At 70.1% G+C, this 57,671-nt stretch carries 49 protein-coding genes (1 of these 49 running past the window's edge); 28 read left to right on the forward strand and 21 right to left on the reverse strand.

The window, feature by feature from the left end; all coding sequences use genetic code 11:
* Nucleotides 1-27 precede the first annotated feature (27 nt).
* Genes ACFYO8_RS00005 through ACFYO8_RS00035 form a run of 7 tightly spaced genes read right to left on the reverse strand, consistent with a single transcriptional unit; the run spans nucleotide 28 to nucleotide 8,400 of the window.
* Nucleotides 28-1,146, reverse strand: coding sequence for a toprim domain-containing protein (locus ACFYO8_RS00005; RefSeq protein WP_387256529.1), 1,119 nt, complete (start codon nucleotides 1,144-1,146; stop codon nucleotides 28-30).
* Between the two features lie 27 nt (nucleotides 1,147-1,173).
* Nucleotides 1,174-3,009, reverse strand: coding sequence for a type IV secretory system conjugative DNA transfer family protein (locus ACFYO8_RS00010; RefSeq protein WP_387256530.1), 1,836 nt, complete (start codon nucleotides 3,007-3,009; stop codon nucleotides 1,174-1,176).
* Nucleotides 3,006-4,433: a hypothetical protein gene (locus ACFYO8_RS00015; protein ID WP_387256531.1), complete on the reverse strand. Its 1,428-nt coding sequence runs from the start codon at nucleotides 4,431-4,433 to the stop codon at nucleotides 3,006-3,008. Before ACFYO8_RS00015 ends, ACFYO8_RS00010 begins: the two co-directional genes overlap by 4 nt.
* Before the next feature lie 19 nt (nucleotides 4,434-4,452).
* Entirely contained in the window at nucleotides 4,453-5,943 is a 1,491-nt protein-coding gene (locus ACFYO8_RS00020; RefSeq protein ID WP_387256532.1) for an SCO6880 family protein, read from the reverse strand.
* Complete coding sequence (locus ACFYO8_RS00025) at nucleotides 5,940-7,349, reverse strand: hypothetical protein (RefSeq protein WP_387256533.1); 1,410 nt, start codon at nucleotides 7,347-7,349, stop codon at nucleotides 5,940-5,942. Before ACFYO8_RS00025 ends, ACFYO8_RS00020 begins: the two co-directional genes overlap by 4 nt.
* Before the next feature lie 4 nt (nucleotides 7,350-7,353).
* Nucleotides 7,354-8,100 (reverse strand): hypothetical protein, encoded by a 747-nt coding sequence (locus tag ACFYO8_RS00030; protein WP_387256534.1) that lies wholly within the window; start codon nucleotides 8,098-8,100, stop codon nucleotides 7,354-7,356.
* A gap of 3 nt (nucleotides 8,101-8,103) precedes the next feature.
* Nucleotides 8,104-8,400, reverse strand: a complete 297-nt coding sequence (locus tag ACFYO8_RS00035; protein ID WP_387256535.1) for a hypothetical protein — start codon at nucleotides 8,398-8,400, stop codon at nucleotides 8,104-8,106.
* Between the two features lie 163 nt (nucleotides 8,401-8,563).
* Here ACFYO8_RS00035 and ACFYO8_RS00040 point away from each other — a divergent pair, with 163 nt between their 5' ends.
* The gene (locus ACFYO8_RS00040; protein ID WP_387256536.1) at nucleotides 8,564-9,145 is read left to right on the forward strand and encodes a hypothetical protein; all 582 of its coding nucleotides are present in this window, start codon (nucleotides 8,564-8,566) and stop codon (nucleotides 9,143-9,145) included.
* Nucleotides 9,142-10,200 (forward strand): C40 family peptidase, encoded by a 1,059-nt coding sequence (locus ACFYO8_RS00045; RefSeq protein ID WP_387256537.1) that lies wholly within the window; start codon nucleotides 9,142-9,144, stop codon nucleotides 10,198-10,200. The genes ACFYO8_RS00040 and ACFYO8_RS00045 overlap by 4 nt, the downstream gene beginning before the upstream one ends.
* A gap of 44 nt (nucleotides 10,201-10,244) precedes the next feature.
* On the opposite strand, the gene ACFYO8_RS00050 is transcribed toward ACFYO8_RS00045, so the two are convergent.
* Nucleotides 10,245-11,285 carry a hypothetical protein gene (locus tag ACFYO8_RS00050; protein ID WP_387256538.1) on the reverse strand — a complete coding sequence of 347 codons (1,041 nt, stop codon included), beginning with the start codon at nucleotides 11,283-11,285 and terminating at the stop codon, nucleotides 10,245-10,247.
* 137 nt (nucleotides 11,286-11,422) lie between these two features.
* On the reverse strand, nucleotides 11,423-12,481 hold the full coding sequence (locus tag ACFYO8_RS00055; protein WP_387256539.1) for an IS481 family transposase: 1,059 nt from the start codon (nucleotides 12,479-12,481) through the stop codon (nucleotides 11,423-11,425).
* 295 nt (nucleotides 12,482-12,776) lie between these two features.
* On the opposite strand from ACFYO8_RS00055, the gene ACFYO8_RS00060 reads away from it, so the two are divergent.
* Together ACFYO8_RS00060 and ACFYO8_RS00065 are read left to right on the forward strand one after the other, a co-directional pair.
* Nucleotides 12,777-15,194, forward strand: coding sequence for a tetratricopeptide repeat protein (locus ACFYO8_RS00060; RefSeq protein WP_387256540.1), 2,418 nt, complete (start codon nucleotides 12,777-12,779; stop codon nucleotides 15,192-15,194).
* Nucleotides 15,187-15,720 (forward strand): hypothetical protein, encoded by a 534-nt coding sequence (locus ACFYO8_RS00065; RefSeq protein WP_387256541.1) that lies wholly within the window; start codon nucleotides 15,187-15,189, stop codon nucleotides 15,718-15,720. The genes ACFYO8_RS00060 and ACFYO8_RS00065 overlap by 8 nt, the downstream gene beginning before the upstream one ends.
* Before the next feature lie 441 nt (nucleotides 15,721-16,161).
* Here the strand turns inward: ACFYO8_RS00065 and ACFYO8_RS00070 are convergent, their stop codons facing one another.
* The 4 genes from ACFYO8_RS00070 to ACFYO8_RS00085 are packed head-to-tail and all read right to left on the reverse strand — an operon-like array spanning nucleotide 16,162 to nucleotide 19,371.
* A complete protein-coding gene (locus tag ACFYO8_RS00070) occupies nucleotides 16,162-17,034 on the reverse strand; it encodes an oxygenase MpaB family protein (RefSeq protein ID WP_387256542.1) in 873 nt (290 codons plus the stop codon).
* A complete protein-coding gene (locus tag ACFYO8_RS00075) occupies nucleotides 17,031-18,269 on the reverse strand; it encodes an MAB_1171c family putative transporter (protein WP_387256543.1) in 1,239 nt (412 codons plus the stop codon). Before ACFYO8_RS00075 ends, ACFYO8_RS00070 begins: the two co-directional genes overlap by 4 nt.
* A gap of 5 nt (nucleotides 18,270-18,274) precedes the next feature.
* Nucleotides 18,275-18,799 (reverse strand): hypothetical protein, encoded by a 525-nt coding sequence (locus ACFYO8_RS00080; protein WP_387256544.1) that lies wholly within the window; start codon nucleotides 18,797-18,799, stop codon nucleotides 18,275-18,277.
* A 50-nt stretch (nucleotides 18,800-18,849) separates the two neighbouring features.
* Nucleotides 18,850-19,371: a hypothetical protein gene (locus ACFYO8_RS00085; RefSeq protein ID WP_387256545.1), complete on the reverse strand. Its 522-nt coding sequence runs from the start codon at nucleotides 19,369-19,371 to the stop codon at nucleotides 18,850-18,852.
* Nucleotides 19,372-19,757: 386 nt separating this feature from the next.
* Between ACFYO8_RS00085 and ACFYO8_RS00090 the strand changes: the two genes are divergently transcribed.
* From ACFYO8_RS00090 to ACFYO8_RS00205, 24 genes are all read left to right on the forward strand, one after another.
* A complete protein-coding gene (locus ACFYO8_RS00090) occupies nucleotides 19,758-20,348 on the forward strand; it encodes a hypothetical protein (RefSeq protein WP_387256546.1) in 591 nt (196 codons plus the stop codon).
* Entirely contained in the window at nucleotides 20,342-21,217 is an 876-nt protein-coding gene (locus tag ACFYO8_RS00095) for a hypothetical protein (protein WP_387256547.1), read from the forward strand. The genes ACFYO8_RS00090 and ACFYO8_RS00095 overlap by 7 nt, the downstream gene beginning before the upstream one ends.
* Nucleotides 21,214-21,894 carry an SAF domain-containing protein gene (locus ACFYO8_RS00100; protein ID WP_387256548.1) on the forward strand — a complete coding sequence of 227 codons (681 nt, stop codon included), beginning with the start codon at nucleotides 21,214-21,216 and terminating at the stop codon, nucleotides 21,892-21,894. Before ACFYO8_RS00095 ends, ACFYO8_RS00100 begins: the two co-directional genes overlap by 4 nt.
* Before the next feature lies 1 nt (nucleotide 21,895).
* Nucleotides 21,896-22,702, forward strand: coding sequence for a ParA family protein (locus ACFYO8_RS00105; protein WP_387256549.1), 807 nt, complete (start codon nucleotides 21,896-21,898; stop codon nucleotides 22,700-22,702).
* Nucleotides 22,695-24,206, forward strand: coding sequence for a CpaF family protein (locus ACFYO8_RS00110; protein ID WP_387256550.1), 1,512 nt, complete (start codon nucleotides 22,695-22,697; stop codon nucleotides 24,204-24,206). The genes ACFYO8_RS00105 and ACFYO8_RS00110 overlap by 8 nt, the downstream gene beginning before the upstream one ends.
* The gene (locus ACFYO8_RS00115) at nucleotides 24,203-25,108 is read left to right on the forward strand and encodes a type II secretion system F family protein (protein ID WP_387256551.1); all 906 of its coding nucleotides are present in this window, start codon (nucleotides 24,203-24,205) and stop codon (nucleotides 25,106-25,108) included. Before ACFYO8_RS00110 ends, ACFYO8_RS00115 begins: the two co-directional genes overlap by 4 nt.
* Nucleotides 25,105-25,962, forward strand: a complete 858-nt coding sequence (locus ACFYO8_RS00120) for a type II secretion system F family protein (protein ID WP_387256552.1) — start codon at nucleotides 25,105-25,107, stop codon at nucleotides 25,960-25,962. The genes ACFYO8_RS00115 and ACFYO8_RS00120 overlap by 4 nt, the downstream gene beginning before the upstream one ends.
* Nucleotides 25,963-25,993: 31 nt before the next feature.
* On the forward strand, nucleotides 25,994-26,194 hold the full coding sequence (locus ACFYO8_RS00125; RefSeq protein WP_327652027.1) for a hypothetical protein: 201 nt from the start codon (nucleotides 25,994-25,996) through the stop codon (nucleotides 26,192-26,194).
* Nucleotides 26,191-26,619 carry a TadE/TadG family type IV pilus assembly protein gene (locus ACFYO8_RS00130; RefSeq protein ID WP_387256553.1) on the forward strand — a complete coding sequence of 143 codons (429 nt, stop codon included), beginning with the start codon at nucleotides 26,191-26,193 and terminating at the stop codon, nucleotides 26,617-26,619. The genes ACFYO8_RS00125 and ACFYO8_RS00130 overlap by 4 nt, the downstream gene beginning before the upstream one ends.
* Nucleotides 26,620-26,651: 32 nt before the next feature.
* Nucleotides 26,652-27,050, forward strand: coding sequence for a TadE/TadG family type IV pilus assembly protein (locus ACFYO8_RS00135; protein WP_387256554.1), 399 nt, complete (start codon nucleotides 26,652-26,654; stop codon nucleotides 27,048-27,050).
* On the forward strand, nucleotides 27,047-27,469 hold the full coding sequence (locus ACFYO8_RS00140) for a TadE/TadG family type IV pilus assembly protein (RefSeq protein ID WP_387256555.1): 423 nt from the start codon (nucleotides 27,047-27,049) through the stop codon (nucleotides 27,467-27,469). The genes ACFYO8_RS00135 and ACFYO8_RS00140 overlap by 4 nt, the downstream gene beginning before the upstream one ends.
* A 20-nt stretch (nucleotides 27,470-27,489) precedes the next feature.
* Nucleotides 27,490-30,894 carry a LysM peptidoglycan-binding domain-containing protein gene (locus ACFYO8_RS00145; protein ID WP_387256556.1) on the forward strand — a complete coding sequence of 1,135 codons (3,405 nt, stop codon included), beginning with the start codon at nucleotides 27,490-27,492 and terminating at the stop codon, nucleotides 30,892-30,894.
* Between the two features lie 76 nt (nucleotides 30,895-30,970).
* Nucleotides 30,971-31,351: a hypothetical protein gene (locus tag ACFYO8_RS00150; protein ID WP_387256557.1), complete on the forward strand. Its 381-nt coding sequence runs from the start codon at nucleotides 30,971-30,973 to the stop codon at nucleotides 31,349-31,351.
* Nucleotides 31,348-32,709, forward strand: a complete 1,362-nt coding sequence (locus ACFYO8_RS00155) for a hypothetical protein (protein ID WP_387256558.1) — start codon at nucleotides 31,348-31,350, stop codon at nucleotides 32,707-32,709. The genes ACFYO8_RS00150 and ACFYO8_RS00155 overlap by 4 nt, the downstream gene beginning before the upstream one ends.
* A gap of 201 nt (nucleotides 32,710-32,910) precedes the next feature.
* Nucleotides 32,911-34,410 carry a hypothetical protein gene (locus ACFYO8_RS00160; protein WP_387256559.1) on the forward strand — a complete coding sequence of 500 codons (1,500 nt, stop codon included), beginning with the start codon at nucleotides 32,911-32,913 and terminating at the stop codon, nucleotides 34,408-34,410.
* 10 nt (nucleotides 34,411-34,420) lie between these two features.
* Nucleotides 34,421-35,662, forward strand: a complete 1,242-nt coding sequence (gene mycP, locus ACFYO8_RS00165) for a type VII secretion-associated serine protease mycosin (protein ID WP_387256560.1) — start codon at nucleotides 34,421-34,423, stop codon at nucleotides 35,660-35,662.
* 164 nt (nucleotides 35,663-35,826) lie between these two features.
* On the forward strand, nucleotides 35,827-37,383 hold the full coding sequence (locus ACFYO8_RS00170) for a DUF2397 domain-containing protein (RefSeq protein WP_387256561.1): 1,557 nt from the start codon (nucleotides 35,827-35,829) through the stop codon (nucleotides 37,381-37,383).
* Complete coding sequence (locus ACFYO8_RS00175) at nucleotides 37,380-38,570, forward strand: TIGR02678 family protein (RefSeq protein WP_387256562.1); 1,191 nt, start codon at nucleotides 37,380-37,382, stop codon at nucleotides 38,568-38,570. Before ACFYO8_RS00170 ends, ACFYO8_RS00175 begins: the two co-directional genes overlap by 4 nt.
* On the forward strand, nucleotides 38,570-42,889 hold the full coding sequence (locus tag ACFYO8_RS00180) for an SbcC/MukB-like Walker B domain-containing protein (protein ID WP_387256563.1): 4,320 nt from the start codon (nucleotides 38,570-38,572) through the stop codon (nucleotides 42,887-42,889). The genes ACFYO8_RS00175 and ACFYO8_RS00180 overlap by 1 nt, the downstream gene beginning before the upstream one ends.
* Complete coding sequence (locus ACFYO8_RS00185) at nucleotides 42,886-44,034, forward strand: TIGR02679 domain-containing protein (protein WP_387256564.1); 1,149 nt, start codon at nucleotides 42,886-42,888, stop codon at nucleotides 44,032-44,034. The genes ACFYO8_RS00180 and ACFYO8_RS00185 overlap by 4 nt, the downstream gene beginning before the upstream one ends.
* Before the next feature lie 361 nt (nucleotides 44,035-44,395).
* Nucleotides 44,396-44,539, forward strand: a complete 144-nt coding sequence (locus tag ACFYO8_RS00190; RefSeq protein ID WP_387256565.1) for a hypothetical protein — start codon at nucleotides 44,396-44,398, stop codon at nucleotides 44,537-44,539.
* Nucleotides 44,536-45,105, forward strand: coding sequence for a hypothetical protein (locus ACFYO8_RS00195; RefSeq protein WP_387256566.1), 570 nt, complete (start codon nucleotides 44,536-44,538; stop codon nucleotides 45,103-45,105). The genes ACFYO8_RS00190 and ACFYO8_RS00195 overlap by 4 nt, the downstream gene beginning before the upstream one ends.
* A gap of 9 nt (nucleotides 45,106-45,114) precedes the next feature.
* Entirely contained in the window at nucleotides 45,115-45,420 is a 306-nt protein-coding gene (locus ACFYO8_RS00200; protein ID WP_387256567.1) for a hypothetical protein, read from the forward strand.
* Nucleotides 45,417-46,733, forward strand: coding sequence for a hypothetical protein (locus tag ACFYO8_RS00205; protein ID WP_387256568.1), 1,317 nt, complete (start codon nucleotides 45,417-45,419; stop codon nucleotides 46,731-46,733). Before ACFYO8_RS00200 ends, ACFYO8_RS00205 begins: the two co-directional genes overlap by 4 nt.
* Before the next feature lie 1,153 nt (nucleotides 46,734-47,886).
* On the opposite strand, the gene ACFYO8_RS00210 is transcribed toward ACFYO8_RS00205, so the two are convergent.
* The 8 genes from ACFYO8_RS00210 to ACFYO8_RS00245 all read right to left on the reverse strand — a co-directional run.
* Complete coding sequence (locus tag ACFYO8_RS00210; RefSeq protein ID WP_387256569.1) at nucleotides 47,887-48,975, reverse strand: hypothetical protein; 1,089 nt, start codon at nucleotides 48,973-48,975, stop codon at nucleotides 47,887-47,889.
* Nucleotides 48,972-51,038 (reverse strand): methyltransferase, FxLD system, encoded by a 2,067-nt coding sequence (gene fxlM, locus ACFYO8_RS00215; protein WP_387256570.1) that lies wholly within the window; start codon nucleotides 51,036-51,038, stop codon nucleotides 48,972-48,974. The genes ACFYO8_RS00210 and fxlM overlap by 4 nt, the downstream gene beginning before the upstream one ends.
* 9 nt (nucleotides 51,039-51,047) lie before the next feature.
* Entirely contained in the window at nucleotides 51,048-52,334 is a 1,287-nt protein-coding gene (locus ACFYO8_RS00220) for a lanthionine synthetase C family protein (RefSeq protein ID WP_387256571.1), read from the reverse strand.
* A complete protein-coding gene (locus ACFYO8_RS00225) occupies nucleotides 52,331-55,438 on the reverse strand; it encodes a lantibiotic dehydratase (protein ID WP_387256572.1) in 3,108 nt (1,035 codons plus the stop codon). The genes ACFYO8_RS00220 and ACFYO8_RS00225 overlap by 4 nt, the downstream gene beginning before the upstream one ends.
* 98 nt (nucleotides 55,439-55,536) lie before the next feature.
* The gene (gene fxlA, locus ACFYO8_RS00230; RefSeq protein WP_210942429.1) at nucleotides 55,537-55,695 is read right to left on the reverse strand and encodes an FxLD family lanthipeptide; all 159 of its coding nucleotides are present in this window, start codon (nucleotides 55,693-55,695) and stop codon (nucleotides 55,537-55,539) included.
* A 124-nt stretch (nucleotides 55,696-55,819) separates the two neighbouring features.
* Nucleotides 55,820-56,656, reverse strand: a complete 837-nt coding sequence (locus tag ACFYO8_RS00235; protein ID WP_387256573.1) for a hypothetical protein — start codon at nucleotides 56,654-56,656, stop codon at nucleotides 55,820-55,822.
* Nucleotides 56,657-56,759: 103 nt separating this feature from the next.
* A complete protein-coding gene (locus ACFYO8_RS00240) occupies nucleotides 56,760-57,359 on the reverse strand; it encodes a GNAT family N-acetyltransferase (RefSeq protein WP_387256574.1) in 600 nt (199 codons plus the stop codon).
* Nucleotides 57,360-57,379: 20 nt separating this feature from the next.
* Nucleotides 57,380-57,671, reverse strand: the 3' portion of a protein-coding gene (locus tag ACFYO8_RS00245) for a GNAT family N-acetyltransferase (protein WP_387256575.1). The gene runs 371 nt beyond the window's last position; the window shows 292 of its 663 coding nt (coding positions 372-663); its start codon lies off the right edge, out of view; it ends in the stop codon at nucleotides 57,380-57,382.

The raw sequence follows: 57,671 nt of genomic DNA on the forward strand, positions 1-57,671 counted from the left end.
CACCAACATCGCCGCCGGCACCCGCCATCACGCCCGCGACAGCACCCGCCCACTGGCACTCCTCGGCGTCACCTGACGACTTTGCCGGGGCCCTGTGTCGGCCCCGACCCCGGTGAGGGTGGCGATGCGTCGCCCGACGCGGACTGCCTGGTCCGGGCTCGCCGCGTCAAAAAGCAGCGGCACGAGAGCATGCACTGCGGCGCACCTGCCGTCGATGTCCTCCAGCAGACGTGGATGCCGTTTGACGAGCCGTGCGAGCCGGTGATCAATTACTGCATCGAGCATCGGCCGTGCTCGCCCTTGCAACGCAACCCGCAACTGGGCCCTCCCGTTCGGCCGTCGCAGTAGGTCCGCCGGGTCAACACCTGCGGCGAACCCAGCCACCAGTAACGGCTCAGGCACCCGAGGCTGCCGGAGCACTTGCCAGGCCCGATCCACTGCGTCACGACCGGCCGGGTCCGCGTCGAACGCCGCCACAATGCCGGCTGCTGCACCGGGCAACTCCCGCAGAATCGTGGCCTGGTAACCGGTCAGCATGGTGCCGCAAGGCGCGAGGGCCACCGCACCCTGCCTGTGCGATCGTGAGTAGGACAGCCAGACCGCGAGGACATCCGCCGGCCCTTCAACCAGCACCGGCATCCACCGTGCATCGAGGCGATCCTGCTGCTCCGCCATCCCGAACAGCAGCCGCCCCTTGTCGTAGATCGCACTCTCGGGGCTGTTGATGTACTTCGGCACCCCGTCACCGGCGCCAGGTCCGGCGCGCCCCAGAAACGCCACTGCATGCCCGAAAGGATCTCGTACCGGAAACACGATCCGGTCCCGGAACATATCGATGAGCCGCCCTGCTCGGTCGCGCCTCGAGAGCCCCGCACCGACCAGTTCATCGTCACTGAAGCCAACCGCACGCAGGTGACGCGTCAGCGAGGTCCGGCCAGCTGGGGCGTACCCGATCCGCCACGGCCACTCCCGCTCAGCGATTACACCGAGGCCACGATCGGCGAGGTACGCGCGGGGGCCGTCGGCGTGGGCGAGTTGGTCGCGGTAGTACGTGACTGCGGCTTCGACGGCCGCGATCAGCCGTCCGACGTCGAGCCCGAGGCCCTCGGTCGAGGAGGACGGGGGAGTGAGTCGAGGTGCGCCCATGGACTACCTCCGAAATCCAAGCTAGCTTCAGCGGTCCCAACCCCGCCAGGAGCGTTGCGCCATCCGAACCCGCCGCGCGGCACGGGAGTGCTCCGCATGCCGGGTCATCTCTGCTATGGAGGCGGCGACGGCGCTGGTCAGCCGCTCGGCGCTCGGCTCGTCGTACCAGGGCAGCAATTCGAGCATGGCCACCTTGACGCCGGTGGCGAACAGCAGCGCCGTGCCCTTCGGTAACGCCCGGATCTGCGCGGCGTCGAGGATCCGCTGCCGACGCACGGACGTCTGGTACGACGTGCGGCCTTGCCCGTCGCGGCTGCGGGAGGCGATGGTGACGTCGTGTTCGCCGATGAGCCGGGACAGGTCTTCGGCGAAGCGTGCGTCGTCGATGCCGGCGCCGACCAGCTTGACCGTGGCTGCGGACCAGAGGGCGTCCATGCCGTGATCGCCCCAGACGCGGGTGCCTTGGCGGTAGGACTGCAGGATGGTCAGCGGGATGATGCCGCGGCTGCCGAAGTGGCTGTACAGCTCCGGCAGGTCCCTGATTTTGCAGATGTTCGCGGCTTCGTCGAGGCAGGCGATCAGTGGCGGGTCGAGCCGGCCTCCGTGGGCTTCGGCGACGGTGACCGCGGCGCGCAGCGCCTGGTCGGTGAGGCCGGCGACGAGCGGCGCCGCGGCACCCGCGCCATCCTTGGACAGCAGGTAGAGCGTGTCGGTGCTCTCGACGAGCGCTTCGACGTCCAGCGCGGGTAGTGGCCGGTCCGGTGGAGTGACCCAGGCCATGATGGTGGGGTTGGCGAGGCAGGCTGCGGCGGTGCGGGCGGTCTCGTAGAGCCCTTCGCGCGTCTCGGGGGCACCGGCCTGGCGGCCGGACATCGCTCGGGCGGAGGCGCCGAAGCCGTGGCTCTTGAGGATGGTGGCCGGCTCGCGGGAGGTGGAGTCCGACAGCCACGCCTGCACCGAGGTCAGGGTGCGGCCCTCGATCGCGGCGGCGAGGATCAGCGACGTGAGCAGGTCCAGCGCTCCCTGGATCCAGAAGTCGTCGCTGCCCTGGGTGCTGCGGACCTGTTGGACGAAATGGTTGGCTAGCCGGTGGGCGTCCTCGACGTCCTCCACCGCGGCGAGGGGGTTCCACCACCAGTCCTGCGGTACATGGGCGATGGACTGCGGGTCGAACACCCACACGGTGCCGCGCTCGGCCCGGGCGGTGGCCGTGGTGGCCCAGAGGTCGGGTTTGTTGCTGGTGGCGAGCGCGGCCCCTGGGGCGTTGAGGATCGACTGCACGGCCAGGGCGGTGGTCTTTCCGGCGCGGGGTGCCATCACCGCGAGGATGACGTCTTCCCAGGAGGAGTAGAGCCGAGGACCCGAGCCACGCCGCCGCCGGTGCGCACCGAGCACGACCCCGGCCGCTTCGGCCGAGAGTGCCTTCACCGGCACGTCGGCCAGACCGGGTCGCAGGCGGCGGGCCTTGGCGGCGACCGCCGACAGCGTCATCGCCCGTACCTCGGGCGGGCCGGCCAGCGACGGCAGCGGGTCCCCCGCGTCGGGTCTGTGCCCCTGCCACCACACCGCCGCGACGCTGACCACGCCGACCAGCATCAGCAGCAGCACCGCGTAAACGACACCGACCGCGGTGGGCGAGACCCCGGGCCAGAGTGCGGCCCAGTCGGCGCGCAGTAGGTGCTCCAGGTACGCGGACCCGAAGCCCATGCCGGTGCCGGGCCGCCCGGTCACGGCGGCGGCGGTTCGCCCTGCCAGCCAGGACAGCCACATCAGCGCGATCCCCGCCCACACGAGGCCGAGCATCAGGAACGGGGTGAGTGGTCCGCCGGCGTTGCCGCGCGGTTCGACCGGCCGGGTGCTCATGGCTGCACCTGCCGGATCGCCGCGTCGGTGTCGTAGAGCTCCCATTCCTCACCGACGAGGGTCAGCGACACCGGCAGTCCGTTGCGCTCACCGGTCTTGATCAGGTACTTGCCCCGGCCGGGGTGTACGGAGCCGGCGAACCAGGCCTCCGGTGCGGCCCAGGACGCCACCAGCTCGCGCTCCGGGCCGGACAGTTTGATGACGTCGTTGACGCGGTTCAGCTCGCGTGGCGGCAGGCCGGCGAGGATTTTGATGGCGGAGCGTTCGATGAAGCCCTGCGCCTTGGCGCGGTCCTCGGGTGTGGGGAGGGCGTCGAGGTCGGCGAGGGAGTGGGTGACCATCACGCTGGCCATGCCGCGCTGCCGGTTGAGCCGGGTGAGCGCGTCGGCGTGCTCGACCAGTCCGGATGCGCCGCGCAGTGCCCGCCATAGCTCGTCCATGACGCCGAGGTACTGCCGGCGCGGCGCCAGGCCTTGGTCGGCCAGCACGGACGCGGCGTCGACCATGCCGAAGCCGTACGCCCAGGTGCACAGCATCGCCGCGGCGACGAGCTGGTCGCCGGCGGCGGCGACCTGGGAGATGTCGACGCTGACGGCTGGTGCGTCCAGGTCCAGCGGTCTGGTGGTGGGGCCGTCGAAGACTCCGCGCAGGCTGCCTTCGCACAGCAGCGCCAGCGTGGGTACCAGCTGGTCGACGCGGCGGCGGTACTCGCCGTCGGTGCGTGCCCGGGCCGCGGCCTGCAGCTCGTCGGCGCCGGCTTCGACCAGGCTCAGCACGTCCGGCACCGTCGGGTCGCGGTCGAGACGTTCAGCGAGTACGTCGACCGCACGGCCGAGGATGATCTCCTCGGTGTTGTTCAGCGCCTGCCCGCGGACGAGGGCGCACAGCGCCAGCAGCAGGGACATGCGCCGGCCGCGGATCTCCAGCCGCAGCTGTCGGGCGTCGGCTGTGCCCATGCGGGCGAGCGCGCTGCCCAACGGGCCGGAGTCCAGCGGGTTGAGCCGGTCCAGGCCGCGTCCGATCCGGATGACCTGGCCGCCGAGGTGCTCGACGAGCCGGGTGTAGTCGGGTTTGGTGTCCCCGAGGATCAGCGCGCTGGTGCCGAAGCCGGTCATGCCGGTGATGAGCCTTTTGACCACGGTGGACTTGCCGACGCCGGGCTGGCCGAGGACGAACACGCCGGGGTTGGTGATGAGGCCTTCGCGGAGCCATTCGAGGGGGTCGAGGCAGACGACCTCGCCCCACAGCATGTGCCGCCCGATCGGCACCCCGATGGTGGGCGCCCCGGAGCCGGCGACGAAGGGGAACAAGCCGCACAGCTGGACGGTGGTGCCCTGGTACTCCATGCCGGGGGCGATGTGGCTCGCCCGGCCGGCGCCGGGCGCCCGCATGCCCCAGGCAGGGGCGGTAACAGTACTCTGCATCGGGTGTCTCCTGGTGAGGTCAGTGGGGCCAGTGACGGGCCAGCTGCGGTGGGCACACGCCGCACGGCAGGGTGGTGGCGAAGCCGACGGCCTGGCTGGCGCGCAGCCGCCGTAGCCGGATCTTGGTTACGTCGGCGCGGGACTCGACGTCGGCGACAGCCCGCCCCAGGTCCTCGGCACCGACCACGGTGGTGGTGACGAACAGCGACATCAGCCCCACCCCGGAGCCGGTCGCTTCCTCGCGGGCGGTCTGCAGGGCCCGTTCCCGGTCGGCGTGGTCGCGGGCGGACTCGTCGCGCTTCTGCGCCCGGTGGTACGCCGCACGGAACGCCGCGGCGTTGACCTCGCTCTCGACGATCCGCGCGGCCTCCCCGGCGGGGAAGGGCCGGTAGAGCAGGGACACCCGCTTCGGGTACGGGCCGGGGGCGAGTAGCCGGGCGAGGACGTCGGCGTGCACGTGCTGACGTGGTGCCTCGTGCCACGCCCACGACACGGACGTGCCGGAGTCGTGGACGTACCGGTCGAGGTGTTCCTCGGCCATCACCGGTCCGGCGGTGTCCCAGTCCACCCACCGGCCCAGGTCGAGCCCGGGCGTCGCGGCGAGTCGGGCGACGTCGCCGCGGGCGGCCGGGTCGAACGCCGTCCGCACGACGCCCGAGATGATGTCGGCGCTGGCCCGGTCGAGCACGGTCAGGCCGCAGCTGCCCAGGGAGTCCTGCAGACCTGGCAGGGTTCGGCTGATCTCGTCCAGGGCCTCGTCGAGGTTCTTGGGCTTGCTGGGGGAGGAGCCGGGCTTGAACGTCACCGATACCCGGGTCTCCACGTCGGCGGCGGCCGCCGGCGACACCTCCACCAGCCGTTGCAGCACTCGCCGGGCCGACGCCGGCCCGTGCGGCACGATCCGCCGGCTGACGTGATCCGCCAGCCGGGAACCGGGATCCGGCGCGGTGTCCACGGTGACCGCGACGTGGTCGACGATCGGCAGGTAGCCCAGGTTCGCCAGCCAGCCGCCCCAGTTGGCCACCCACGTCGCGCTGGCGTCCGGATCGGCCAGCCAGGTCGAGGTCGCCGCGCAGCGCAGCGTCACCGTCATAGTGCCCAGCCGCCGGTTGTAGACCACCGCGTACCCGCCGCCGCTCTCGTCGGCGACGGTCAGCAGGGTGGTGGGCGCGAGCACGCCCGGCAGCTGCCAGGCGTGCTCGCCGGCCACCATGACCCCGGAGCGGTACGAGGTGTAGCCGCGGCTCGTGCCGACCAGCCATCGCACCCGCTGGGCGATCCCAGCCGACAGCGGCACCCCGTCCCACCGCAGCACCAACAGCGCTACCAGCAGCGCACACGGCCCGGCGGTAACGGCTAACGCCCGTAACCCGAGCGAGCCGGAGACAATCAGCGCGGTGATCGCCGCGAGCACCGTGAACGTCTGCATCGGCCCGAGACCGAACAGGCCCATGCCGCGAGCGCGTCGCCAACCGCCGTACGTGCGTACCTGTGCCTGATCGCTGCTCACGACAGTGAGCTCCCGTCCCGCATCGCCGAACCGGCGGTGTTCGCGCCGGCCTTCGCGGCTGCGGCACCGGCCTGAGCGGCCAGCACGGTGCCGATGACTACCGGTGCCGCCGGCCCGGTCGCCGCTCCCGCCGCACCGGCCCCGGCAGCGGCGCTACCACCGGCGGTAGCGGTAGTGCTGGCAGCGGTCGGCCCGGTCGCTGCGGGTGTTGCCGGCCCGGGTGGACCGCCGACGAGGGTGCCGTTCACCACCTTCGGTGCGCTGCCGCTCGTACCGCCGGGTCCGCTCGTGGGCGCGGGCGCCGACGGGACCGTTGCCGCCCCGCTCGGACCGCCGCCCCCGCCGCTACCAGGCCCCCGCGAGTCGAGGTAGCGGGCGTGATCGCCGGCGCTATGGCCACCGACCGCCCCGCGCACCGACGACGCAGCATGCAGACCGGCCGCCGCGCCGGCGCCGGCCATGCCGAGTCCTCCGCCTGCGGAGGCGACGCCGCCGGTGAAGGTGGTGAAGAACTTCATCAGCGCTGGCAGGGCGATCACCGACAGGGCGAGCATGCCGAGGCCCATCAGCCAGTCCCGTCCGTTGCCGCGCATCATCACGAACGAGGTGGCGTACACCGACACCGCCGCCGGCTTGTACAGCGCGAGCGCCAGCGACCAGCCGAGGGTCTTGTGCAGCCACTGGCTCGTGCCCCGGGTGACGGATCCGGCCGCGGCCAGCTGCAGCAGCCCGGCCAAGATGACCACCGAGCCTTCCCGGAAGACCATCAGGATGGTCTGCACGACGGCGGCGAGGATGACCACGATGCCGACGAGGATCATCACGAACGGCGCCACCGTCGCGCCGGGGAGCAACACTCCGCCGAGCGCCGTGGTCATCGCCTCGTTGGGTGGCTTGCTGGACTCCTTGAATATCGCCTCGTTGAGCAGCCACATCGAGTAGCTGTCCCCGGCCTTGAGGACCAGGTGGGTTCCGGCGACGCCGATGCTGCCCCACAGCGCGGTGTTCCAGACGCCGCGCACGGCCTGAAGAAGCGGCTCGCCCCGGCGGCTGACGACGATGGTGATGCCTTGCCAGACCAGGCCGGCGACCAGGACCAGGATCGTCATCGGCAGCATGAAGCCGCGTAGCTGCTGCGCCGGGCCTCCGGCGGAGTTGCACTGGGTCATCCAGTCGGAGGCCCACTGCCCTGGGTCCGAGCCGCTGGTCGGGCACAGGTTGTTCGAGGGGATCAGCGTCCAGCTGGTCAGCAGACCGGCGACCCACTCGATGCCTTCACGGACGGCGTTGGCCAGCCCATCGAGGATCGCGCTGACCATCGAGTCGCGGACCGCGGCGCCCGGGTTGACGCCACCGCCAATGACGCCGGAGCAGGTCATAGGTAGGAACGGATTGCAGAGCGGCATCAGGTCACCCACCTACGCCGAAGGGAAGAAACGTCGCGGTATCGGCGTCCGACGCGGCCAGCACGGTTTGGTCGAACGTCCCGCCCGCGGGCGCCAGCAGCGCCCAGTCGGAACCGGTCCAGCGCGCGCGCACCTCGGCGATCACCGACAGCGGTACGCCGTTTACGCCTGGCGCCTCGGTCAGCAGCCGCACGGCCGCCTCGTCGTCGCGGTAGCTGACGATGCGGTAGCCCCGCAGGATGGCGTTCAAGCGTCCGAGAGGCTGCCCGTCCGGTTGTGCGCGGAGCTCGTCGTACGCCTGCGCTACTTGGACCCGCATCGCGGCTGCATCGGGCCCGACCACCTGGTCGCGCAGCGTCGGTTCGAAGACCGCCGGGCCGACCTGCGGGTTGATGCGTACGACGATGTGCACGGCGGCGAGCAGCGCACCGACCTGGTCATGCGCGAACCCGCGCGCCTGCCCTCCGCTGGTGATGCGCGGACCGGAGTGGCTCGACACGGGCACCGAGACACCGGCGACGTCGACCCACTCGAGATCGGTGATCCTCTGCGTCTCGCTACCGGGGATCACGCCAGTGACGGCGAAGGTCGACATCGCGCCACCCGAGGGTGAGTCGGCAGGCCGATCCGGGGCGGTAGTGGCCATCATGGCTGCGGCCACGACGGCGGTCAGTGCCACCGCGGTCAGACAAATGGTGGTGAGCCGGCGGCGCGTGGCGCGGCGGGCGTGATCGATGACGTCGTAGGTCATGACTCAGCCCGGGATAACCGTGCCGACCACGACGGCCGCAACCGCCCCGCACGTCAGGCCCGCCAACACCCACGGGATGCCGGCGGCGCCGTCGGCAGCGAACGCCGACCGGTTGCGTCGACCGACGGCCATCATGATCCCGCAGATGAGCAGACCACCGACGCCCGCAACGATGAGGATCCACTTCATCCAGCCGATGAACATGTTGCCCGCGCTCTCCAAGCCCGGCGGAGGGGAAGGAGCCGGAGTCGGAGCGGCCAACAGCTCGGCCGCGGCGCTGGCGAGGTAGTGAGCAAGCACAGCAATCTCCTGACGGTCAGGACACCCAGGCGGGCATCTGCCACGGACCCTGGCCAGGAGCTGCTGACGGCAGAGTTGATGCCGGAGTGGTCGCCTCCGCTACCGGTTCCGGCGGCGGCGGACGGCAGCGGTAACGGCCCCGGCGGCTCGACACGGTCGTGCCATGAATGCGCCACAACGAGTCGCGGTGGCTAGGGTCGTAGCGCTGGCCGTTACCGGCGGCGCTAAGACCGAGCCGACACCGACCGAACCAAGCGCCGGCGGAGGCTCGGCCGTTCCCGGGCCGACCATCGTGGCGGTCTCGGTGCCGCCACCTATGCAGCACGGCTTCTCGTATGCGGAGCCGGGCCGGGTGTCTCAACGGTTCGCGACGTCCCTCTACAGCGCCGACACACGCCGCGACGCGCGGCCGGATGACGTCTACCGGAGGGCCATGCGCTTCGCCAGCGGCACCCTGGCCAGCCAGAGCGCCGCCGCGGACCACGACGGCCGCTGGACGACCTGGACCGCTCACCGCGCCTACGTTCAGGCCGTCGTGACGCCCTTCGTCGACACGCCAACGGCGGCGGACGACGGGATCAACGCCGGGCGGGCCTACCGAGTGAAATCGACCCCAGTGGGCGAAGATGGCTGGCGCGACCGGACCGAGTACAGCACCGTCGACTGCCGCTCGCGCTCCGGCAGCCCGGGCGGTCCCGGCTGGCGAGTCGCCAGCTACGAGATCCGCCTGGTCAGTCTGCGATGACCCGCCGCTGGCTGATCGTGGCGGGCGGACTCGTCGTCGTTGTTCTGACGTCGCTGGCGCTCGTTGTAATAGTCCCGGTCTCGGTCCTGAGCGCAGACCCCGCGATGGCCTGCACCATCAGCTCGCCCAGTGCCTCGCCCGGCGCGACGACTGGGCCCGCGGTCTGGCCCAGTCGGGGCACGTGGAGCTCCGAGCAGGTCGGCAATGCCGCCACCATTGTGTCCGTCGGCGCTGAGATGCAGGTGCCGCGCTACGGCTGGGAGATCGCCGTTGCCACCGCGATGCAGGAATCCACCTTGCGCAACCTCGGCCACCTCGGCGCGGACAACGACCACGACTCACTCGGCCTGTTCCAGCAGCGTCCGAGCCAGGGCTGGGGGACGCCGGAGCAGATCCTGAATCCCCGATACGCCAGCCGGAAGTTCTACGAGCGCCTGCTCGACGTCGACGGCTGGCAGACCATGCCACTTACCGAGGTGGCGCAAGCGGTGCAGCATTCGGCGTTCCCTGACGCGTACGCGAGGTGGCAGTCCGAGGCCGAGCAGTTGGTCACCGTCATCAGCGACGGGCTGGGCGTCGTCTGTATCAGTGACGGCGGCGACGGGATGCCGCCGGTGGACGACGAGGGGCTTCCCGAGGGCTTCCTGCTGCCGGCGGACCCGCAGCTCCGGAGCGTCGTCGCGTTCGCGCTTGCTCAGCGAGGCAAGCCGTACGTCTGGGGCGCCGAAGGACCCGATAGCTACGACTGCTCGGGCCTGATGATGGCCGCCTGGGCCAAGGGCGGGGTCCGGCTTCCCCGCGTGACCGCCGACCAGGTACACACAGGCATTGCTGTCCTGTCGCTGGCGGCGATGCAGCCCGGTGATCTGATCTTCATTCCGGGCTCCGACGGCTCGATGTCCCGGCCCGGTCACGTCGGCATGTATATCGGAACCAGTCAGCGGGGAATGCAATACCTCGTTCAGGCTCCAAAGACCGGCGACGTCGTAAAGATCGTCGCGGTCAGGAGCTGGAGTCGATCGGTGGCTGCAATTCGTAGGCCATTGGTGAAGTGAGAGCCCTGTATTTGGGCGGAGGATGGTGGGGTTAATTGAAGCAATTATATTGCTTGCGAATAGACGGATTCCGGATTGGTTCCGAACTCCGCCTCCGCTAGCTCGATGGATTCAAGAGTAGGCTCTTGGCCATCGAATAGGGCGATCTCGCCTTGAATCCACGCCCCGTAGTAAAAGTTGCGATACTCGGGGGAATCACCCCAGCGGTCTTGTCGAGCATACTGCTCTTCCACTTCAACTTCGATGCGAACTTGCCCGGCAGTGGATTCCGACCATGCGTCATACTGAATTGGGCCGACAAACTCTACTCTCTCGACCTGGAGCGATGAATCCTGGAACTCCCAGTTATCATCTGAGCTCATCCCCAAATCAATCGACCACCAATTGTGAGGGCGGCTCAGGTCCGCGATGCTTGTCAGGTCCGACGCCGATAATCCCTGTTGTGAGAACAGGTGAGTGATTGAGGAAACAAAGCTTGTGCGCTGCTGTTCAGTCGCTTCTACGGTCTCATCGAGCAGGTGGCGGATCTCGCCAAGGCTCGAGGCAATTTCAGGCACTTGAACGTCTAGTGACTGACATGTCGCAATAATGGCTCGGGTGTCACCCGAAACCAAGATTAGCCCGTCAGATTCTCCGTTGTTATGTTCGATGACGGAACGAATCCAAGCGCTGTCTGCTGCGCCTGTTTTGACATCTTTCTTGCGAGACCCTGCACCCCGAAGCAGGACTTGGTCGCGGATGGCGGCGACTGCTGCTTCGCCTTCCAGGGGCACTATAATTGCCCCGGCTCTTCCAATCCTTCTGATTACTTGAAGCTCATTGATGAGCGGAGGCTCGGCGGCCTGCGGGAAGCCCCATTTCCGGCGCTTTCCGTTGTGTGTCTGGATCTGGCGAGCGAGTTGCTCACACTCGTGCACTACGCGCTGAGCCAGTTCCCACGCGACCACCTCTGGGATCCATAGTTCGGCGTCATGCCGCTCGCAGGCTTCAGCCCAGTTCTCAATCGTTGTCATGTTTGGCTCGACGTTCCCGCCAAAGACGTTTGCGTCGAAGACAATAGCCTGAATCTGACTGCTTCCCTCCACGCAAGGGACTCTACCAAGTGGGGCAAGGCAAGCCTTTTTGGTATCTATGAGCGTTTTGTCAACAAGGCGAGATTGGCGATGAGTGGCGGCGCAAGATGTCCAATCGCGGGCGTTGGTAACAGGCGGTCTTTCGCCTGTTAGAGGACGATCGGTTGTACGAAGACCTCCTGAAGCACCGGACCCGGCCGCTGGCGGTCCGGCTCGTGCGCGTTGTACTGCCCAGGGACGTTGGTCAACCTTGTGATGGGCGGTTTGCCGCCGGTAGCGGTGTGGGGCCGGTGGTGATGCAGCCAGGCGGGTAGGGCTTTCCGTCGGGCTGCTTCGGAGGTGTAGAACCGGCCGAAGGCCCAGCCGTCGGTGAGGGTTCGGTGGAAGCGTTCGACCTTGCCGTTGGTCTGGGGTCGGTAGGGGCGGGTCTTCTTCGGGGTGACGCCGAGTTCGGTGCAGGCGTCGCGCCAGGCGTAGGACTTGTAGGCGGAGCCGTTGTCGGTCAGCACCCGCTCAACGGTGACGCCTCTGGCGGCGAACCAGGCGAGCGCGTGGTGGAGCACGTCGATGGCGGTGGCGGCTTTCTCGTCGTCGCGGATCTCGGCGTAGGCGACCCGTGAGTGGTCATCGACGACGGTGTGCACGAACGCGGTCCCGACCCGTGGTTCCCAGTGGTGGTTACGGGTGCCGGTGCGCCGTGCGGTGGCTTCTCGGTTGCGCTGGCCCTGGACCCGACCGACGTAACGCCATCCGCCGCCGTCGGGGATCTGGCCGAGCTTCTTGACGTCGATGTGCAGCATCGCGCCCGGGTGGTCGTGTTCGTAGCGGCGCACCGGTTCGCCGGTGCGCCGATCGATGTGCGACAACCGGTTCACCCGGCAACGGGTCAGCACCGCGTGCACGGTCGAGGCGGGCATGCCGAGGCGGCCGGCGATCTGCACCGGCCCCAGACGGTGCTTCCATCGCAGGTGCACGACCTTGCGGACAACCGGTTGCGGCGTGCGAGTCGGGCTGTGGTGCGGCCGTGACGACCGGTCGGCCATCGCGTCGGCGCCGAGCTCGGCATAGCGCACGGCCCACCGTTTCGCGGTCGGCCAGGACACGTCATAGCGTTCTGCGGCCCGGGCGACCGGCCACCCCTCATCCACGATCAGACGCGCCAGGCGAAGACGTGCACGAGGAGTCAGAGCGGCGTTAGCGTGGGACACGAAGGCCTCCTGTTGCCGGAGCGGTTCCTAGACAGCTCCACTCCACAACCGGAGGCCTTCGTCATCACGTCTATCTACGCCGTGTCGTCACACGACCTCAACCAACCTGCCTGGGCAGTACACCAGGCTGATTCCGATGACGATGGTCATGCTTGGAGAAGCCGCATTGCTCTGATCATCAGCGCCGACGGGGTCACCCCGATCCGCCCATCCTGATGACGGTCCGGGTGACAAGCCCGCCGCCTAACTGGACACTGAACTCATGACATCCGGGCCCCCCGGCCGGGCATATGACGTGTCGGTCAGCGGCAGCGTCGGCGTCCAGGTCGGTTCCAACAACTCGCAGGTCAACCTCAGCTTGGTGCATCCGCGGGCCACCGGCCTGGTGCGGACCCTGCACAACCTTCCGCCAGCCGCAGCCGTCTTTGAGGGTCGTGACATCGGCGCCCTCGATGATCTATTCGGCGAGACCGGCGCGGCTCAGGTCGTGGTCCACGGGCTCGGCGGAGTGGGCAAGAGCGAACTCGCCAACCAATATGCGCGCACCAGCTTTAACCGGTACTCGCTGCTGTGGTGGGTGACCGCGGACAGCCCGCAGTCGATCGCTCTGGGTCTCGCGGCACTGACCAGGCGACTGCATCCAGTAGCGACGTTGGCCGACGCAACGGAATGGGCGCTTGGCTGGTTGCAGATGAACAGCGGATGGTTGTTGATCCTGGATGACGTGGAGGAGGCTGCCGACATCGCGGAGCTCCTCGGCCTTCTCGCCGGCTGCGGCGACGTGCTAGTGACGACACGCCGGGATCTGGGAGCGCGGTGGCGCAAGCTGGGACTCAAGACCCTGCATCTCGACGTTCTGGATCCCCTGGCCGCAGCGCACCTAATGGACGAGTTGGCTGGGCTCGACGATCCACAGGGTGCGGACCGGCTGGCACGCGCGTTGGGCGGTCTACCGCTCGCGCTGGAGTTGGCTGCGGCCTATGTCGCCGAGCGTGGCCTTACTTACGGTGACTATGAGAGTGCGCTGGCCAACCGGTTCGATCGGGTCGCCGGGGAGGGCTTCGACCGTCAGGAGGCCCTCGCCACAGTGTGGTCGGTGACCCTCGCCGCCGTCACGCATAGATCACCGCTGGCCATCCGGGTACTGGAGACGATGTCCTGGCTAAGCTCCGACCCGCTCCCCGAAAGTGTGCTCGAGTCGCTCGTGGAGGATCCGGCCGAGGTGTACGAGGCCGTGACGGTGCTGGCGTCGTACTCGATGGTGACACGCACGTCGGATGCGGTGGCGGTGCACCCGCTCGTGCAGTCGGTCGTCCGCAACTCACTAACCGCCGAGGGACGAGCGGACGAGGTGAGGGAGACGGCAGCCCGGGTCCTGCTGGACGCAGCACCCGCCGATCCGGTGAACGATGTCGCGGGATGGCCGAAGTGGGCCGCTCTGTTGCCGCACATTCTGGCACTGACCGAGCACATGCCGGACGACCACTTGTCGGAAGCCGTGCTGGGCCTCCGGCGAGGTGCCGGGATCTACGTGCAGTATCAGGGCAACGTCAGTGCCGCAATCGCCGTGTTCGAGCGAGTGGTGGCGGACAGTGGGCGCATTCTGGGGCCCAATCACTTGAGGACCCTGACCGCACGCGCCGATCTGGCCACCGCCTACCAGCAGACTGGACGCACGCGGGAGGCCACCGCCGCCTGGCAGCAGCTCCACGCCGACTGCGAACGCGTTCTCGGCACCGACCACCCGCAGACGCTGACCGCGCTGGCGGGCCTGGCCAGCGCGTACCAACAGGCCGGTAGCACCCGCGACGCGGTCATCCTGTTCGAGAGACTCCTGGTCCACGGCGAACGCGTCCTGGGCACCGACCACCCGCAGACGCTCACCGTCAGGGCCAACCTCGCCGTCTCTTACCAGCAGGAGGGTAACGCCGAGAAGGCAATGGAGATGGAGGTCGGAGTGCTCGCCGACCGGGAACGCCTCCTCGGGCCCGACCACCCGGACACGCTCACGGCCCGCGCCAACCTCGCCGTCTCCTTCTGGCAGGCTGGCCGCACCGGCGAGGCCATCGCACTCTTCGAGCAAGTCCTCGCCGATCGCGAACGCGTCCTCGGCTCCGACCACCCGGACACGCTCACCACACGGGCGAATCTCGCCACCAGCTACCAACAGGACGGCCGCTACAGCGAGGCTATCGCCCTCCTCGAGAATGCCCTGGCCGGGCGTCAGCGCATCCTCGGCGTCGACCATCCGGACACGCTTACCACACGGGCTAACCTCGCCGCCTCCTATCAGCGGATCGGTCGTTCCGCGGAGGCCATTGCCCAGCTGGAGCATGTTCTCTTCGACAGCGAGCGGACGCTCGGCCATGGCCACCCGAGAACGATGACCGTCCGGGCAAACCTCGCCGTGGCCTACCAGCAGGTCGGCCGTGTCGAGGAGGCAATCACTGCACTCGAAGGCGTAATCGCGGACAGCCAGAGAGTTCTAGGTCCCGAGAACCCGCAAACGCTGACCGCACTGGCCAACCTTGCCGCCTCCTACCAGCAGATAGGCCGGGAGGCCGAAGCCTCTGCTCTGTTCGGGCAGGTGCTCGCCTTGCGGGAGCGGATTCTCGGTCCTGACCACCCACAAACGTTGGCGACACGCAATAACCTCGCCATGCTCCGCCGGCCGCCGGCTGTTAGTGAGGACCCGGAGCCCGGCCATGGCTGACTCGGAGAACGAGCGCGCGATGATGTTTACCCTACTGGCGAAGTCGCTGGACATTCTGGGCGAACTCGTCTCGACGACCGGCGATCCAGCCCTCGCCGCCATGGAACCCCACGTCGACGGTCTGCGGCAGACGATCGGGAGTGCAACGTACGTCATCAAGGACAGCGAAGTGACCATCTCATCCCACAGTCGACACGAAGGACTAGAAATGACCGGCGACATCTTCAACAACATCGGGCAGGGTGCCACGATCATCAACCGGAGCTTCCTGTCGAACTCCATGAACAAATTGCAGGACGGCGGTCAGGCCGATATCGCGGACGCGCTCAAGCGCGTCGCCGAGGTCATCGAGCAATCCGGGAACAGCGAGGCCGCCGAAAATTTTGATGCGATGACGCAGGAGCTCGCTCAACCCGTGCCGCGAAAGGCTATCCTCAAGACACTCTGGGCGGGCACTGTCGCAGCCCTGCCGGTGATCGCCGACATGACGGATGTCGTCGAGAAGGTCGCCGGGTTGTTCAGCTGACCGGATCAGGCGACGAAGTCGAAACTCATCCAATAGAAGCGGTCGGTGGTCGTCGGGACGTCGGCTCGGCAATGGTGTCACGTGCCTTCCTCCGCACGCCCAGTGTGCTGCTCACCGGTCGCCACAAGGTTGCGGTGGCCAGCGATCATCATCGACGCCCAGTCCTGTCACCGTAACAACTGCTGCATCCTGTCCGGCGATACGTCCCCGGCCTGCTCCGCCAGGGTCCAGCCGTTCTTGCGATCCACACCCGAGACCAGCCCGCATAGGCACTGCCGTAACCACTGCGGCCGCTCCGACCGGCGAAATCGAGGTCCGATCCGCGCGTGCAACCCGGCCTAGCTAGCTCCGCATGCCACCGGTCAACATAAACCACAGTAAGACCAATTAACCTCAGCCGAACGCGATTCGCTTACTGGCGTAGCAGTATTAGTGGACTGCTCAAGCGTCACGGCCGCTGCCCGGCCGGCTCTGCTCGGGCCCGAGCATGCTGATCTCGTACTCGTTAGGGTAGGTCTTGGTCCTGATGCCGTCGGCGAACAGCGGCATCTTCGACGGAGTACCGAAACTCCGTTGTAACCGAGCACGCAGCTTCAGGACTAGGTGTAGTCCAGCCCGAATCGACCAGGCGGGCGCATCGACCTGTGTCGCGCGCCGCAGGCGATCGTCGTACATGGCGCTGACCAGCCCGTCACCTAGCGGCGCGAGTGGCCGGGGGATCCGGCCGAGCAGCAGCGATCGGGTTGCGCGCTCGATCGCCGCAGCATCCTCGTTCGGTGTCAGGTGCGCGGCGTCGTACCCATCGAACCAGACCTCGAACTCCTCATAGGAGCCAGGGAAGTCGGTGATCCCCATCCGTCGGCCCAGCTCCCGGTAGAACAGGAAGGTCGCTCGCCGCTCGTGGCAGCACGGCTGACGCCAGCCGTACCGCTGAAGCCACCGCGTTGGGATGACCACCAGGCAGCCCAGCACGTAGAGGTAGTCCTCGTTGGGGATGTCGTACGGGCGGTGGATCTGGTTGACCCGACGCAGCGCCTCCCGACCACGCGGCTGCTCGAAGCCGTTCAGCACCATCTCGTACATCAGTAGGCCGGTGTCGTCGATGCGCTTCTGGGTGCGCTCGGTCAACTCACCGGTGCCGACGTGGACCGCCGCGATGGCAGGGATGGAGAAGGACCGGTTGAACGCCAGGTTCAGCCCCAGCTTCATGTCCCAGGGGAACTCCAACCGCAGCATGGTCTGGTAGATCTCCAGCCAGTCGCGCTCGGGGTCGAGCGTGCGGATCCGGGCCAGGTTGGCGTAGCGCTTTCTCATCGTAGGGCATCTCCAACCCGGGAGTTCGAGGCATCCTGAGCGGCAGCGAGTCGGGCCGCGACGAGCGTCCGGGCTACCACGGGTGATCGGATGTAGGCGGCGGTGACCTGGGCCAGCCATCCGATCTCGCCGGCGTAGCCGCCTTCTGGGCGGTGCAGCTCGTCCGCCGGCTGCGGGACCGCGGCCATGAGCCCAACCCGGTGACGACGCAGGGCGCAGGCAAGGTGCGCCGCCTCGACGTTGGCTCGCTGCTCGTCAGCACTCAGGCCGGCCTGCTCGGCGAACTGCCCGGCCAGCTCCGTCACCTTGACGTCTATGTACGGGCGCAGCGCCAGGCGGCCGTCGCGGATCTCGGCCACTCGGCGGGTCAGGGCGTAGTCGATGTCGCGGGCGGCGCCGAGCGGCCGGCGCAGGCTGGGGTCGAGTTCGAGCTCCGGCAGTGCGGCGACGAGGTCACGCCAGAGCGGTTCGAGCTGCCGGTACGACCGATAGTCGTCCCAGCGTCGGGTGATGGTGAAGATCGGCCCCCACGCCGGCATGGTGAGACCGATCATCATGAGCAGCGCGCCGATGGTGACCAGGACGGCGGCGATCTCCCGTTCACCGGCCGGCTGGTAGCCGGACCAGTAGGCGATGAGGTAGACGATCTTGTTAGTGCTGTAGAGCAGCGCGAAGGCGGCGCCGACGGCGGTGAGGCGGAGACCTCGGCGCAGCCACGGGCGCCCGCAGATGCGCGCGAATCGCCAGCACAGCCGGGTGATGTCGGTGCAGTAGGCGAAGAAGCCGACCAGCATGAAGATCAGCAGGTACGCGGTGACTGCGGGATCGCGCGCGTACTCGACCGTCAGGAGCACCGGTTCGTCGTAGGTGAGCGTGTAGGCGAACAGGGCGGCCATGGTGAGGAAGGCGCCGCCGGTGACCCACACCCAGATCCGGCTGCGGGCTGTCGCCTTTGCCGGCGGCAGGGAGAGGTGGAGCAGCATGTTCTCGGCGCTCGCGGCGATCGTCATGGCGCAGCCGTGGGACAGCACCTTGGCCAGGTTCGGCAATCCGGACGCCGAGTCGATGCCCGCTGCGATGGGTGGGATGGCGAGGGTGATCCCGGCGGCGAAGGCACCGAGCGCCACGCAGATGGCGCCTCGGACCTGGCTCGGCTGCCGTCGCTGGAGGCGGAGCATGTAGCCGAAGGCGAGCCAGCCGGCGACCGCACACACGCTGTACAGGATGGTGTCCATCTCGTCTACCAGTCGGGGTGTTCCAGCGAGTGCCGCAACCGGCCGTACAGCTCGGTGTGCCGGCTGTCCAGCGGCGATTCCTGCTCGACGACGCGGCCGGCGCGTGCCCGTCGCAGCAGCAGCGAGCCGATCATCTCGGCCTCGCGTTCCTCGGCGGCGGCGTAGTTGCTCCGGCCGAGGCTGCGCTGGACCAGCTGCGGGTCCAGGTCGGGCAGGAGCAGTCGGGAGGCTTCCGGGTCCAGGACCTCGGTCGTCTGGTGGCCTGCGAGCAGATGCCCCAGTTCGTGACCGATGATCAGCAGCTGATGCAGGGGAGAGGTGTCCTGCTCGAAGAAGATGGCGTCGAACTCCCCGGTCGGTACGCACATGCCGCAGACCGTGAGCGCGGGGAGCCGGATCGGCACCAGGTGGATGGGCCGGCCACGCCGTTCGCCGAGCAGGTCGCAGAGGCGCTGGATGTCGAACGGCTTCGGTATCTCCACCTCCGCGGCTATCTGCTCGCAGCGCTTGCGTAGTCGGTGCAACTTCACGTCTGGGTTCCCCCGCTCATCGGCGTACTGCCACCGAAGGATGAACACGGCTATCTGCGATCGCCTGGCGCGGTGCTCGTTTCGCCTGGGTTACCGGCTTCGGCGACGGCTCGCAGTCGGGCGACCATCTGCTCGATGAGCTGCGTGTCCCGCGCGGACAACCCGTTGTCGGCAAGCACCTGGCGCAGCGCCACCTGCTTGACGTCCATCCGCCGCAGCTCGCTCAGCAGCGTGATCTGTTCCTGTATCCGTCGCGCAGCCGCGTCATCGACGAAGTAGCCGGAGCTCACCCCGAAGGCGGCGGCCAGGGCGCGTACGTGGGAGGTGCGAGGATCGCTGGCCACGCCGCGCCGCAACTCTCCGATGTAGGCCGCGCTGATCGAGACGCCGGTCTCGGCAACACTCGCGTTGATCTTGTCCGCGATCTCCTTGTTGGTGTACCTGCGACCGGGCTCGTCGGACTCACTGAGCTCTTCGGGCGACGGTCGGATCTGGTCGAACAGGTACTCGAGCCGGGCGGCCAGTGTGTCGAGGGATGGCAGCTCCTGCCCCACGTGCCGATCGTCGACCATGACTCATCACCCTCCAGCGACTAAACGACAGTGTCGCAGATGGAAGCGTCTACAAAACAGATGTTGACACATGCACGGAACGTGAGCGTATGCTCGCTCCTGTTTGGAGCAACAGGCGTTAAGTGGCAAGTGAATCTGCTCAACGCCTGTTGTGTTGGCTGGTCAAAGCCGTGAGAGGCCAGCCTGTCGGGGGGAGCGGTGCCATTCCCGGCACCGAGGTTCGGAGGGGGACGCTGGGCTGCTCGGGTCGGTAGAACGCCGCCAGCCCGAGCATCCCAGAGTCAGTCGCCGCGCTGACGACGAGAAGCCGCTCCTCCGCGCACTGCCGGCAGCGTTGCCAGGGCAGGAGGCGCAAGCCGCGTCCGTCACCACGGGGAGGCATCACGTTGACCGCAACGGTAAGCAGAAGCCTGCGGGCTGACGTCCGCGTTACCACCTGGCTCACCGTCATCGTCGTCGTCTCCGGGTTGGCCGGTTGCGGCAACGGCAAGCCGGACGGGACGCCGAGCCCCACGGCAACCGCCTCGTCTGCGGCGCCCTCTGCGACGGCCGACGCGGAGAACGCCGCGGCCAGTACGGCAGCACTGACGGCCTACCGGAACTACGTGCACGCCTACGTCACCGCCTCGAACAAGGGCGACTACAACGCCAAGCTCGACAGGTTCGTGGCCGACCCGGCGTTGCCGACCGTGCGCCAGGACCTGCTGATCAAGTTCCAGCAGGGGCTGATCACGAAAGGCGAACCGTCCTCGACGCCCGCGGTACGCAGTGTCGACACGAGCCGCCGCCCCTTCACCGCCGAGATCGAGGACTGCTTCGACACCGGCACGTGGGACGTGGTCTCCAAGAAGACCGGCAAATCGGTACGCACCGAGGGCCAGGTCACGAGGTACGTGGTGACCGCCAAGGCGGAGCTGTTCGACGACGGCCAGTGGCGCATCCGTGAGGTCAACGCCCAACGGGAACGGCCATGTTGATCCGAAGGGCCGTGGCCCTGCTCTTGGCGGTCGGCGCCGGCGCGCTGCTGGCGCCCGACGTCGCACACGCCGACTACGAGCACTGCGACGCGCTGGGCAACTGCTACTGGGTGGTGGAGAAGCCGGGCACCGGAGGCGACGGCAACGACGGCGGTGGTGAGAGCGGCGGCGGCGCCGGGCAGGGCTGCCGCTACGAGGGACGGACCGTGCCGTGCGTAGTCGACAGCTTCGGGGTGTGGGACGGGTCCTGCTACGTCAGGCGGGTGCCGCCGCCACCCGGCGGTCGGACCGATGGCTACTGGAGCATCCGCACCTGTGGCGTCTACGGTGGCATCGCCTCGCAGACGATGGCCTGGTCGCCGGAGCCACCGGCCGGGATCCTGCCGAGCTACCAGGAGCTTGCGCAGCGAGCCATCGCCCAGATGAACCTCGACGGTCCCGACATCGGGATCGCCCCGCGCACCGACGGCGCCGGCCTCGTGGGCCTGCCGATCTGGCTCTGGAACCGGGTCAGCCCGAGCACGTGGGGACCCGTCACCAGGACGGCGGCGGTGCCGGGACGGTCGGTCGCCGCCACCGCCCGCGCGCAGAAGGTCGTGTGGGACATGGGCGACGGACAGTCCGTCACCTGCACGAAGCCCGGCACGCCATTCCAGCCTGCCTTCGGCAACAAGCGGTCGCCGGACTGCGGATACGACGGCTACCGCCAGCCCAGCAGCACCCGGGCCGACGGCCGCTACACCGTCACGGCCACCACGACATGGCTCGTCACCTGGAGCAGCGGTGGCGGCAACACCGGCTCCCAGTCCATCGACCTGTCCTCCACCACCACGATCGACATCGACGAACTGCAGGTGATCACGTCATGACCAGTGCGCCGCCCAAGGCCGGACGCACCGCCTCGCCGGTCGCTGCCCCGTACGCCGTTCCCCGAGTCGCGCCACAGCGTCGCTGGCGGCCGGCGTTGGTCTGGCTGGCGGTGGCGCTGGTCGCCGCCGGCGGGCTGATCGCGGTCGCGGTGCTGCGCAAGGTCGGCACCACGGCCGAGTACCTGGCGGTGGGCGCCACGGTGGAGGTCGGCTCGATCATCGAGCGGTCGGATCTGAGGACGGTGCGGATCACCGTCGACCCGGCCCTCAAGCCGGTCGAAGCCAGCGCCGCCGACCAGGTCGTCGGCAAGTTCGCGGCGGTCGCGCTGGTACCCGGCACGTTGCTGACGCGGGCCCAGCTCACCGACCGAGCGGTCCCGGGCGAGGGCCAGCAACTGGTGGGTCTCAGCCTGCCGCCGGAGCGGTGGCCAGCCGGTCGCGTCCGGCCCGGCGCCGCGGTGCTGCTCGTCGTGACCGCCGACAGCGGCCCGGCCCCGAGTCAGCAGCCGAGCACCACGGCGCCGATCAGCATCAACGCCACCGTCGTGGACGTGCGTGCCGGGGCCAAGGAAGGTACGACGCTGCTCAACGTCGCCGTGGCGGAACGCGACGGACCGCTCGTCGCCTCCCGCGCCGCGGCCGGCCGGATCGTCGTCGCCCTGACCACCGGGAACTGACATGGCGATCATCGCGATGGTCTCCGCTAAAGGCTCGCCCGGCATCACCACCACCGCGCTCGCCTGCACGCTCTCCTGGAGCGGACGCACCGTGCTGGCCGAGTGCGACCCGGCCGGCGGCAGCATCCTCAGCGGCTACCTGTCCCGTCTCGAGATCCCACCCATCGGGCTGCTGCCGCTGGCTGCGGCGGCCCTCCGCGACCAGCTCAAGGAGACGTTCGCCGACCAGCTCGTCGACCTCGACGCACGGGATCCGGGCCGGCGACTTCTCCTGCCCGGCATCAACGACGCGGTCCAGGCCGGCACGCTGCGGCCCACCTGGGACATGCTGAGTGCGCACTTCGCCGATCTGGAGCGCGGCGAGCCAGGCTACGACGTCATCGCCGACTGCGGGCGGCTAGCCACCAGCGCGCCACCGTGGCCGCTGTTGCTCCGCGCCGACCTCGTGTTGCTCGTCGTACGCGTCGCCACCCTGCGCACCATCGCGCCGGCGGTCGGCGCGGCCGAGGCGCTGCGGCGGGAGCTGACCCAGCACGGCCAGGGGACCGGCGCGCTCGCGCTGGCGCTCGTCGGTGACGGGCCCTACACCCGCCGGGAGGTCGAGCAGCGGCTCCATCTGCCCACCGTGGTCGAGCTACCCGACGACCGGCGTACCGCCGAGGTGCTGAGCGACGGCGGCGGCCGGCTGCGCGGCAATCAGCAGCTGCTTCGCGCCGCGGCGAGCGCCGAGCCGGCCGTACGCGAGGCGATCGCGCGGCGGCGCGCACACCTGGCACCGACGGCATCGAGGGGGAGTGGCCGTGCCTGACGAGCGCCGCCGCGGCGGCCCGACCTGGCCGGCAGCGGTCGACCGCGTCACTGCGAACGGCCACCGCTGGCCGACCAACGAGACGGCTGCGGAAGCCCCGTCGGAGCCGCTGGCCACCGGCCAGCCGCCGAGCATCGACTACGCGGCGGTGCGACTGCTGCGAGCCCGGGTCAGCGCGGAGCTGACCGTGGCACTGCGGGAGACACCAAACGTCTCCACCGACCACCGCCAGGCCGAGGCCGAGCGCATCGCCGCCCGCCTCGTCCGGGAGCACGTGGACACGCTGCACCAGGCCGGCCAGCCGATCTCGCAGGCGGAGGAACACGCGCTGCTCGACGCGGTCGCCGCCGACATGTTCGGCCTTGGCCGGCTCCAGCAGTTGCTGGACCGGCCGGACATCGTGAACATCCACATCCTCGGCTGCGACAACGTCCGGATCGAGCACACCGACGGGCGGATCACGGTCGGCGAGCCGGTCGCGGAGACCGACAAGGAACTCGTCGACATGTTCCAGGTTCTCGCCATGCGCGCCGGTGCCACCGAGCGCTCGCTGTCCTCGACCAAGCCGTGGCTGGACATGCAGCTGCCCGACGGCAGCCGGCTCACCGTACTCATGCAGGTGTCGGTCCGTCCCTACGCGGCCATCCGCCGCCACACGCTGATGGACGTCAGCCTGGAGGAACTCCGCGACCGGTACGGCGCCCTGGACGACCTGCTCTGCCGGTTCCTCAAGGCGGCCATGGCCGCCGGCCTCAACATCATGGTGGCCGGCCTGGCCGACGCCGGAAAGACCACCCTGCTGCGCGGCCTGGCCCGGGAGATCCCCGACCGCGAACAGTTCGTCACCCTGGAGGAGTCCCGCGAGCTCGGTCTGCACACCACCGGACGGCACCGCTGGGCGATGAGCCTCGAGTCCCGGGAGGGCCACGGCTCCCGAGGGGCCGACGGCCGCCCCGCCGGCGAGGTCACGATCATGGACATGATCCCGCTGACGCTGCGGATGTCCGTGCAGCGGATCATCGTCGGCGAGGTCCGCTCCCGGGAGATCGTGCCGATGCTGCAGGCCATGGCCACCAGCAAGGGCAGCCTCTGCACCATCCACGCCCGGCACCCGCGCGCGGTGATGGACCGCGTCATCGAGCTGGCCCTGCAGCACGGGCCGGAGATGACCGCTGAGCTGGCGCGGCGGATGGCCGCCGGCGCCATCGACCTGATCGTGTACGTCAGCGTCGAGGACGAGACCAAGCTCGGCGGCCGCAAACACCGGTACGTCTCCGAGGTGCTCGAGGTCGGCGGAATGAACGGCGACCAGCTCGTCACCACGCAGATCTTCGGCCCGGGCCCGGACGGGCGGGGCGTGCCACGACACCTGCCGGAACGGCTGCGCGAACCGCTGCTGCGAGTCGGCTACGACCCCCGCCACCTCACCGGCTACATCCAGCAGGGCGAGCACAACCACGGCGCCTGGACCACCCGGCTCGACACCCTGCCGAGGCGGCCATGAGCCCGCTCGACCTCGCCGCCGTGCTGGCGGGCATGCTCGCCGTCTCCGGCGCGGCCATCGGAGTACTCGGTGTCGTGGGAACCACCCGGCCACCCCGACCGCCGTCGGCACTGCACCAGCAGGTCCGCCGCTGGTGGACCGGGTCCGGACGTACCCGCCGGGAGCAACGCGCCCACCAGATCAAGGTGGTGACGTCGGTCGTTGTCGGCGCGGCGGCCTGGCTGCTGACCGGCCGGCCGGCCGCCGGCGTGATCATCGGCGTCGCCGTTCCCGGCGTACCGTGGCTGTTCGCCGCGGGCCGCGCGGAGAAGCAGGCAGTCGCCCGGCTGGAGGCCGTCGAAGCCTGGACCCGGCGCCTGGCCGACATCGTGGCCCGCGGCATCGGCCTGCAACAGGCCGTCGTCGCGACCGCCGCCACCGCGCCGCAGCTCATCGAGCAGGAGGTACGCGACCTGGCCGCGCGCCTGCAGGGCAACGGCGACCCGATAGCCGCGCTGCAACAGATGGCCGACGACCTCAAGGACTACACCGCCGACCAGGTCATCGCCCCGCTGATGCTCCACGTCACCGACCGGGGCGAAGGCCTGCACGAGGTGTTGACCGCGATCAGCCGGTCCATCGCCGCCGAGATCGAGATGCGCGCGACCGTCGATGCCAAGCGCGAGGGCCCTCGCTTCGCGGTGCGGTTCCTGACCGGCATGACCGTCCTGGTGCTGGCGTACGGGGTGATCAACCCGCACTACCTGCAGCCGTACGGCAGCGTGCTCGGGCAACTCGTGCTGCTGTTCCTCGCCGGCCTCTACGTCCTGCTCATGGCCTCGGTACGCAAGCTCAGCCTTCCGCCCCGGCGGGAGCGGCTGCTTCCGCCGGTCGAGGTCCAGACGCTCGGAGCGACGACATGACCAACGGCTACGTCACCGCCATGGTCATCGCCGGCGCGATGGCCGGCCTCGGGGTGTTCCTGCTGGTCATGCAACTAATTCCCGCCCCGCCGGCGCTCGGCCCGGCACTCCGACGCCTCCAGCCGCTGACCATACCGAACACCTCACCGGCCGGGGTCAACTGGCTGCGGCGCCGGTTCACCGTGCCGCGCGCCGACCTGCGGCTGTTGGGCCGCAGCATCGACCAGTACTTCCTCACGCTCGGGCTGTCGGCGCTGTTCTGCCTCATCCTGCCGGCGCTCATCACCGTCGCGGTCGCGGCGTTGCGCGTACCGATTCCGGTCTTCGTCCCCGCCGGCGGGACCGTCGCCGCCGCCCTGGCCGGCGCGGCGCTGGCGCACCGGGAGGTCATCGCCAAGGCCGCCGTCGCCCGGGCCGAGTTCAGCCGCGCCATGTGCACCTACCTCGACCTCGCCGCCCACCAGGTCCTCGGCGGCCACGGCCCGGTCGAGTCGCTCGACCGCGCCGCCAGCGTGTGTCACGGCTGGGTCTTCGCCCGCATCCGGGAGGCCCTGCTCAGCGCCCAGCTGCAGCTCCGGCCGCCGTGGGACGAGCTCAAGGCCCTCGGTCGTGACATCGAGGTCATCGAGCTGGGCGACCTGGCCGACATCATGCGCACCGCCGGCAGCGAAGGCGCCAACGTCCACCAGACGCTGCGCGCCCGAGCTGACTCGATGCGGGACCGGATCCGCACCGACGCCCTCGCCCAGGCGGAGCTGCGCACCAACAAGCTCGACATCCCCGCCGCCGCGCTGATCCTCGTGCTCCTCGTCCTCATCGGCTACCCGTTCATGGCCCGCCTGTTCGTCCGCTGACCCCGGCACCACCCACACGGAGGGAACCGCCATGCACACCATCCACGACGTCCTCGCGCACCTCGCCACGAACTGGCAGCGCATGACCGATCCGGCCGAGGCCGAGCGAGGCGACAGCCCCGTCGGCACGGCCGTCATCACCGCGATCCTGGTCGCCGGCGCCGTTGTCGTCGCCGGGGCGATCGTCGCGGTCGCCAACGGCTGGGTCGCGCTCATCCCGACCCAGCCATGACGACGCCGCTGGCCACCGCCCGCCCGCGTCCCACCGGGCGCGGACGGGCCGGCTGGTGGCGCGACGACCGGGGCAGCTCGCCGGTGGAGTTCGCCGTCATCGCCCTACCGATGCTGCTGCTGACCTTCGCCGTCGTGCAGACCGGGCTCGTCTTCTTCGCCCAGTCGATCGCGCTGGGCGCCGCCACGCAGGGGGTGAACGCGGCGCGCGGCTACCAGTCGACGGCTGCGGCCGGCGAGGCCCGCGCCACCACCTTCCTATCGACCGCCGGCGCGGGCCTGAACGACCAACAGGTCGTCGTCACCCGCACCGGCGCAGAGGCGCGGGTGACCGTCACCGGCAAGGCGATCACCGTGCTACCCGGGCTCAGCTGGACGATCAGCAAGACCGCGCACGGTCCCGTCGAACGGCCGACCGCGCCATGAATACCCGGCGAAAGCAGGCTCAGCGCGGCTCGGTGAGCATCGAGATGGCAGTGGTGGCGCCGGCCATCCTGGCGCTGTTCGCCGGCGCCGTCATCGGCGGCCGGGTCAACATCGCCCGGCAGGCGCTCGAAGCCGCCGCGTACGACGCCGCCCGGACAGCGTCGCTGGCCCGAACCGCCGACGAGGCGGACGCGCAGGCCTCGGCCGCCGCCGGCTCCACGCTCGACGCCCAGGGACTGAGCTGCACCAGCCTGGAGGTCACCATCTCCACCCGCGGGTTCGACGTGCCGGTCGGGCAGGCCGCCACCGTCACCGCCACGGTCAGCTGCACCGCCACGTTCTCCGACGTCGCGCTGCCCGGGATGCCCGGCACCGTGCCGCTCGAAGCGTCCTTCACCAGCCCGCTGGACACGTACCGGAGCAGGTCGTGACCGCCCTCAGCCGACGCCTGCGGGGCGACGACGGCCGGGTCACGGTCTGGTTCGCCGTCCTCGTGCCGGCCTTCCTCGCCCTGATCGGCCTCGTGGTCGACGGCGGCGCCAAGGTGCGGGCCTACCAACGCGCCGACAACATCGCCGCCGAGGCGGCCCGCGCCGGCGGGCAGGCGATCAAAGCCGGCCAGGCCATCGACGGTGGCACCAAGGAGATCGAGCCCTCGGTAGCCGCCGGCGCCGTGCAGGCGTACCTCGATGATCTCGACGGGGTCACCGGCTCGGTCACCGTTGACGGCGCGCAGCAGCTCACCGTGACGGTCACGGTCACCTACAACCCGATCCTGCTCGACCTGTTCGCCGGAGGAGCGGGCACGACGGTGACCGGTCGCGCGACCGCCACCTTGATCGCGCAATAGCAGCCCGCGAAGGAGTAACAGTGGAACGCACCGCAACCACTACCGGCCGCAGCCGGCAGCTGCTCGCCGGCATCGGCGCGTTCGCCGTGGTCGCGGTGACCGCTGCCCTGCCCGCGCTGCTCGTGTGGGCCGCCGGCAATCCACTGCCCCGCCTGGGCGCGTGGTTCTCGACGCTCACCGACGATCCGCGTGCTGCCACCGGCCAGCTCTGGCAGGCGTTCACCACTCGGGACGACGGGGACCTGTTCCTGCAGACGTTGACGCTGATCGGCTGGATCGCTGTTCTCCTGGCCGCGTGGACCTGGGTCACGTTCCTCGTCGCCCTGGTCGTGGAGGCCGTCGCGCAACTGCGGGGGCGCCGGCACGGCCGGGTGCCGCGCAACGCCGCCCGGATCCCGGGGGCGCGATTCCAGCAGCGCGCGGCGGCCGCCTTGATCGCGGCCATTCTCGGCGCGATCGCCGCGCCGACCCTGGCCTCCGCCGCCGCGCCGGCCGCGCTCACCACCCCGGCGGTGGCCGCACCCCGCTCCGACCACGCGGTGGCCAAACCCACCGCGCCGGCCGACGCCACGACCACTACCGGGTACGTGGAACATCCGGTCGAGCGCGGCGAGAGCCTGCTCGACATCGCCGAGGCGTACAACGTGCCCTGGCAACGTCTGGCCGAGGCCAACCATGGTCTCGCGCAGCCGGACGGCCGCAGCCTGCAGCCCGGCAACACCAGGGTGTACGCCGGCTGGACGCTCCGGATTCCCGTTGCCGCCTCGGCGGTGGCCAGGACCACCCGGGCGCCCGATCGGCTGGTCTACGAGGTGGCGCGCGGCGACTGGTTGGCCGGTGTCGCCGAGCGTTTCCTCGGTGACGCCGACCGCTACCCGGAACTCGTGGCCATCAACTCGGATCTTGAGCGGCGCGACTACCGGTTCCCGGATCACATCGAGCGCGGGTGGCGCATCACCCTGCCGTCCGACGCCCACGACAATGGCGTCGGCGACCACGCCCGGGGCCGGATCGTCGCCGGTGGCCGCACCCAGCCGACTCCGCGCGCTCCCGAAGCCGGCGAGCAGCCGGCTCCGAGTGTTCCGGGGGCCGGCGACGAGCCCATCGCACCTCGTCCGCCGGACCGTGAGGCAGGCGAACCGGTCCCGCCAGTTTCACCTGCGCCGGCTCGACCGAGCGATGCTCCGACGCCGACCGCTTCAGCCAGCTCGTCTTCGCCGACCGCGCGTCCAAGCGGCGAATCAGGGGTTGCGAATCCGGCCCGCGAGCCCGACGCGGCGAGCGAGGACGACGACAGCGACGCCATCGTGTTGGGATCACTCGCCGGGGCAGGCCTGCTCTCCGCGCTGCTGCTGACCGCGGTGCTCCGCCATCGACGCCGCCAACGGCAGCACCGCAGGCCCGGCCGCCGGCTGCCGCACCCTCGTCGCGGTGCCACGGAACGAATCCTGCGCGTCGCCGAGCAACCAGCCGACGTCGACCGGCTCGACCTCGCTCTACGTAGCCTCGCTGCGGCGCTGGCCGAGCGCGAACGACCCGTGCCGGACATCGCCGCCGCCTGGATCGTCGACCAGGCAGTCACGCTCGTGCTCGTCGAGTCATGCCCGCAGCCACCCCGGCCGTGGACCGAGGACGGCGCGCAGTGGACCCTGCCCGGGGACGCGGCCGTGCCAGCCGTCGCCGAACAGCTCGCACCGCTGCCCACCCTCGTCGCGGTGGGATCACAGCCCGGCCGGCACCTGCTGCTCGATCTCGAACGGCTCGGCGACCTGACCATCGCCGGCGACGGTGAACAGACCGCTGCCCTGCTGCGCTACTTGGCCTGCGAACTCGCCTGCAACACCTGGTCGGACGACGTCGAAGTCATCATCGCCGGCTTCCCGGCGCCGCAGACCGAACTGCTCGTCGCCCTCAACCCGGACCGCGTCCGCGCGACGTCATCGGTTCACGAGGCCGTCGCACGGCTGCGACGGCGGGCCGCCGCGGTGACGGCCGGCCTGCACGCGTCCGGAGCGCCCGACACCCTCGCCGGTCGCCTCACCGACGTCGGCGAGGCCTGGGCACCTCAGGTGCTGCTCGTCGCCGAGCCCGACGAGGACGACCTCGACGTGCTCCACGATTTCGCAAAGGAGCTGCGGGACGCCGGCAGGTGCGCCGTCGCCGTCGTCAGCACCGGCGCTCGCGGCGCCGCCGGCTCGAGCACCATCGTTCTGGATGAGGACGGCCGGCTCCACCTCGCGCTGCCCTACCTCCAGGTCGAGGGGGCCGCAGCCGGACTACCCGTACGCGAGCTGGAGCCGCTCGTCGAGATCATGGCGCAGGCACGGGCCGCGACTGACGAACCGACGCCGCCGGCCACGGAACCGGAGGATTGGGCGGAGGGCACCGACGCCGCCGGATCGGTGCTCGATCTCCTGACCGGTGGCGAGCCATCGGTCCCGAGGACGGCACCGGCCGATACCCGCTCGTCGGCGCCGGCGGATCCCATCGTCGCCATACCGGCCCTGGGCCGACCTCCCACGGCCGACGTCACCCCGCGCCGCGAGGTCACCGCTGCGATCCGCCAACGACGCCGCCAAGCCGACCCGGATCTCGACACCGATCTGCGGTCCTGGCGTGAGCAGGACCCGACTCGCCCGCGCATCGGCGTGCTCGGGTCCGTCGTCGTCGACGCGCCCGGCCCGGTTCCGGACCAGCGCCGGCGCTTCCACGGCGAACTTATCGTCTACCTCGCCCAGCGTGGCGCCCGTGGAGCCTCCGCCGAGCAGCTCACCGACGCGCTGTGGCCCGACCAGCAGGTCAAGGACGCCAGCCGCCGGGTGGCCATCACGCGAGCCCGCCGCTGGCTCGGCGAAGCGCCCGACGGCACTTCCTGGCTGCCCGAGATGGGCTCCGATCGGCTCTATCGACTGCGCGACGGCTACCTGCTGGACTGGCATCTGTTCCGCCGACTGCGCAGTCGAGGCGAGAGCCGCGGAGTGGCCGGCGTCAAGGACCTACGAGCCGCGTTGGAGCTCGTCCGCGGCGTACCGCTCGACGGCGCCGAGCGCGCCTACGCCGTTGGCACCCGCAACCCGTTCACCTGGCTGCCCGAGTCCGACATCTACCCGGGACACCTCACCTCCGCGATCGTGGACACCGCCCACGAGCTCGCCGAGCTGTACCTCGACGCCGGTGACCCGACCGGTGCGCGGTGGGCCGTGCAGCAGGCCTGGTTGGCCGACCCGGAGCGCGGTGACGACGGGCCGTGGCACGACATCATCCGCGTCGCCCATGCCGAGGGGCACACCGCAGAGCTGCGGAACCTGCTCGGAGAGCTGATGCGGGTACGCGAGGCCGAGGTACCGGAGGACCTGACCCCTGCCACGTACGCCCTGCTGCGCGAACTCCTGCCCGACCTGCTCACGGCCAGTACCAGCAGCTGATGACCGACAAGTGCGAACTGATCAGACCGACCGATGGGAGTGGACGACCGTGCTGACCTCGAATCAAGCTCACGGCATGGACTACATCGAGGCGACGAGGGAGGTGTGCGCCGGCCTCGCGGATGCCTTGGACGACACCACTGCGGTCGGCGCCGTCCACCTGGCGATCGAGGCGTGGAAGCGCCTCTCCGGTACCGACCTCGCCTGGGACCGCTTCGGCCTGGAGATGCTCGACATCCGTGCCCGGCTCTACGCCGACCACGACGAGGTGGTGGTCGACGCCGCAGCGCCGGCGCGTGATGACGCCGAGACCCGCCGGGCCGTCGCGACGTTGGTGGAGCGCCTTGCCCGCTACCACGAACGCCTCGCCACCTGCGACGGCGATGACCTCGCCCGACGGCTCGCACACGACGCGGCTGCCCAGCAGCTACGACGCGCGGCCGCGGCACTGGCATGACGATCGGCCACTGGCACCGCAGGGCAGAGAGGGCCCTACGCGCGGCGGCCACCGCGATGGGCCAGCAACCGCCGGACACCGCAGCGGACATCAACGCGGTGGTCAACGCCCGCGGTGCTGTTTACGCACAGATGACCCGGACGACCGAGCTGCTGGCTGGTGGGCGGCCGGCCGTGGAGAGACTGGACCGGGCCGGTGCTGAGGTGCTGATGGCCAGACACGGTCAACGACTGACCCAGTTCTACGCCGGGCTCCAGGCCGCCACACTCATCGACCGGCAGTTTCCGCCATCACGCAGCGCGGCGACGGCTGGACCGGCGCGGACGCTGCGCCGCGCCGCGGATGCCATCGGCGTGATCGGGGACATCCTCGCCAGCCATGTTCCGCCGGGGCAGCGGCCCCCGACACCTGAGGGGTTCGCCATCCGGCAAGGAGGCGGCGTCCCGTCGGGTCTCGCCGACGTCGCCAGGCTCACGTCGAGCCTCGTCGTACTCGACATGGCGTTGCCCGCATGGCTCGACCACGGACCAGCTCACCTGATCGAGATCTACCGCCCGGTGGCGGAGGCCGCCCGGTGGACGGCGAACAGCGGCCTCAGCCGCACCGCGCGAGAGCTGATCGCCGCCGGCCGGGGACAGCCGTCCCTGCACGGACTCGACGTCGCCCGTTCGCCGCTGGATCCGGCACCCGACATCCGTACCGTCGATGACGCGGTCGCGGCCGTCGCGGCCGCGCGGAGCTGGCTGTGGCAGCACCCGCGGCACCTCACCGGTGTCCACCTGCAGCTCGGCACTCAGCTGGGCCTGGCGGTGCACGTCGCCACCAGCGACGTGACGCCAGCGATGGTGGGTGGGTGGCGGCGCGCGGCCATCGCCGCGACCGAGTTACGCTCCACCCCACCGGTCGGCCCAGCCCGCGACGCTGCCGGTGAGTTGGCGGAAGCACTGCGGTGGACGCGGTCACACCTGACGGCCGACCCTCCTACACCTGCCCGCGAGCTCGCACGTCTCAGCCATGAGCTGCCGTTCCTCGCGGCGACGCTGCACAAGGGCCTGACCGCGGCGGTACGGCGCAGCGAGCTGTTCGTCAAAGCAGAGGGTGTGCTGACCCGCCCCGCCGGATCAGTCGTCTTCCGTGCCGTGCAGCGGTGGCGACCCGCCGTGATCTACGACGACGCGATTCAGGATCTTGGCCGAGGGCTGTTGGAGCGCCGTGATTTCGAGAACGACGGTGGGCGGATAGGACCTGCGGCCCGCGCCTTTCCTCGCCCGCCACGTCCTCGGTCACCGACGTCGCAGCCTTCGAACCCGCCGACGGTCGAAGCGGCGCCAGGTCGCGGTCACGGGCGATCACGTTGATCCCGGCTGCAAGGCACCCACGCCTGCCGCTGCTCTCTGGATTGGGTCGACTACTGTAGGCTCTCGTCATCTCGGGGGAGGGCGCTCAGTGGTGCAACTTCATCTCGTGCCGCGGCCGCGCTTCGCGGTCGATCTGCTCCAGGTCGTCGCTCCGGCATGGCCGGAGCACACGCCTTCCCGTCTGGGCTGAGGGGGAGGGCGATGGCAGGTACGTGGGAGCAGTGCGTCCGTGAGGTGACGCTGTCGGCGGACCCGGACCTGGTCGGCGAGGTAGGTATCGGCTGGAACAATCTCTCCACCACTCTGGGATACCTGCGGGATGCGTTGGTCGGGCGTTCCTTCGTCGGCCCGATCGCGCCCGGCACCGTGCGCCCGCACACCGATGGTCTGCCCGGCATGCTCGCTGGCTGGACCGGCAGCGGCGGCGACGCGTACCGCGAGCATCTGAGCGACATCGGCCAGAGCATCGAGGAGCTGATCACCACCGCGAGCAACGTCGGCGGCGCGCTGTCGCGGATCGAGGGTGACATCCGCAAGGCGGTCGCGAGCATCCCGATCCCGCTGATGGACGACTTCGGCGTCAACGAGTGGAGCCTGCCCAACGGCGGCGAGCTCGACGACGCCAACGACGGCGAGAACGCGTCCGGCTTCCTGGCCGCGCTGCGCGCCGACTACCGCAGTGACCCGTCGTCGTACGCCGACGGCGCGTTCCGGGAAAAGGCCGACGACCTGGAAGCGACCATGAAAGTCGACGGCCAGGCCAGCGACCACAAGCGCGGCGGCTTCTGGGACACCAGTTCCCATTTGAACAACTGGTATCGGGACAACCAGCAGGTGGCCACCAGCGCCATGGCGCCGCTACCCGAGGCGGTGGCGACCGAGCGGCCGCGGCTCGACGTACCGCCGGCTGACGACGGCGGCAGCTCTGACGGTTACCGTCGTCGAATCCCTCCGTCCGGATACACCCCGAGCGGGCTGGACGGCGGCTTCGGCGGTGGCGGCGGCTCCGCCTTCGGAGGCGGTTCCGGTTCCGGCGGCGGTGCTGCCCTCGGCAGCAACACGGGCTTGGGCGCTGGCGGTTCCTCCGGTGGCAACTCGTCCTCCGTCGGAGTCCCGTCAACTGGCGGCAGTTCCGGTGGCGACCTCACTGGCGGTGCAGGCTCGTACACCCCGCCGTCCCACCCGCACGACGGCGGCCCAGCTGCGGATCTCGGCCTTGGCACCAGCCTGGCAGGCGCCGGCGGTCCGACCGTCGGGGGCGCCGGCCTGGGCGGTGCGTCGAGCCTGGGGCTGGGCAGCCAGAGCCCGCTCGGTGGCGGTGCGGGCCTTGGGCTCGGCGCACCGGGCGCCGCAGGTGGCGTCGGCCTCGGGGTCGGGGGTGGAATCGGCGGAGGTGGTTCCGTCGTCGGCGGTGGGGTAAACCCGGTCGGCGTTCCCGGCATGGTCGGCGGTGGTAACGGTCGGGTGCCGCCAATGACGAGCGCGGCCAGCGCGCTGCGCAATGCCAGCGGTGCCGGTCGCGCTGGCACCGGCGCGGGCGCCTCGCGTGGCAGCGCCGGCGGGATGATCGGCGGTTCCGGTGCGGCCGGACGCGGTGGCGGCAGCGAGTACGACGAGCCCGATCCGGAGTCGTCATGGTTGACTGAGGATGACGATCCTTGGGGCCGTGATGACACCGGTTCCCCCGGCATTCTGCGATGAGGACGGACGGATGAACGTGAAGGTCGGCGTGCTCCGGCCCGTCGCGGCCGGCCTGCTGAGCATGCTCATGGTCGGTGCGGCCGCCCAGCCCGCTGCTGCCGCTCCCCAGCGGGCCGAGCAGTGGTACCTGGACGAGCTTCGCATCGATCAGGTGCGCAAGCTGTCGACCGGCCGTGGCGTGATCGTCGGGGTGGTGGACAGCGGCGTCGACGCCACCCATCCGGACATTCGGGGCCGGGTGCTTCCGGGCGGGCGCAGCTATGGCGCGGTCGGCGACGGCCGCGCCGACGAGGAGGGCCATGGCACTCACATGGCCGGCATCATCGCGGCGACGAACGCCGCCGCCGACGGTGTGGACGGCATCGCTCCGGGTGCCAGGATTCTCCCCATCAAGATCAAGAAGGGGAAGGGTCTGGCCAGCAGGAAGGCGATCGCTAAGGGCATCCGGATGGCGGTCGACGGTGGCGCCACGGTGGTCAACGTGTCCGTCGGAGGGGTGGCTGCGGCCTCGGCGGAGGAGAAGGAGGCCATCACGTACGCCCTCGCCAAGGACGTCGTCGTGGTCGTCGCCGCCGGCAACATCGCCAAGGGGGAGCGGGCCGTCACCTCGCCGGCGAATATTCCCGGCGTGATCGCGGTGACCGGCACGACCCGTGGCGGCGCATTCTGGTCCGGCTCCGTGCAGGGCCCGGAGTCCGTGGTGTCAGCCCCCGGCGACAGCATCTTCAACATCGGTCCGGATCACGGCTACGGCTGGGGTGACGGCACCTCTGACTCCGCCGCCATCGTCTCCGGCATCGCGGCACTGATCCGGTCGAAGTATCCGGACCTGGACGCGACGAACGTGATCAACAGGATCATCCGGACCGCCCGCGACGCCGGCCCGAAGGGCCGCGATCCGCGGTACGGCTTCGGTGTAATCGACCCGGTGGCTGCGCTGACCGCGGACGTGCCGAAAGCCTCCGAGAACCCCCTGCTCGGCCCGGCGGTCCCGCCCAGCAGTGCTGCCCAGGCAGCCGAGGATGACAACTTCGATGTGACCAAGTACGGCGATCAGGGCGGTCCGAGTGACCAACAGGTTGCGGTGATCGCCGTCGGGGTCGGCCTGATGGTGGTGATCCTGCTGGCGTTGGCGATCTTCTTGATCTGGAATCGTCGGCGCCACAAGGCCGAGGCCGCTGGTGGAGCGGGTGTTCGAGACGACCTGCTCGAAGAGGTCCCTTCTGGTGGACCGCCTCACCAATCACGTTGATCCGCTGGCCTGAGTGGAGCCTGTAACGCCCTGGTCACTGAAGCGGATATTGCCTGGTCAAGTTGTCGGAGGGTCTACATATGCTGCGGGGCTTGGGCGGGCAGCGTTGTCGTCTGAAGCGCTCGGGCAGATGGGCAATGGTCCAGCGCTGAAAGGGGTTCCAGGTGCCGCCAATAGTTCCGGGGGGAGACGTCGCCGGCGCGGATGCGTGGCAACTGGGCGGCATGCCCGGTGGCCTGCTGCAAGCGAGCTATCTGACGCCGGGCAGGTACGCCGCCCAGTACCGGGCGATCGTTGACGTGTTGCTCGCGCAGCAGCAGCACACCCTGACCGGCGTCGCCGCCACGGATCTCCCCGACCTCATCCGGGCGCATCTGGCCGCCTCGGGTGCGGACGCCGCCCTAGCCGACGAAGCAGGGTTCGACCTGCCAGCGCGGATGACAAGCCTGGAGCGGTGGGGTGTCGTCGACCGGTTCCAGGACCGGGCACTCCGGGACGCGGACTTCATCCGGAACTTGGACCGGTTCCAGCTGACTGAGATCGCCGCGCAGCTACACCAGGCGGTCACGAGTCTCGGGCAGGACGCTGCGGCGGCAGCCGCGGCCACGCTGGCGCCCGGCGTGTTGACCGCGAATCTGACACAACTGCGTGATCTCGCCGAATCGGATCCGGGCGAGGCGGCGAGCGTGTGGTCGATCATCTTGAACACCCACCAGTCGATGGCGAGGGCTGCGGCCGGGTGGCAGGCCAGGCTGGCGTCCGCACTGGCCGGCACCCCGACCGTCGCCAAGATCACGGTGGTGCAGGAGACCCTGCGCCGGTACGTCGACATGTGGGGCGCCGGCGTCGACGTGCATTCGGAGACGATCACCCGCCGGGTGAACGAACTAGGTTCGGTCCCGGACGGTGCGTGGCGAGCGGTTGCCGCCCGCATGCTGGGGCCGAACGCCGACGATCCGGCGATCCTGGACCTGATCGGGACGTACCGGCAGACCTTGGAGACGCTGCGTTCCTGGTTCGATGGGCCGGACTGTCAGGCGCGGCGGTTGCGGCGGCAGATGCGCGACACGATCGGTCCGTTGTTGCGCGGGCAGCGGACTCTGGCCGCAGTCGGTGGGCACATGTCCCGGCGCGCGGAGCTGCTCGCTCTGGCGGCTCGAGTCGAAGCCGCTGGCGACGACGACGCAGGCTGGCAGGTGTGGTGCAACGCCACTGGCCTGTACGCAGCCCGGCATCTGCCTGGGGTGGCGCCGGCCCCGGCCGGTAACCCATCCGCATCGTCGTGGTGGGAGTCCGAAACGGTGCCGGTCGAAGCCCGGCTCCGCAAGCAGGGGCCACGCGGTACGACCGGGGCGCCGGCGCGGCTGGCCGATAACACCGGCAACCGGAGGATGGCGCGGGCGAATGCGGTGGCGCAGCAGTCCTTGGCGGCGCAGACCGAAGCGACGGTAGTGGGCCGCTCGGGCATGCGGTTATCGGAGTGGCCCCCGATCTCGGAGGCGGAGACGACGCTGCTGCTGCAGTTCCTGACCGCGATGCTGCGGGGCACATCGGCGGGGCCCGGGACGCGGACCGCGACGACCGGGGACGGCCGCTGGTCGTTGCGGACCGAGCCGGTTCCCGGCGGCGCGGACGCGGTGATCCACACACCGGCGGGCCGGCTCGTGCACCCGGATCTGTTCTTGTACATCTCCACCGCTACGACCGGGAGCATCGGATGAGCGCCAGGACGTCGGAACAGCAGATCGCTGCGCAGCACGCGTTCGTCGGTCTGCTCGCCGAGCCGATGATCACCCCGGCCACGAACCGAGAGTTGTTCCGGCTGGTGGTTCGTTATCAGCAGCCGCTGTTGGAGGCCGCGCGCCGTCTCGGGTACCGGATACAGCGGGTCGGTCAGGCGGCCCGGCTGATCCGGGTACCGGTCGGTGGATCGGCGACTATTCCGCCGCGGCCATCTGACGCCCCGTCTCGAAGGCTGCTGGCGCTGATGTGCCTGATCGCGGCATGCTGCGAGGAGGTGTCCGGGACGGTCACCCTGCAGCGCCTGTCCGACATGGTCCGTGACGTGTGCGCTGCCCCCGGCGTTCAGGTGTCGCCCTACGACCCGGACATCAAGTCTGAGCGTCGGCAGCTGCGGGACGCGGCGGCGCTGTTGGCCCGCTGGGGTGTGCTGAATCGGCGGACCAGCGACGAGAGGATGCTGGACGAATGGACTGAGGACGGGTCCGGTCCCGGCGCAGGCTTCGAAGTCGACAGGGACGCGCTGCTGCTGATGACCAGCCCGGACGTGCTCGCCGCCGCGTTGCAGCCGGAGCCAGCGGACGCGGACGCGACCCGCACGATCCGGCTGCTGCGGGCCCTGGTCGAAACCCCGGCCGTGCTCTACGCCGACCTCGATCCGACCGATGCGGACACGCTGCGCCGGCACCGATCCCGATACGCCGGCTATCTGGCGCAGATGACCGGCGGTGCGATCGAGGCCCGGCAGGAAGGGCTCCTGTTGGTTTTGGGCAACGGCGACGGACGTCCGCCGACGGTCGCCGACTGGCCGCGGGCGAAAGCCGCGGACTGGGTCGCTCTGCTTGCCGCGGACCAAGCCGGCCGCGACGGTGTCCGCCACGACGACGGCACGGTCCGCCTGACCCGGGCCATGGTCGACGAGTTGATCGACGATCTGATCCGGTCGCGGGGCACGTACATGAACGACCGGCAGAAAGGCGACCCGCAGGTCGTCCTCGGCGACGTCCAGCGGGTCCTGACCGAGCTTGGCCTGCTGCGGGTCACCAGTGACGGCGGCTGGGTGTTGCTACCGACCGCCGCCCGCTACCGGGACCCGGACGTGCTCTATCCCGAAACCACCGGCCGCACCTCGTCCGCCGCTGACCTCACCGCTGTGGAGATTGTCTGATGCCCGCCCTCGCCGGCCTGACCGTACCGTCACCGGGCCCGCACCTGTCCGACGAACAGCTCGCCGGATGGCGTGACGCCGTCGCGCACGGCCGGCTGCCGGATCCGGTCCGCGGCCGGTGGCAGATCCTGCGGGCCGGGGTCATCGGCTTGTGGGAGTTTGACGTCGCCGAGTACGTGTTCGCTGATGGCCGCGCCCAGTTCGTCGGCGCGAACCAGTCCGGCAAGTCGACGCTGATGACGTTGACGACACTGATCATGCTCGCCGGCAACCTTGAACGGCAGAACATCGATACCTTCGGTGACTCCGGCAAGGACTTTCGGTACTACGTCGAGCCCTCCAGCAACGACCAGGATCGCCGCGACGACTCGGCCACCGCGCATCGCGGCTGGGCGTGGGTCGAGTACGGCCGGATCCGTGACGACGGTGCCTCGGAGTTCTTCACCACGCTGCTGTACGCGCAGGCCAAACGGGGCGTGTCGCAGCTGACCCGCACCTGGATGATCTGCCATGGCATCGCACGGGTCCGCGCCGGCCTCGACCTGGTCAGCGGGCAGGCGGTCACCGAACCGAAACACCTCGACGGCATCGACGGAGTCCAGGCTTTTCCTACCGGCACGCACTATCGGCGCAAACTGACCACCGCACTGTTTGGGTTCACCGATGAAGACCGGTACGCGACCGTTCTCGAACTGCTCAAGACGCTGCGGACCCCGCATCTGGGGCAGAAACTGAATCCGGACTGGTTCACCAACCAGATCCGCTCGGCGTTGCCGCCGCTGGCCCGTGACGAGATCGAAGGACTCGCCTCTGGCTGGCAGCAGGTCGAGCAGGTCGGCGCCGATCGCACCGACGCCGAGGAGGCCCGGTCCGCGATCGTGGACTACGTCGCCAAGGCGTGGCGGCCGTGGGCGGACGCCGTGTTGCGACAGCATGCCGATGCTCTCACCGAAGCCCATGCAGCGCTGAAGGCGGCGTCGACTGAGATGGACGCCGCCGCCGCGAGGTTGGATCAGGCGCAGCGGGAATTTGACGCCGAAAAAGAGAAGACTCAGCAGCTCACTGGCGCCGCCGAGCGTAACCGCGGAGCGCATCGGCAGCTGCTGGAGTCCGCGGCCTACAAGAGCGCGACCGGTCGGGCTGAAGCCGCGACCTTCGCCCGCCGCACCGCCAACCAAGCCGCCTCCCGTGCCGAGGAAGCGGTGAAGGCGTTGGTCACGCTGCGCATCCTGTATGAGCAGGCCTTGGCCGACCAGATCGAGGCGCAGGCGGACCTGGAGACCGCCCGCACCGCCTACCAGGCAGCAGTAGCCGCCACCGTCGCAGCCGCAGGTACGGCGATGCTCGGGGACCAGGCGGCCAAGTGGGCCGCCGACGCGGATACTGCCCGGTTGGAGGCGGCCGTTGCCGCTCGTAGGACCGCGTTAGCCACCCTGCGGAACCTGCTGTGGGAGGTGAATCGGCTGGCTGCGACATATCGGGCAGCCGACGACCTGGCGAGTGACTCAGAAGCGGACCTCAACAGGCGTAACGCCGATGCCGAGTCGGCCGCCGGCACGCTCAACGATGCGATACAGCAGCTGTCCGACGATGTAGAACGGTGGGCCGCCGCCCTTACCGGTCCCGCACCTGAGCTGGCCCTTCGGCAGCGGTGGCTCGAGCACGTTACGACGGAGTCGATCGGCGCAAGTCCGCGTCAGGTGCTGCAGCAGCTGCTCGTGCGGGACTGGCTCACCCCGGCCGTCGACCCGCGGACCACCCGGGTGGCACAGCTCCGTGCCGAAGCCGAACAGCAGCAATCCGCGGCGATCGCCGCTGGCCGGGAAGCCAGCGAGCTGGCGATGCAGAGTGACCCAATCCCGCCACCTCCGGCCGGCTGGACCCGCCGCCTGCGGCCGCCGTTCCCGTCCGCGGACGGGGCGCCGCTGTGGCGGCTGGTCGACCCCGCAGACGGGGTTGGGCGGGAGGTGCTGGACCAGGTAGAGGCTGCCTTGACCGCTGCAGGTCTGCTCGACGCGTGGGTCACCGTCGACGGTGTGTATACCGCAGGCCGCGATGGCACGGACGTGATCGCTACGAGCCTGCCAGCGGCGACCGGTCCGGCGCTGTCGACGGTGCTCGTACCGGCCGGCGACAGCGGCCCGCTGACCGCGACCGTCACGGCGATCCTCGCGGGGATCGGGTTCACCCCGGCCGGCCAGCCGCACGCCAATGCGGTCGCCGTCGCCGTCGACGGCCGCTGGCAGACCCCGACCTCCGCCGGTCAAGCGGGTCCGGCCCAACATGGTGCCGAGCTGATCGGCGCCGCCGCCCGCGCCGCCGCCCGGCAACGCCGGATCACCGAGTTGCACGAGCTGGCCGAGCAGCACCGCACGAGTGCCGATGACGCGACCGAGGCTGCAGACGCCCTAGTCGATGAGATCGCCGCACTGCGGGCTGCGGCGGAGCAGGCGCCGTCGGACGGTGACGTGGTCGCCGCCGCTTTGGCGTTGACGGCTGCCAACCGCGAACGCGACACCGCTCAGCGCAAGCACGTGTCCCTGGCCCGCAAGGCCGACGCCGCCCGCCAAGTCTGGGAGACCGCGACCGCCGACGCGACTACCCACGCGCTCGAACACCGGTTGCCGAACTCCGACCAGCACCTTGAGGCCGTCAACGACGCGTTGAATCGTGCGGCAGACGCGATCGGTAAGCTCCGGCTCGCCGTTCAGGGCAGTCTCACCTCGGAGCGGGCCAGCGCCGAAGCGGAATCGAAGGTCATCGAGTCCGAAGCACACCTCGACGCTGGCGTCGAAGTGGAGCAGGCCGCAGCGGCCGAGGCGGCGTTGCTCGATGAGCAGGCGACCGAGGCGGAGAAGGCAATCGCGCGCGGGGACCAGGACTTGTTCGACCGGGCTGCCGAACTCGATCGCAACGCCGAGGCGCTCAAATCGGCAATAGCCGATTCCCACCGGGACGGTCTCGCCCTGGCTGGAGCCTCCGCGACCGCACAGAGCGACTGGGAACTTCGCTGCCGGGAGCACAGCACCGCCGAACGGGATCGTGCCGCCGCCGCCATCAGCTGGTGGATTCCGGTCGACTCAGGGCTCGCCGCGGCTCGCAACCTGCCCGAGCCGCCTGGGCGCACCATCGACGATGCCTTGCAGCAGGCCCGCACCGCCATCGCCGACCTTCGGCCGCCGAGCTGGCCGGCGACGCGCACCGGACGTGAGGACCGGGTCCGGCAGATGACCGCCCGGCTGTTCGCCAGCCCCTACACCGAGCTGCAGGCCAGTCTCGAAGCCAAAGGCGGCCGCGCCGTGCACGCCGCCGAGGCTGACGACGCCCGGCCGCTACCCGAGATCACGATGGTGGTGGAAGCCTCCGGAAAGCAACTCACGCCGGCCGCCGCGATCGCGCATCTCGACGACCAGATCGCGAAGCTGTCCGCGACTCACGACGAGAAGCTGCACCAGATGTATACGCAGATCCTGTCGTCGACGTTCATCAACCACCTGCGCGACCGACTCAAGCGAGTTCTAAGCCTGCTGAACACCGTCAATGAGGTTCTTCAGCGACACCCGACCGGAGCAAATCGAACCACGCTGCGGCTGCGTAGGCATCCTCGCAACGAACAGCAGTCCGGCTACAAGATCTTGCGTGCACTGGAGTCCGGCACTTTCGAATCCGACGCTGCCCAGGAGCAACTGCAGGCCTTCCTCATCGACCGGCTCCAGCAGGTCCAGGAAGCCGGCCTGCCCGGCGTCGACGACTGGACCGACCGGCTCGCCACCCTGCTCGACTACCGTGACTGGTTCGACGTCGTGTGCGAGTTCCGGGTCGGGACCGCTACCGACCCGAAATGGAAGCCGCTGACGAAACAGGTCCACGCGGTCGACTCCGGCGGCGGCAAGGTCGTCACCCTGATGCAACCCTTGCTGGCCACCCTCGTTGCTCTGTACTCGGACAACCCGGCCGGACCCCGCCCGCTGTGGCTCGACGAGGCGTTCGAAGGCGTCGACCCCAACAACCGGGCGATCATGCTGCGGATGCTGTGCGACTTCGACCTCGACTTCCTGCTCGCCGGCCCTGGCGCCCTCGTCGCCGCAGCCCAGGTTCCCGCCGCCGCCATCTGGACCATCACCCGGGCACCGGCGCCGCTGCCCGGCGTCGATCTGTCCCTGATGTTGTGGGCCGGTAACACGATGCAGATCGTGCCGGTCGCCGATACCGCCGCGCCGCTGCTGGCCATTCCGCGACCGACCGGACAGGACGGCCCCGACCTACTTTCCACGCTAACGGCTGATGCTGGGGCTCTCGGCAGCAGGGACATGCGGTGAGCGTTGCTGCGGACCGATGGGCCAACCTACCGGGCCCGACGAAAGTCCTCGCGGCCGCGCGCGACCTGCTGGAGAACGGCAAGACCGGCCTTAACGTCACCGTTCGCGTCACCCTCGATGCGGCTGAACGGGACCAGGTCGGACGGATCCTCGGTATGGCCTGGGAAGCCTCCGCTGCGCCGGTCACCCTCGGCCGGCTGCGCAAAGCCCTGCGAGGCTTGGACGACAGCCTGGAAGACCTCCTCGTCCGGCTCGGTGGCCCACTCGACGACCGGGTGGCCAAGCGCGACTCGGATCGGCAAGCAGCCAAGGACCACATTGACAGCGCCTATGCCGTCCTGACCGGTGCGGGCATCCCTGAGCATGCGGTTGCGCTCGCCCGCATCCGGCGCTGGCTCGAGCACACCAGCCCCGATCTGGCTGACAGTCGCGCCCAGGCTCTCGCCCTGCTGTGGCAGCACCTGCCCGCTGCCAGCCGCCCACTCCCGGAACTCGCGAACTCGCTGTTCGGCAATCCGCACCATCTCGACCGTGACGCCGACCTCGGTCGCCTCGCCGCCCGCCTGCTTGCCGCTGCAGATGCGACGGACCCCGGAGCGGCGGCGGTCGCGGCCGGTGCCGCGTTGAGCGCCGATACGTGGCGGCAAGTGTGGGCGAGGGTGGGGGTCAGCTGCGACGAAGTGTCGGCGACTGTCCTCGTCCTCAATCTGCCTCTGATCGGCTCCGGCGCCGCAGCGGCAATCACCGCCGCGGCTGCCGAGACCGGTGAGCCGGTCTGGCTGACAGCCCGATCGCTGCGCCGCGGGTGGAAACCCGGATCCGGTCTTCACACCGTCCGGGTCTGCGAGAACCCCGTCGTGGTCGAAACTGCGGCGGTACGGCTCGGCCCTCATGCCCTACCGCTGATCTGCGTGTACGGGCGTCCGTCGAGCGCGGCATGGCTCCTGCTGGAGGGACTGGCCGCCGCCGGAGTCCGCCTGCTGATGACCTGTGACCGCGACACCGCCGGGCAGCAGTTCCTCACCGAACTCCTGCGTCTGCCCGGCGCGGTTGAATGGCTTGCCGAGGCTGACGGCGTCTACGAGGAATCGAGGCTGACGGACCTGCTGACAGACCTGACCCCTACATCGCTATCCGGTAGTTGAGCCGGAGCCAGCCCCGGGGTTGTGGGCCACGCTGCTGTCGCGGTATGACGTGGAGTGCAGAGCTAAGCCTTGTGGGGGCGCTGGTGGAGCGATCCCTAGCGATCACGGAAGGCAGCGGGTCGGTGACACCCGTTGATAGGGTCGTCGCCATGATGACGCTGCGGCGGGAGGGCGCGCTCCTTGAGGGCCTGCATTGCCCGATCACGGTGGTGAGCACGATCATCCCGGGAGGACCAGTCCAGTGATTCCCGGCTCGCGTAAGCCCTCCGATCTCGATTCGACCGGTCCTGGTCACGACGTGGATGTCTACTCGCCAGACAGGTCGGTTCGTATCGCGGCGTCAAGGCGGGGTGATATCGCGGTGGAGGTCGACGGATTGCACCGGCACACGGATGAGTCGTTGGCCCGGCAGGTGCGTGCCGTGGCCAGGGTGGCGCTGGCGTCACTGCAACGGCCGGCCGGTGACGAGGAGCCCGCGGTGGACGAGCAGCGGTCTGGTTGGTGAGCGGGCAGATGAACAGGAGGGTGCTGGCCGTCGTAGCCGGCGCTGTCGTCGTCGTTGTCGGGTTACTCGGCGCGTGGCGGTGGGGGCCATTCAGCGACGACGAGGTCGTGCCCTCGTGCGGTGAGCTGACGAGGGCACTGCCGGGCGTGGTCGAGGGGGAGTGGACCCTGACGCGTACGGAGCCGAAACGCGAGACCAGCAAGACGGTGGTTACCTGCGAGTTCGACTTCGCGTCAACCGACCGGTCTTTTCAAGGCAAGATTGCCGTGAGTCTCACCCACAGCGACGACGAAGCCGACCTGCGCAGGACCGCGACGGAGGGCCCTTGTCACGGCGAGACGGTCCCGTATCCGAGTGCCGCTGACTACCAGGTCGCGCGCTCGTGCTGGGAGAGGATCAACGACAAGGTCTTCGCGGGCGTGTTCGCGGTGACCGATCATCGGTACGCGCACGTCTACGCCGACTTCGCCGGCGCCGGTGCCCCGCCCGAGCAGGTCGTCGCGTACGCGAACACCAGCGCGCAGCGCATCACTGACCGGGCGATCACGCTTAAGTCCGCCGACTAGGAGCACGCAGTGGGCAAGCTGGAGCGCTACTTCGACGACGTGGCCCGGATCAGGGCCGAAGGTGTCTCGGCCAACGGCTGGGTGACGGTCGTCCGCAGGCACGACGGTGAGCTGAAGGTCGACATCCGGCCCGGCATGCTGCGCCGCTGCACCCCGGACCAGGTGGCGTCGGAGATCCGCGCGGCCCTGCTCGCCGCCGTGGCCGATCACCGCCGGCAGTACCGACAGCTGCGCGTGGACTACTTCGGTTCGCCCGTCGGCGTGGAACCGTTCACGCCCGTCGAGCCGTCGCACGGGGAGAGGCATCGATCATGACCACGGACACGTCGGCTCTACGGGTCGAGTCGCGCGCCCTGGTGGCCTTCGGTAAGGAGCGCTACGAGGACGCCGTCACCTACAGCGCCATGCGCCGCTACCTCGGCGACGTCGGTGCGATCCCGGCTGCGGCCTGGGGCACCCTGGAGGGGATCTCCGACAAGCTCAACCGGGACTGGGCCACGGCGTTGGGCAGCCGGATGTCGGAGGCCACCATCGCCCGGAACGAGATGGAGCGCATCGCCGACGGGCTGATGCAGATCGCCGCCGACTACGAGGGCACTGACCTGGACGTCGCCACCGACTTCGACGTGTTCAACCGGGATCTCGGCCCCTACCTGCCGCTCGGCGACGGCTACGGCGGCAGCGTGCGGGTACGGCCGGGTGGCGCCGGGATCCTCTCCCAGCCCCACGACCGTCGGCTTCCCGACGACCAGCCGGTGGTGGTGATCCCGGAGGGCAACGACCGGTTGGGCGCCACCCGTAACGAGCGGTTGCCGCGTACGCGGGAGGTGGAGGAGCCGATCACGATCGGCAGCAGTGACGGCAACAACCTGGGCTTCACCGGTGGTCGGACCACGCACTACGAGAACGGGGAGGGCGATCAGCTCGACACGTTCATCCACGAGCACCGGGACACGCTGCTGCAGCTGGAGGCGATCCTGATCGAGCTCGGCACCGGCCAGCGGCTTCCGTTGACGGATCTGATGGTGCACGCGTGGCGGTCGGCGCCGAAGGTGATCTGGAACCGGGCCGACCTGCTGCACTCCGCCGCCGGCACGTACGCCGAGCTGCGCGCGGAGATGGACGGCGAGCTGAAGAACCTCAAACTCTACTGGGACGGCAGTGCCGCGCAGGCGTTCGGCCAGTACGCCGACCGCGCCTCGGCCTACCTGGTGCAGCTGGAGACCCAGACGCGGTGGCTGGCCGAGGAGGGTAAAAAGGCCGCCAGCATGCTGGAAGGACTACGCAACGCGTACGCGGGGCTCGGCTACCAGCACATCGGCAAGCTCATCGACGCGCTAAAGAGCTACATCGAAGCGGTCAACGGGCTCTTCTCGTCCTGCTCGAACCCCGAGGCGGCCCTCGTCAAGGCGGTGACGACCTTCGTGAACTTCCTGCTGGACGCGGAGCGCCGACACGTCGAGGCTATGTCGGATCTGATCAAGATCGATGAGCAGGAACGCAAGGAACGCCCCGACCTCGGCACCCGAGGGCACAACACGACGCCCTTCCCACAGACCGAGGTCGGCGGCAACGCGTGGCTCGACGGAGGCAAGTGGAACCCTCGCCCGGATCGGCCATCGGCGTGATCGTCGTGTCGCAGCGCGGGTTGCAGAGGCTTGGCTCTGCCTGTGTCGACAAGCCAGACGCCCGCCACGGCTTTGTCGCAGCTACTCTAACGGTGGCATGGTTGTGCGAGGACTGACGACCGGGGGCACCCGTGCCTAGGGAGCTTCGGCTGATAGCGGGCGTCAGCTTCAACGCTCTAATCAGCACAAATGCACAACCGCCGGACTGCTGCAAAATCCGCCTCAACCGAGGCCCGGAAAGCGGCTCTGACCTGCGACTTAAGGTTCGAGTCACTCATCACCCCTGGAGGGATCGCAACCGGGTGCTGGGCCACACCACCCGCCCGAGGTCGTTGGTCGCTCATCACCCCTGGAGGGATCGCAACCCGCATGCGGCGAGCCGGCGATGCCAGTTGTCGTGATCCGCTCCACGCGTCGCTCATCACCCTGGAGGGATCGCAACACGGTCCTGAACGCCGCGTGGGTGGAGTGCCAGCCGGTCGCTCAATACCCCTGGAGGGATCGCAACGCGCCGTGCCACTCGTGGCCGCAGAGGGCGTCGAGGTCGCTCATCACCCCCGGAGGGATCGCAACACGTAGCCGACCGCGAAGAGGGCGATCATGGCGTCGCTCATCACCCTGGAGGGATCGCAACTCGTAGCGGGGGCGATCAGGTGCAGGATGGCCCGCTCGTTGCTCATCACCCTAGAGGGGTCGCAGCTCGAAGGCTCGCCCGGAGTACGCGGGCAGTACGACGCATCACCCCTGAAGGGATCGCAACCCGAACGGGTTCTCGGTGCGGCTGATGACGCTCGCTCATCACCCTGGAGGGATCGCAACCTCATCCGCGCGAAAGCCTCGGGGCTCTCGCCGGCGGTCGCTCATCACCTGAAGGTTCGGGTCGCTCATCACCCCTGGAAGGATCGCAACCCGGTCAGCGAGTTGATGGCCTGCTCGATCCACGCCCGTCGCTCGTCACCCCTGGAGGGATCGCAACGCGGGAACAGCGTGGTCGTCAAGGCTCACGCGCCATTCGTCGCTCATCACGCCTGGAGGGATCGCAACAGCGGGATCGACCGGGTGGCCGTGCCGTCGACGTCGAGTCGCTCATCACCTCTGGAGGGATAGCAAGGAGTTCAGTCCGGGGAGATCGCAGGCGCTCGATTCAAGCCGCTCACCATGCCTCAGCGATCGCAGCGCGACAAGCGTCGAGGATGCCGTCGATGCGTTCCCGCGACCAGGCCGGAAGTGAGACTAAGATCAACCCGCTGGCCGATACGGTGTTCCTGAGTTGGGTGGTGTGCCAGCCGTCAAGGGCCGCCATGAGGCCTTCGTGGAGGAGAACTTCGCGAGCAGCGTAGGCGTCACCGGAGCCGACCGCTCTGGCAACCACTTCCGAAACAAGCTTGGGCAAGATTCGCTGATCCGCTCCGGTCGACGCGTCGATGAGCGTCAAGCCCAGCCGAGTTTCGAAGGCAGCTAGGCCCTGCGCCGGCCGTAGACCGAGGTAGCCCTCCAACGCGAGGTCCAAGTTCGCACGCGAAGACCTGTCGCACAGGTATGCCAAGCATTGGGTGACCACCTCCTCCCACGGCTCACCCCGAGCGGTTCCGGCCACCAGCGCTCGAGCAGCCTCCAGATCACCCGCCGTGACATGAGCAATGACCGCCACCTGACGTCCGTCGAGCATTCGCCGGCCGATGCCACGGTGCCGCTCAAGATGCGCGTACGCCTCGCTCCACCGGCCCGCACCAGCCAGCGCACGGGCGCCCTCCGCCACGAGCACGCTCCACAGCCACTGCCTCACCTCGCGGTGGTCGTCCTCGCTGCGAGTCAGCCGGCTCGCCGGCAGGGTCTGGCCGTCGATCACCGTGTCCGTCCGTGACGACACCGCCTCGAAGAGGCTCGTGAGGAGGTAAAGAGCGGCGTCGCCGTCGCGGTCACGAATGTGCAGCCGGGCGAGATTGACCAAGGGCTCCAGCGCATACCGCGCCGCCCGCGCGTCCAGAGGAACGGCTTGCAGGTACGCGGCGGCGTGCTCGTGGCACCACCGGCGGGCCAGGTCCGGCTGGCCGCAGTCAGAGGCGAGCAGTGCGGCCTGGTTGAAGACGGCCGACGCCGCGGCTCGGTCGTGCTCTCGCGCGGCGCGTCCGGCCAGGGCGCACAGGTCATCGACGCGGGCGGCCAACGGCCCGGCGATGGGCCGTGGCCGCGCGACCAGCGGGAAGCGCCGCAGCAGCGCGCTGTCCGGCTCCACGTTCACTGCCAGGTGACGGTGATGGGGTGGTGCGGCCGCGGAAGGACGAAGCATCCGACCGAGGGGTCCGCCTCGACAGGAGCGTCGGGGATCTCGAAGCGGACGGTTTGGGAGCGGTAGGTGGCGTTCCAGGTGCGGATCTCCTCGCTGACCTGGTGCGCGAGACCTGCGCCGTCCGGGCCGTGACCGATGACGCCGACCTCGTACAGTTTGCTGCCGTCGGGTCTGGTCGGCGTTGGCCTGATGGTGAGGTAGGCGAGGTCGGCGCCGTGGGTGGTGGCCATCGCGCCCCAGGGGAACATCGGGGTGACGGCGCCGCGTTCGGTGGCTGCGGGTTGGACGTTCATGCGCATGATGGCGTTGTCGAGGCGGCAGGCCAGCCAGAGGTCCATCCACTCGTACGGCACCATCGGCGGGAAGAACACGTCGGTCCAGATCTTGCGCCGCTCGGTGTCCAGCACGCCGACCAGCGCCGCGGCGTCGACGTCCTGCTCCTTGTGCACCTGCAGGATCACGTCCTGCTCGGGCGTGATCGGCACCTGCCGGCGGGCGTCATCGCCGATGCCGCGCAGCGGCATGAAGACGGCCAGCTCGCTGCCCTGGTCGCGCCACCCGCCGTCGTACCGCTCGAAGATGATCGAGCGGGAGGCGGCGCCGCGCAGGCGCAGCGGTACGACGAGTCGCCCGTCCGGAGCGAGCTGCTCCAGCCAGGCGGTCGGAGTTTCGTAGGCGCCGACCGTGGCGATGATCCGGTCGTACGGTGCGCCGTCGGGGTAGCCGAGCGCTCCGTCGCCGAGCACGACGTCGGCGGTGGTGACGCCGGCGGCGGCGAGGTGTTTACGCGCTCCGTCGACGAGGTCTTCGTCGACGTCGATGGTGACGACGCGTCCGTCGTCGCTGGCGAGGACGGCGAGCAGGGCCGCGTTGTAGCCGGTGCCGGCGCCGGCTTCCATGACCCGGTGGCCGGGTCGTACGTCGAGTTGTTCGAGCATCATGGCCACGATCCGCGGCTGTGACGCGGCGCTGATGGAGGCGCCGCGGCCGTCGGTCTTGGTGTAGACGGGCGCGTCGGCGTAGGCCAGCTCCAGCGGTACGCCGGGCAGGAACAGGTGCCGCGGGGTGGCGCGCATCGCGGCCTCGACGCTGGGCGTGCGGATGATGTTCTCGGCGCGTAGTCCGTCGGTGAGCGCGGCGCGCAGGTCGGCGGGTTCGCTGGTCACCCGGTCGACGCTAGTGCTCGTGGGCGTGGGTTCTGAGATCGACACGATGCTCCTCGTGGTGTGGTGGAAGACGTTGCGGACCGCGAGCGCGGCGAGGGTGGACTGGTCGTGGACGGACAGGCCGAGCCGGTTGGCGTGGAAGATGACGTGGTGGGCGATGACGGCGCGGAGCCCTCGTCGGAGGTATCCGCGTCGGGCGAGGTCGGCGAGCGCCTGGCCGGCGGTCTCGAACGCGTTGAGCCACGGGCCGTGGCCAGCGAGGGGCCCGCCGGCCTCGGGGTGGGCGAGGCTGCGCGGGTCGATGGTCATTAGTCGGTCGATCACTCGGGTCAGTTCGGCGGCCCGCTCCGGTGTTGCCATGCCGGGGGAGGGCCGCAGGTCGGCGACCTTCGCCCAGGTGTCGCCCTGCTCGTACCAGTCCAGGCCGGCGCTGCGCATCAGGACGCTGCAGAGCAGGACGGCAAGCTCACGTCTTCCCAGCATGGTGGTGGGAGGAGGGCCGAGTAGCAGGTGCCGGCTGTCCTGATGGAACAGCTCGTGGGCCACCCGCATGCCGGCTGGTCCGCCGAAGGCGAGGGTCTCCGGTTCGTAGACGCCTCGGGTCCAGTTGGTGATGCGGTCCTCGACCGCGAGCATCTCCAGCAGGTCCTCAACCAGGTGGGAGGTCAGGTCGTCGGCGAGGTAGCGCCACCTCCAGGTGGGGTACTTCCGGACGTACCACCACCCGTGCAGGATGCCCTCGTCCTGTGCGGCGGCCAGCGCTGGCGCCAGAACGGAGGCGGCGACGTCCTCGGCCGCGGCGGGGTTGGGGAACTCGACGGTGTACTGCCGCCAGGCGGGCGTTGGCATTCGACGTCCTCACGTCTGGGGATAGGTGACTGGGGCGGTGAGCAGGCAGCCGTCCCAGGAACTGGCTGTCGGGCCCGCGCTGCTGTAGTTGAGGGCTGCCAGGGCGGCGCCGGCGGCGCCTTCGAGCAGGCCGGGGCCTGCGGCGACCAGGGCGGCTGCGGTATGTCGCGGTCCGGCGTCGTGCGGGTCGAGCGAGCCGAGAAGCCGGGGGATTGAGGCTCTGAGCTGTCGGGCGGTGTCGGGCAGCGCGTCGGAGGCCACCCGTTTCGCGATGTGTGCCAGGCCGGCGTGGCCGTGGCAGAGCGACGGGTCGGTGGTCGCCGCGAGCTGGCGCGGATCAGCGAGAGCGCGTACGAGTGCGTCCTCGGCCGCGGCACGGCGGACCCGATCGTTCAGGGCCAGGGCGGCGAGCTGCTGGGAGCGCGCCAGGCCGGCGGTGCCGTAGCACCAGGACGGCCGCTGCGCGCGGTGGGCCGCGGCGCGGTCCGCCCGGAGCTGCAGTCTGGTGAGCCAGTACGGCCAGAGGGGACCGGCCGCGGAGTCGTGGCGCCACCGGTCGAACCAGGCGCAGATCCTCGCGATGGCAGCGGTCTGCCCGTCGACGACGATGCCGCGCAGTGCCGCGAGCGCCAGTAGCGCCAGAGGGCCGGCGATGCCGTGTGCCACGCCGTTGTTTCCATGGCCGCCCGGGAAACGGGAGTTGGCGCGGCCGGAAGGCCCGCTGCCGGTCCACCAGCCTGGTAACACCTCGCTGCCGACGTGCAGGGGCTGCGTCAGCCGGACCAGATACCCGAGTACCGCGGGCAGTTCATCGCCGTCGGGTGCTCGGTGGAGCAGGTACGCACCGACCCCGGCCAGTCCTCGGATGGCGTCGAACTCAGCGAGCGCCGGTAGCTCGCCGACGTCGATGCGGGCGTGCGCGGCGGCCACGCGTCGGCGGACGTCGGTGGCAGTCGCCCGGTCGAGGTCGTCGAGCGCGCGGGCGTAGGCGCCGGGCTGGTGGGTGGCGGCACAAGCGAGGACGTGGGTGATCGCGGGTGCACCGTGGAAGGGGTGGCTGTCGGGTCCCGTCGTTACCGGGCCGCTGGTAGCGGTGGCGAGCCAATCATGAGCACGTTGCCAGGGCCTTAGCCCTGCCGCTGCCAGCTCCACGTGCAGCAGGGCGATACCGGGTACGCCGAGGGCGAGTGACTGTCGCCACCAGGGTTGCCGGGTGGGCAGTCGGGGGTCGTCGGGGTGGGCGAGCAGGTCCGCGATCGCGACGGCGAGTTCGTGGCCTTCGTACGGGAGGGTCATGGCCGGCTCCGGGCGAAGTAAGCCAGGGCGGCGGCGCGGGCGAGGTAGCGGCACTGGTCCTCGCCGTCGAAGTCGATGCCGACCGCGCGGATGTGGTGGGCGTGCATGAGGGAGCCGAGGACGTCGTCGCTGTTGATGCCGTCGGTTTCCGGCCCGAGTAGGTGGTTGCGGTAGGCGGCGAGGGCGACGTCGCGGTTCTTCCAGGCGTCCACGATGGCGGTGCCGCCCGGTGCGGCGCGCAGAGCGGCCCAGTCGTCGCCGGGGTGGGCGAGGCGGACGGCCTCGCGGAACAGCGGTCGCTCGACCGGTTGCGGCGCGGTCGCGGGCACGTGGTCGACGAGCCAACGCATGCCGGCATCGACGCTGCCGGTGTAGGCCACGGCGATGGCGGCAATCTGCGCGGCGGCGAGTGCCTGCCGGCTCGGGCGGACGGGTTGGCGTAGTTGGGTGAGGACGGCGTGGGAGTCGGCGATGAAGACCGCCTCGGCGGCCCGCATGGCGGCGCCGGATCCCCACCGGCCGGTCTCCGGGTAGGAGGTGGCGTACCCGATCTCCCGGAGCAGTCCGCGGCGGCGTAGGTCGTCGGCCCATGCGCTGACGCGCTGAGCGGCCGGTCCGAACGCCGCCGGGTCGGGCAGGGCGATGCGAAGGCGGAGGTGCTGGTCGGGGTCGCGGAACCGGAGGAACCAGCACTCCGGCGGCACGTCCCACTCGGCGAGCAGTCGGGGCAGGTGCTCGGCGAGCAGCAGATCCTGGCGGCGAATGTCTCCGTAGAGCTTCGCGAGCAGCAGCGGGGAGGCGCCGGGACTCAAGCCCTGGTCACGGCTGACGGTGCGGGCTGGGGTCGGTGTGGGCAGGGTCGGCCAGGGCGGTGGTTCCGTGGCGTGAAGCGTGAGGATGACCTCGTGTGCCCGGCCGCCGCACCAGCCGAGGTTTTGCGGGGTGGGTGCCTCCACGAGGACCGCTTGCGGTGCGGTGAGCAGGTGGGTGCGCAGCAGGACGCGGTGTGCGGACTCGTCGAGGTCCAGCGGCAGGCGTCGGTCGGCCTCAACCAGCTGCACCAGGCGGGGTAGGCGCCGGCGGGTCCGCCACCGGTCGAGGGCGTCGTCCCAGGCGTACCAGGGTTGCCGCCGGTCGGGCAGCTCGGCTGCGTCCAGTCGCCAGGTCGCGGGGGCGAGGATCGCCCGCCCGTAGCGGATGCGCGGCAGGAACGGCAGCTTCGCGCGGGCGGCGGCGCCCCAGTCGAACGCGGTGACCTGGGCGCACTGGGCGCGGCCGAGTTCGATGAGGAACCGGGCCAGCGGCGGGGTGTGGGTACGCAAGTTGAGCGCGTGCATGCTGACCGCTTCGATGCGGTGGCCGCGGTCGGGCGCTGCGAGGTACATGCGTCGGCCGTCGCAGCCCATCGCCAGGTCGTCGACGGTGAGGACGGCCCGGTTCGGGCGCCGGTGCTCGGCCAGGCTGATGACCGTGGGAAGCACCTGTCTGGTGCGGGTGACGTGAGCGGTTGTGGGGTCCAGCGGCGGGAACGACATCTGGGCGGGCGCCGTGTCGCGGTCTGCGGTGGGCACGTCGGTGAGGCCGGCGGCCAGCTTGGCCGCGTCGACGGGTCGCAGCACGCTGAGGAATCGGCCGGTGAGTCCGCCGGCGCCCCGGGACACGGAGGTGACCTCGACGGTGAACCGGCCGCGCGCCAGGTCCGCCTCGTCGGCGGCGTGCAGACGGACGCTCGCCTCCAGGTGCGGAGGCAGCCGCAGCCGTGATGGCCCCAGCTCCAGTTGCGCGATCAGCGCCTCGTCGAGCAGCACCTCGTCCGTGCCGTCCACCGCCGCGCGCTGGGCGAGGGCGAGGAGTAGCTCGTCGCGGCGGGACAGGGGTGAGCGTGGCTCGTCCGCCGGGGTGCCGGGGTAGCCGTCGGGAAAGCCGATGCCGCTGTCCGGGTCGACGACGTCGCGCACCGGCACCAGCGAGCCGATTCCGTACCGCTCGTAGAAGCGCTGGTGGTAGGCCCGCCATGCCGCGGTGCCGTAGGGGTGGGCGCTGAGCCGGGTCAGCGCCAGCGCGGCGCGTTCCACCTCCCGGGCCACCTGATCGGGCAGCGTGACCGACGCGTCCAACCGGAGATCCACCGCGAGCGGCTCCTGGTCGGAGATGCCGAGTTCGCGCATCCGGGCGGTCACCTGGGCGCGGGCTTCGCGGCCGTCCGCGCCGTGGGTGGTGCGGTGGCGGCGCAGCGCGGTGTGGATGTCGTGCAGGGCGCGGACCAGGTCGGCGACCGGTGCGATGCCGCCGGCATCGACGTCGTCGAGCTGGAGCAGCAGGTACGCCAGGGCGTCGGGTTCCGTGCTGGGCGCGTGCAGGCCGGTGATCAGGGCACCACGGGTGGTCAGCTCGGCGAGCATCCCCTGGACGGTCGCCGGTGCGGCGTGCGGGAACGCGGCACACAGCTGCGCGGACAGGACTTCGACACGGATCGGGGCGTGGGCAGCGGTGATCGCGGCGCGGACCGGCGCGCTGTACCGCAGCGACACCTCCACGGCCGTCGTACCCTGCGGCCGGGCGTGCGGCTGGTAGGGCAGGACGAGCCGGTCGTCGCGTACCGTCATGGTGTTGTTCGCGACCACCGGGAGTCGGGCGACCAGGTCCGGGCATCGTTCCAGGTGGGCGATCACGTCGGCGAGCCACGCGGCGTCGGCCCGGGCGATGGCGTGGTGGGCGGTGCCCCACCGGGTCGGCGAACGTGATCCGAACACGGCGGGCGCCACGCCGGCGAGGAGACCGAACGGGGTCGGCCGGCCACGCAGGCGCTGGGTGTAGCGGGCAACGGCCTGGATCACCCGCCGGGCTTCCCGGACGGTGAGGGCGTCGCCGACGCACATCCTGTCGACCTGCGCGGCGAGTACGGGGCTGGCGTGGCTGATCGCGTCCACGATCGTCTCGTTCGTCCACACCTGCCGCAGCCACGCCACCCAGCCGGGGATCAGGGCATCGCGGGGTTCGGTCAGGTCCGGCCACGGCGGCAGGTCGATGTCGGGGTGGGCGGCCGCGCGCACGAGCGCGGCGTCGGCCGACCGGTAGGCCGGGGAGCCTGTGGGAGAGCGCACGCTGCACCTCGGGGGATGTCGGTTGGGGGCGCCGGCCGGCGCGGAGAGTGGGGGCGTGTTGCCGCGCCGGCCGGCCTTTCCGGGGGAGGGTCCGTCGGTCAGGCGACGTTTGTGGTGCAGGCGGTGCAGGTGCTGCCGCAGCCGTCGTCGGTCAGGTTGACCAGGCCAGCGACGTCCGCCACCTCCAGCAGGCTGACGTCCAGGTCGAAGTCCCCGCCGTCGGCGGCCGTGCTCTGCTCCGCGGTGCTGGTGGACATGTCTTCCTCCGATCCGAGATCTCCCCGGGCCGCGGTGACCCGAGGTGGTGCCGGGTGGCCGCGTCCCGGTGACGCGTCACCCCTACCGCCCGGTGCGGGCGGAGCATGAAGGGCCCTACCGCCGTCAGGGCTGTGCGCCGGCGCGGGCGGTGTGGCCGCGTTCGAGGATGAGGACGTACGAGAACAGGCCGGGCCGCCGTCCGGTCAGCCGCTCGTCGGCGGCGAGGATCTCGCCGGTGCGCGGGTCGACCAGCAGTTGCGCCGTCGATCCGCCGGCGGTGACCGTGAACGTCAGGCCGGTGCGGCCGGCGAGATCCTTGGACGGTCCGAGGTACGCGATGCCCGGCACGGCCGCCAGGACGCGCAGGCTCGTGGCCCGCTGCTGACGGTCGAGGTACTGGCTGCTCGCGAGCGTGGCGACGCCGTTGACGAGCATCCGTGGGTAGGCGGGTTCGGCGGCCAGCTCCCGGGGCGCCAGCGTGTCGGCCAGCGCGCCCGGCTGCGTTGGCAGCGGCTCGGGCAGGTAGGGGTGAAGGCTGCCCGGCAGGCGCGACGCCGTCGTCTCAGGTGCGTGCGCGAGGCGGTGTTGGTCGTCGGGGCGGGGACGGTGGTCGAGGCCCGGCAGGTCGGGCAGCCGCCGGGTGGTCTCGCGCCCGGATCCGTCGGCTTCTCGGCGCCACTGCCGCAGGTCGGTGCGGGTGACGGCGTCGGTCGCCCGGGCCCAGGCCTGCGTGTGCAGGTAGGTGTAGGGCAGGTCGATGGTGCCGTCGCCCTGGGCGGCGGCGACGGTGTCGGCGAGCGCGGTCAGCCGCTGCGCGGGGGTGAGGCCCGGGCCGGTGGCGGCCGTTCGTTTGGGGGCGGGGCGGCTGGCAAGAACCGGCGATGTCGTGGAGGCGGGTGTCTGGCCGGCCGGGGTGCTGGTCTGGCAACCGGCGAGCAGCACGCTGCCAAGCAGGCTCACCGCGACACGGCGGACAGGAACAGTCGACGTGACCATGGGAAGTGGTTCCTCGCTTTTGTTCAACCGGGCTGAGCTCGTGCACGGCGGGTCGGTTGTAGCGCGGTCAGGCGCTGCGAGCCGGTAGGGCCCGATGGGCGGCGACCGGCCGGGCTGGGCGACGTAGCGGCCAGAGTTGCGGTCCGCCGGGTAGGTGCAGTGACAGGCCAGGTCGGTAGCCGTGGTGGTGCAGGAAGTTGCGGGCGTGCGTGGTGGACACCATCGCGTCGATCGGAATCCCGAGGCGGTCGACGACCTGATGGTGGCGGGCGAGTAGGCGCGTGGCGATGCCGAGCCTGCGGTGGCTCGGCGTGACGTACAGCCAGGCCAGCCAGTGGTGCGGTGCGGCTGATCGGTAGCTGTTGACCAGGGCGCTGTAGTGGCGGAATCGGGGCAGCGCAGGCTCGGCGACGGTGGCCAGATGGTGGCGGGACAGCAGGTCGTCGTCGGGGTGGTGACGCCAGATCGCGATGCCGGTCATGTCCAACAGCACGTCGACGGTGCCCCATTCGACGGCATGGTCGACGTCCATCGCCAGCAGCTCGGTGAAGACGGCACGCCGCTGGTCCGGGTCGCGCACCAGCCACTCGGCAACCGGGTCGTACATGACGGACCTGGCCAGTTGCGCGGCGATCGTGGCGACGTCCCCCGGCTGCACCGGGCGCACGCCAGCACTCGGCGCGGGACTCACCGCGCCCGCCGACGTGGCTGCGGCTCGGTGATCGGAAATGCTGCCGGCCCAGCGGCGCCGGCCGGCCCGCGCCACATCCGCCAGATCATGGGCCCGCTGGTGGGCAGGACCAGCGGCGGCCCGGCACGATAGCCGAGCCGCAGATACAGCCGGCGGTTGCGCATGCTGCTGGCCTCCAGGTAGGCGGGCAGGCCCAGCGCGTCGAGCCGGCGGTGGTAGCTGCCCAGCAGGGCGGCGCCGATGCCGCGGCTCTGCTGGTCGGGGCTTACCGCCACGTACGCGAGGTAG

This window comes from Micromonospora sp. NPDC005257 (genome assembly GCF_042872445.1).
Lineage (GTDB): Bacteria > Actinomycetota > Actinomycetes > Mycobacteriales > Micromonosporaceae > Micromonospora.

Bases quoted from the DNA above. Each gene is read 5' to 3' on its own strand.
- ACFYO8_RS00005 (WP_387256529.1), bottom strand. From the start codon at position 1,146: ATGGGCGCACCTCGACTCACTCCCCCGTCCTCCTCGACCGAGGGCCTC.
- ACFYO8_RS00010 (WP_387256530.1), bottom strand. From the start codon at position 3,009: ATGAGCACCCGGCCGGTCGAACCGCGCGGCAACGCCGGCGGACCACTC.
- ACFYO8_RS00015 (WP_387256531.1), bottom strand. From the start codon at position 4,433: ATGCAGAGTACTGTTACCGCCCCTGCCTGGGGCATGCGGGCGCCCGGC.
- ACFYO8_RS00025 (WP_387256533.1), bottom strand. From the start codon at position 7,349: ATGCCGCTCTGCAATCCGTTCCTACCTATGACCTGCTCCGGCGTCATT.
- ACFYO8_RS00030 (WP_387256534.1), bottom strand. From the start codon at position 8,100: ATGACCTACGACGTCATCGATCACGCCCGCCGCGCCACGCGCCGCCGG.
- ACFYO8_RS00040 (WP_387256536.1), top strand. From the start codon at position 8,564: ATGAATGCGCCACAACGAGTCGCGGTGGCTAGGGTCGTAGCGCTGGCC.
- ACFYO8_RS00045 (WP_387256537.1), top strand. From the start codon at position 9,142: ATGACCCGCCGCTGGCTGATCGTGGCGGGCGGACTCGTCGTCGTTGTT.
- ACFYO8_RS00065 (WP_387256541.1), top strand. From the start codon at position 15,187: ATGGCTGACTCGGAGAACGAGCGCGCGATGATGTTTACCCTACTGGCG.
- ACFYO8_RS00070 (WP_387256542.1), bottom strand. From the start codon at position 17,034: ATGAGAAAGCGCTACGCCAACCTGGCCCGGATCCGCACGCTCGACCCC.
- ACFYO8_RS00075 (WP_387256543.1), bottom strand. From the start codon at position 18,269: ATGGACACCATCCTGTACAGCGTGTGTGCGGTCGCCGGCTGGCTCGCC.
- ACFYO8_RS00085 (WP_387256545.1), bottom strand. From the start codon at position 19,371: ATGGTCGACGATCGGCACGTGGGGCAGGAGCTGCCATCCCTCGACACA.
- ACFYO8_RS00095 (WP_387256547.1), top strand. From the start codon at position 20,342: ATGTTGATCCGAAGGGCCGTGGCCCTGCTCTTGGCGGTCGGCGCCGGC.
- ACFYO8_RS00100 (WP_387256548.1), top strand. From the start codon at position 21,214: ATGACCAGTGCGCCGCCCAAGGCCGGACGCACCGCCTCGCCGGTCGCT.
- ACFYO8_RS00105 (WP_387256549.1), top strand. From the start codon at position 21,896: ATGGCGATCATCGCGATGGTCTCCGCTAAAGGCTCGCCCGGCATCACC.
- ACFYO8_RS00115 (WP_387256551.1), top strand. From the start codon at position 24,203: ATGAGCCCGCTCGACCTCGCCGCCGTGCTGGCGGGCATGCTCGCCGTC.
- ACFYO8_RS00120 (WP_387256552.1), top strand. From the start codon at position 25,105: ATGACCAACGGCTACGTCACCGCCATGGTCATCGCCGGCGCGATGGCC.
- ACFYO8_RS00125 (WP_327652027.1), top strand. From the start codon at position 25,994: ATGCACACCATCCACGACGTCCTCGCGCACCTCGCCACGAACTGGCAG.
- ACFYO8_RS00130 (WP_387256553.1), top strand. From the start codon at position 26,191: ATGACGACGCCGCTGGCCACCGCCCGCCCGCGTCCCACCGGGCGCGGA.
- ACFYO8_RS00150 (WP_387256557.1), top strand. From the start codon at position 30,971: ATGGACTACATCGAGGCGACGAGGGAGGTGTGCGCCGGCCTCGCGGAT.
- ACFYO8_RS00155 (WP_387256558.1), top strand. From the start codon at position 31,348: ATGACGATCGGCCACTGGCACCGCAGGGCAGAGAGGGCCCTACGCGCG.
- ACFYO8_RS00160 (WP_387256559.1), top strand. From the start codon at position 32,911: ATGGCAGGTACGTGGGAGCAGTGCGTCCGTGAGGTGACGCTGTCGGCG.
- mycP (WP_387256560.1), top strand. From the start codon at position 34,421: ATGAACGTGAAGGTCGGCGTGCTCCGGCCCGTCGCGGCCGGCCTGCTG.
- ACFYO8_RS00175 (WP_387256562.1), top strand. From the start codon at position 37,380: ATGAGCGCCAGGACGTCGGAACAGCAGATCGCTGCGCAGCACGCGTTC.
- ACFYO8_RS00180 (WP_387256563.1), top strand. From the start codon at position 38,570: ATGCCCGCCCTCGCCGGCCTGACCGTACCGTCACCGGGCCCGCACCTG.
- ACFYO8_RS00205 (WP_387256568.1), top strand. From the start codon at position 45,417: ATGACCACGGACACGTCGGCTCTACGGGTCGAGTCGCGCGCCCTGGTG.
- fxlM (WP_387256570.1), bottom strand. From the start codon at position 51,038: ATGCCAACGCCCGCCTGGCGGCAGTACACCGTCGAGTTCCCCAACCCC.
- ACFYO8_RS00220 (WP_387256571.1), bottom strand. From the start codon at position 52,334: ATGACCCTCCCGTACGAAGGCCACGAACTCGCCGTCGCGATCGCGGAC.
- fxlA (WP_210942429.1), bottom strand. From the start codon at position 55,695: ATGTCCACCAGCACCGCGGAGCAGAGCACGGCCGCCGACGGCGGGGAC.